The sequence below is a fragment of the Gryllotalpicola koreensis genome, assembly GCF_039538185.1.
GTDB classification, from domain to species: Bacteria; Actinomycetota; Actinomycetes; order Actinomycetales; family Microbacteriaceae; genus Gryllotalpicola; species Gryllotalpicola koreensis.
On sequence record NZ_BAABBW010000002.1, the window covers coordinates 567,773 to 624,072 of the forward strand.

Genomic DNA, 56,300 nt, shown 5'->3' on the forward strand with positions numbered 1-56,300 from the left:
CGGCCGGTGCCCAGGCATCCGTCTCGTTGCTCGATCGTGACGATGAGATCGCCGCCGCTCTCGCCCGCGAAGCGGCCGAGGTCGACGTCGTCCTCGACTACGTCTGGGGGCCCCTCACGACGCTCGCGATGACCGTGCTCGTGACCGCCCGACCCGATCGCGGCAAACCGCTCACCTGGGTCGAGATCGGCTCGGTCGCAGGGCAGGCCGCGGCGATCCCGTCAGCGGCGCTGCGGCAAGCGAAGCTCACGCTCGTCGGCAGCGGTCAGGGCTCGGTCGGGGTGCGCGAGATCCTCGGCGAGTTGCCGGAGATGGCCACCGCGATCGCCTCCGGCGCGTTCTCGGTCGAGGCCGTGCCCGTGCCGCTCGCCGAGGTCGAGCGCGCCTTCGCCGACCCGGCCCTCGGCGAGGCACGCGTCGTCATCGTGCCGAGCTGACGACCAGCCCACCGAGCCCGCGCCATAGGCTCGAGCCATGACCGATACAGCGCGCGTCATCGCGGTTCACGCCAGTGCGGCGCACAGCTTCTCCAAGCCGCAGGCAGACGGAATCGAACTCCATGAGGGGCGCGGAGTCGTGGGGGACGCGCACTACGGCGTCACCGTGCAGCACCGCTCCCGGGTGCGGGCCGACCCCTCGCAGCCGAACCTGCGCCAGGTTCATCTGATGCACGCCGAGCTGTTCGACGGGCTTGCGGATGACGGGTTCCGCGTCTCGCCGGGCCAGCTGGGCGAGAACGTGACCACCCGCGGCATCCCCCTGCTCGAGCTGCCGGTCGGAACGCGCCTCACCATCGGCGACGCCGTGATCACCCTGACGGGTCTGCGCAACCCCTGCCAGCAGATCAACGACTTCCAGGGCGGCCTGCTGAAGCGCCTCACCTACAAGGACGATGACGGCGAGGTGGTGAGACTCGCCGGGGTCATGGGCATCGTCTCCCGCTCCGGCCGGATTCAGGCAGGCGACACCATCGGCGTCGATCTGCCCGCCGAGCCGCACTTCCGGCTGACCCGCGTGTGACGTGCGCTTCTTCGTCGTCGTGCTGCCGCTCGCGCCGCTCTCGGTCGGCGCGGGATTCCGGCGCGACAGCTGGCCGGCGCACGTCACGCTGATCCCGCCGTTCCAGACGGATGCCCCTGCCGAGCCGGTTCTCGAGGCGATCAGGGCCGCCGCGTCAGGCCACGCGCCGCTCGTCGCGCGCGGTGAGAGCCACGCGAGGTTCGGGCGGCGCCGCGACGTGCCCGTCACGACCATCGAGCTGACGCCGGAGTTCGAGGCGCTGCACGTCGACGTGCTCGCCGCGGTCGACCGCTTCCTCGGCCGCGGCGTGCACCTCTCGCACGTCGGGCCGCGGGACTATCGCCCGCACGTGACGGTGCAGCAGGGCGGAGCACTCGAGCCCGGGGAATCCGTCACCCTCCCCCAGCTCGCCGTCGTGGACATGCGCCCGCACGGCGACGCGCGCCATCGCGCGGTCGTCGCGACCGTGCCGCTGTAAGACGCGACGAGCTCTCAGTCGGCCTCGGCTGCGCGCTTCAGGGCACCGAGCTGCTGCTGCCACGAGCGCGCGAGCGACTCGAGCCAGTGCGCGGTGCCCATGATCGCCTCAGGCCGGGCGGCGAAGACATGCTCGCGACCCCGGCGCTCGCGCGCGACGAGGCCGGCGCCTTCGAGCACGGCGAGGTGTTTGACGAGGGCCTGCCGCGTCAGCGGCATCCGCTCCGCCAGGCGCGAGGCGCTCGCCGGGCCGGCCGTCAGCTGCTGCATGATCGCGCGCTTCGACGGCTCGACGAGGGCCGCCATGACCGCGAGCTCGCGCGCCGGTGCGACGGCGGTCATGCGGCCAGCTTCGCGAGCAGGGCGAGCTCCTGCCCCCAGCCCTCGGTGTTGTCTGCATGGTTCGCGGCGATCCTGTCCGGGGTGATCGCAAGCGCGCAGAAGCCGCTCTCGACGACTTCGACGACGACGCGGCCGGATGCCGGGCGCAGCGTGAACTCGACGAGGGTGGACCCCGTCGGGCCGGTGGCATCGCGCCCGGCGGCAGCATGTGGAGCCCAGCGGAACGCCGCGTACTCGTTCTCGATCAGCTCGACCACGACCAGCCGCCACACGCCGGCACCGTGCCCGCGCACCTCAGCGACGAGGGTACCGTCGGGCTGGGCGCTGAGCGACACCTCGTGCTCCTGCAGCTCGCCGTCGTTGATCCACCACCCGGGCTCGCTCACCAGCTTCCACACCCGCTCGATCGGCGCGTCGATCTCGATGCTCTGCCGGATCTCATCCACCTGCGTCACCATCATGATTCCTTCCACTAACTGCAACTCATCAGTTGCACTATACGGAATGTCGGTGGTCACTTCTACCGTCAGGACATGGATTGGAAGATCGAGCTCATTTTCGTGCCGGTGTCCGATGTCGACCGCGCACGCGATTTCTACGTCGATCAGGTGGGCTTCCACCTCGACTACGACCAGCGGGTCAGCGACGAGCTGCGCTTCGTGCAGCTCACTCCCCCGGGGTCGGCCTGCTCCATCGCGTTCGGCACCGGGCTCGGCGTCGACATGCCGGTGGGCGGCCAGCGCGGCATCCAGGTCGTGATCCCCGATGCGGATGCCGCGCGCGAGCGTCTCGTCGCGAACGGCGTCGCCGCGAGCCCCGTCGAAGACCTCGCCTGGGGCCGCTTCGTGCGGTTCGCCGACCCCGACGGCAACACCTGGTCGCTGCAGCAGCTCCCCCAGCGCGGCTGAGCCGCTACGCGCCCACGTCAGTGCTCATCGAGAATCGCACGCAGCAGCTCGATCGCCGCGACGCGCTCCTCGTGGGTGCGGTCGGCGGGCTGCACGAGCAAGGTCGTCGCGCCGGCCGCGACGAGCGCATCGACACGCTCCGCGATCTCGTCGCGGCTCCCGATGAGCGACACGGCCCGCGCGAGCTCCTCGGGCACGGCGAACGCCGCGTCGTCCTTCTCGCCGCCGAGGAACAGCCGCTGGATCTCGGCCGCCTCGGCCTCGTAGCCGTAGCGCACCGCGAGGTCGTAGTAGAAGTTGCGGCCGCGCGCCCCCATGCCGCCGACGTACAGCGCGATCTGCTGCCGCACCATCATCAGCGCGTAGTCGGTGAACTCCCCCGTGTACAGCGCGACGGGCACCAGCACGTCGAGCTTCCCGAGCTCGGGTGCGCGCTTCGCCGCGCCCTGCGCGAGCGCCTCGCCCCACACCGAGGCCGCTTTCTCGGGGTGGAAGAAGATGGGCGTCCAGCCGTTCGCGATCTCGGCGGTCTGCGCGACCGACTTCGGCGAGAGCGCCGCGATGTGCACCGGCACGGCCGGGCGCACCGGGTGGTTGATGATGCGCAGCGCCTTGCCGGCACCCACGGCGCCCGGGGCTGATGCGGGCAGCGGCAGCTCGTAGTGGCGGCCGGAGTGCTGGAGCGGCTCGCGCCGCCACACCTGCCGGCAGATCTCGATGATCTCGCGGGTGCGGCCGAGCGGCGCATCGAACGGCACGCCGTGGAATCCCTCGATGACCTGCGCGCCGCTCGATCCGAGTCCGAGTTCGAAGCGGCCGCCCGACAGCGAGTCCAGACCCGCCGCGGTCATGGCGAGCAGCGCGGGCGTGCGCGAGTAGATCGGCAGGATGTCGCTCGCGAGCGCCGCCGTTTTCGTGATCGCCGCGAGGTAGCCGAGCTGGCTGACGGCGTCGAACGAATACGTCTCACTGACGCTGAACAGTTCGGCCCCCGCTGCCTCGAAGTCGGGCACCTCTGCCACGACCTGCTGGAAGTCCTGCGCGTACCCGAGCACCACGCCCAGTCTGGCTCGCCCCATTGCGATCCCTCTCCGTTATGGATTCCTGATGAATATCTGCGGTTACGGCCGCGACGCGTATTCCTCGGCGTGCGCCACCTGCTCCGGCGTCACCGCGACGCCCGTGTACAACTCAAACTGCGCCGCTGCCTGCAGCGCGATCACCTCGCCGCCCGTGACCACGTGCTTCCCCGCGGCACGGGCCGCGCGGATCAGCGGGGTCTCGACCGGCATCGCGACGACATCGAAGACGACGGATGCCTGAGCCACCTGCTCGTCCGCAAAGGACTGCGCCCCGGCATCCGCCCCTCCCGCCATGCCGATCGGCGTGACGTTCACGATGATCGGGGCGCCGAGCCCGTCCGGCGCCTCTGCCCAGTCCCAGCCGAGCTCGGCGGCGAGCCCCTGGCCGGCCAGCGGATTGCGCGCCACGATCGTGCCGGCGAAGCCCGCGTCGCGGAACGCCGCCGCGACGGCGCGGCCCATGCCGCCGCTGCCACGCAGCAGCACCTTCTGATCACGCGACAGCCCGTGCGCGGCGATCAGCTGCTCGATGGCGAGGTAGTCGGTGTTGTAGGCGGTGAGGACCCCGTCGTCGTTGACGATCGTGTTGACCGACTGGATCGCCGCGGCCGACGGCGTGAGCTCGTCGACGAGCGGGATCACGGCCTCCTTCCACGGCATCGAGACCGAACAGCCGCGGATGCCGAGCGCGCGCACCCCGCCGATCGCCGCGTCGATGTCGTCCGTCGTCATCGCCTTGTAGACGAAGTCGAGGCCGAGCTGCTCGTAGAGCCAGTTGTGGAAGCGGGTGCCGTGATTGCTCGGCCGCGCGGCGAGCGAGATGCACAGCTGCGTTGATCTGTTCAGCTCGGGCCGGCTCATCGGGCGGCCGCCACCCACTCCTCGAGCTTGGCCGCGGCCGCGCCGGAGTCGACGGACTGGGCGGCGAGCTCGAGGTTCTCGCGGAAGCGGTGCAGGATCGGCCGGTCGCCCTGCGACGGGTCGGCCGCCAGCTGATACGCGATCAGTCCGGCCGCCGCGTTCAGCAGCACGATGTCGCGCACGGCGCCGCGCTCGCCGTCGAGCACCCGGCGGATCACCCCGGCGTTGTGCGCGGGGTCGCCACCCGTGATGTCGGCAATCGTGGCGCGCGGCAGGCCGAGGTCGCGCGGCTCGATGTCGTGCTCGGTGACCAGCCCGTTGCTGATCTCCCAGATGTGGCTGTGGCCGGTGGTCGACAGCTCGTCGAGGCCGTCGTCGCCGCGGAAGACGAGCGCCGTCGCTCCCCGCGTCTGGAACACGCCCGTGATGAGCGGCACGCGGTCGAGGTTCGACACGCCGACGGCGGACGCCTCAGGTCGGGCCGGGTTGCACAGGGGCCCCAGAAAATTGAACACGGTGGGCACACCGAGATCGCCGCGGGTCTTTGCCGCGTTGCCGAAGCCCGGGTGGAAGAGCGAGGCCCAGGCGAAGGTGATGCCGGCCCGGTGGAAGGTCTCGGCCACGGCCTCTGGCGAGCGGGACAGATCGATGCCGAGGGCAGCGAGGACATCGGATGCCCCGGACGACGACGACACGGCGCGATTGCCGTGCTTGATGACCGGAACGCCCGCCGCGGCGCAGACGATCGACGCCATCGTGGAGATGTTGACCGTGCGGAAGCGATCACCGCCGGTGCCGACGATGTCGAGCGCCATCGGGTCGAGTTCGAGGGGCTTCGCGTGCTCGAGGATCGCGTCGCGGAAGCCCACGATCTCATCGACCGTCTCGCCCTTGACCCGCAGGGCGACGAGGAAGCCGGCGATCTGGGCATCCGTTGCGGCACCCAACATAATCTGGTCCATGGCCCAGCTGGCCTCGGTGATGCTCAGATCCTCCCCCTCGAGCAGCGCGCCGATGATCGCAGGCCACGTGAGGGATTCCGCCATGCCGAGAATCCTAACGGGCGCAACCCCCTTCGGGATTCGGACATAATGGGGTTTGTGACGAGCACCTCCATTACCCCCCAGGCGGCTCCGGTCGTCGCTCGACCGAACGTCGTCGCCGTCGGCACGATCGTCTGGCTGGGAAGCGAGGTGATGTTCTTCGCCGGCCTGTTCGCGATCTACTTCACCCTGCGCTCCACCTCACCGAGCCTGTGGGCCATCTCGACCCCGCACCTCGCCATCCCGTGGGCGACGGGCAACACGATCATCCTCGTGCTGAGCTCGTTCACCTGCCAGTGGGGCGTGTTCGCGGCCGAGAAGCTGCAGGCGCGCAAGACGGGCGGCATCTTCCAGTTCTGGAAGTGGGGCATGGTCGAGTGGTTCACGCTGACCTACGCCATGGGCGCCGTCTTCGTCTGCGGGCAGATCGTCGAGTACGCGAACCTGGTGCATGAGGGCATTGCGATCAGCTCGAGCGCGTACGGCAGCGCGTTCTACCTCACGACCGGCTTCCACGCCATGCACGTCACCGGCGGCCTGATCGCCTTCCTGCTGACCATCGGGCGCGCCTTCGCCGTCAAGCAGTTCGGCCACAAGGAGGCGACCACCGCGATCGTTGTGTCGTACTACTGGCACTTCGTCGACGTGGTGTGGATCGGCCTGTTCTTCATCATCTACGTCCTCAAGTAAGCACCCTCGGAGAGATCCCCCTCACATGGCAAAGCTGAACCAGCCGACAGCGAGCGGACGCGCAAAGTCCGCGCAGCGCAAGACCGGTCGCCGTCACCCCCTCGCCACCCTTGCGCTGATCGCCATCGGCCTCGGTCTCACCGGCGGTGTCTACGCCGTCGCGACCTCGACCTCTTCGGCCTCCGCCGACACCGCGAGCGCGTCACAGCAGCAGGTCGACGACGGCCAGAAGCTCTTCCAGGCGAACTGCGCCACCTGCCACGGCATGAACGCCGTCGGCACCACGGTGGGCCCGAGCCTCATCGGCGTCGGCGCCGCTGCCGTCGACTTCCAGGTCGGCACCGGCCGCATGCCGATGGCCTCGAGCGGCCCCCAGGCGCAGGAGAAGACGCCGCAGTTCACGCAGGAGCAGACCAACGAGCTCGCGGCATACGTCGCCTCGCTCGCCCCCGGTCCCGGGATCCCTGCCGAGAAGTACACCGACGGCAAGGGCGACGCCGCGGCGGGTGCCGAGCTGTTCCGCATCAACTGCGCCATGTGCCACAACGTCGCCGGCGCCGGCGGCGCGCTCACCGAGGGCAAGTACGCGCCGCCGCTGAAGGGCGTCAGCCCCGTGCACATCTACGAGGCCATGCTCACCGGACCCCAGAACATGCCCGTCTTCAACGATCGGAACATCACCCCGACGCAGAAGGCCGACATCATCACCTATCTGACCTTCCTCGAGAAGAACCCCTCGCCGGGCGGTTTCGCCCTGGGCGACCTCGGCCCCGTCGCCGAGGGTCTGTTCCTCTGGATCTTCGGTCTCGGCTCGATCGTGGGTCTCGCCGTGTGGATCACGGCCAAGTCCAACTGACGATCGAACGACGACACCACAGCAGCGCAAGAAGGAGAGCAATGGCACAGGACGATAGCGGGAGCGTCGAGCTCGCCGAGACGTCGTCGACGGCCCTCGAGCACCCGGCCGACCACGAGCGCCCCGGCGACCCCGGCACCGCGATCATCCTCCAGGATGCGCCGGTCAACCCCGGGTTCCCCGCCCACCGGCCCCGTGTAGGCGACACCGACCCGAAGCAGAACCGCCGCACCGAGCGGACGGTCTTCACGCTGTTCTACCTGTCGATCGCCGGCAGCGTCTGGGCCATCGCCGCGTACCTCGCTTTCCCGATCGAGTCGGGCAATCTGCACGACATCCGCATCTCCACGCTGTTCATCGGCCTCGGCATGGTGCTGGCCCTTCTCGGCATCGGCATCGGCGCTGTGCACTGGGCGAAGGCCCTCATGGCCGACCACGAGGGCATCGACATCCGCCACCCCGTCCGCGGAAGCGACGAGACCCGCGAGCGCTCCATCGAGATCTTCGAAGAGGCGAACGAGGAGTCCGGCTTCGGCCGCCGCACCCTGATCCGCAACTCGCTGATCGGCGCCCTCGTCGCCTTCCCGCTGCCCGCCGTCGTCCTGTTCCGCGGCCTCGCGCCCCAGAACGTGGACCCCGTCAAGGAGCTCAAGCACACGATGTGGGCCAAGGGCACGCGGCTCACGAAGGACCCGACCGGTCTGCCGATCAAGGCGTCGGATGTCACGCTCGGCTCCGTCTTCCACGTGATCCCCGACGGGCTCAACGACCGCGAAGACGCGCTCGAGCAGAAGGCCACCGCGGCCGTGCTGCTCATGCGCCTCAAGCCGGAGGACCTGCACGTCTCGCCCGACCGCAAGGACTGGAACTACCACGGCATCGTGGCCTACTCCAAGATCTGCACCCACGTCGGCTGCCCCGTCGCGCTCTACGAGCAGCAGACCCACCACCTGCTGTGCCCGTGCCACCAGTCGCAGTTCGACATCACGCACGAGGCCCGTGTCATCTTCGGCCCGGCCGGCCGGCCGCTGCCGCAGCTGCCCATCACGGTCGACGACGAGGGCTACCTCGTCGCACGCAGCGACTTCCACGAACCCGTCGGCCCGAGCTTCTGGGAGCGCAATTCATGAGCACGAGCACTGAGACCCGGCCGGCCGAGACCCCGCGCGCTGAATCCGCTCGCGGCGGGATTCCGCCGGTCAAGCGCGACGGCCTCTTCGGCGCCACAGCCAACTACCTCGACGAGCGCACGAGCATCTCGGCCGTCGTCAAGGAGTTCGGCCGCAAGATCTTCCCCGACCACTGGTCGTTCCTGCTCGGCGAGGTCGCGCTCTACAGCTTCGTCGTCATCCTCATCACGGGCGTCTTCCTGACGTTCTTCTTCCAGGCGTCGATGGCCGAGGTCGTCTACAACGGCCCGTGGGTGCCCCTCAAGGGCATCCAGATGTCGGCTGCGCTCGACTCGACGCTGCACATCAGCTTCGAGGTGCGCGGCGGCCTGCTGATCCGCCAGATCCACCACTGGGCCGCGCTGCTCTTCGTGGCATCCATCGGCCTGCACATGCTGCGCATCTTCTTCACCGGTGCGTTCCGCAAGCCGCGCGAGATCAACTGGGTGATCGGCTTCACGCTGTTCATCCTGGCTCTGGCCGAGGGCTTCACCGGCTACTCGCTGCCCGACGACCTGCTCTCCGGCAACGGTCTGCGCATCATCTCGGGCATGATCGAGGGCATCCCGCTCGTCGGCACCTGGATCAACTTCCTGCTGTTCGGCGGGGCGTACCCGGGCACGGCGATCGTCGGCCGCCTGTACACGCTGCACATCCTGCTGCTGCCGGCCCTGGTGGTCGCGTTCATCGCCCTCCACCTCGTGTTCGTGGTCGTGCACAAGCACACGCAGTTCGCGGGTCCCGGCCGCACGCAGAACAACGTGGTCGGCTACCCGATCCTCCCCGTGTACGCGGCGAAGGCCGGCGGTTTCTTCTTCATCGTGTTCGGCGTCATCGTGCTGATGGCCTCGCTCTTCACGATCAACCCGATCTGGGAGTACGGACCGTACGACCCCTCCCCGATCTCCGCAGGAACGCAGCCTGACTGGTACATCGGCTTCGCCGACGGCATGCTGCGGCTGATCCCGCCGCACCTCGAGACGTACTGGCTGCACCGCACCTGGTCGTGGTTCATCATCATCCCGATCGCGATCCTCGGCCTGTTCATCGTGCTCGTCTGGATCTACCCCTTCATCGAGGCGTGGATCACCGGCGATAAGCGCGAGCACCACATCCTCGACCGCCCGCGCAACGCGGCGACCCGCACGGCCATCGGCGCGGCCGGCGTCACGTTCTACGCGGCGATGTGGGCAGCGGCTTCCGGCGACCTGATCGCCACGCACTTCAAGCTCACCATCGAGGGCGTGACGCATACGATCCAGCTGTCGCTGATCCTGGGGCCGATCGTCGCCTACTTCGTCACGAAGCGCATCTGCATCGCGCTGCAGAAGAAGGACCGCTCGCTGGCCCTGCACGGCTACGAGTCCGGCCGCATCGTGCGCCTGCCCGGCGGCGAGTTCATCGAGGTGCACCAGCCCGTCGACGAGTACACCCGGTGGCACCTGGTCAGCAACGAGAGCTACGCGCCGCTCGTGGTGCGACCCGACTCACGCGGTCGCATCACGCAGGCCACGCGCTTCCGCGCCGCGATGTCGCGCTGGTTCTTCACCGACCGCCTGACGCCGCTGACGCAGACTGAGATCGAGGCCGCGGCCCACCACGGTCACGGCGCCCCCGAGATCGAGGGCGGCTCCCACTAGGCGCACTGCGCCCCCGTTCGGGCATCGCATGTCTGTGCAGACTCTTGCTGCATGGCTGCGGTGCCCGAACTGCGTCGCGGAGCTGACGGATGCCGGACCTCAGGTGCTCGGCTGCGCGAACGGTCACCGCTTCGACGTGAACCGGCGCGGCTACGTGACGCTGCTGCCACCGCGCAGTCGGGTCGTCGGAGACAGCGCAGGCATGCTGGACGCCCGGGCCGAGCTGCTGGCGTCAGGCGCTTATGCGCCGATCCGCGATGCTCTGATCGCCGCTGTGCGCCCGTTTGAGCCCCGAAAGGTGCTCGATTCCGGCACAGGCACGGGCTGGTATCTCCAGGGGCTCCTGGACGCCTTGGGCGGAGGCGCACGAGGTCTCGCCTCTGATCTCTCCCCCGCTGCCGTCGCTCGTGCCCTTCGCGGACGCGCCGACGTCGACGGCCTCGTCGCCGACGTGCACGCTCCTCTCCCCATCAGGGACGGGGTGACGGATGCCGTGACGGTGGTCTTCGCGCCCCGGAACCCGCCGGAGTTCGCCCGTCTCCTGCGGCCGGGCGGGGTGCTCGCGGTCGTCGTGCCGCGCGCCGACCATCTCGCGGAGCTGCGTGCGATGAGCCCCATGCTCGACGTGCCCGCGGGGAAGGCGGGCGCGCTCGAGGCATCTGTCGCCCCCTGGTTCTCCCCCGTGTCGGCGCGGCATGTGCGCTATGAGCTGCCGCTCACCGCGGACCGTGCCGCGCAGCTGCAGGGCATGGGGCCGTCGGCGCACCATGTGGGCGGCGCTCTCGTCGACGCGACCGCGCTGCCGGCATCCGTCACGGTCTCGGTCGACGTGCTCGCCTTCACCCGCCGCTGACACCCCAGCCGCCGGGTCGTCGATTAATCGCGCCTGCCCGCTCATGAGCGCGCATTTGTGACGACCGGCGTCGCCACCCACCCACCGGTCGTCACAAACGCACGCAAACCCGTCTGAAAGCGGGACTTTGTGACGACCGGGCGATGGACGGACGGGTAGACGCGGGCACGCGGAAGCGCCCCTCCGCTTCGGCGGAGGGGCGCTTGCGCAGCCGGAGCTAGCGGGCGAAGTGGCCGCGGTAGTACTCGAAGACCCAGCCGGCCAGGGCGACAAGCAGGATCGGCACTCCGATGAACGACACCCACACGCCGACGGCGAGGCCGAGAGCGATGACCGCGATAGCCGCTCCCAGCACGAAGGGCCACCAGCTCCAGGGGCTGAAGTGGCCGATCTCGGGGTCGGCGTCGTCGATGTTCGCATCGAGCCGGTCCTCGGGCAGCGGGCCGCCGAAACCCTTGGCCGTGCGGCCCAGGAAGAACGCCAGGAACACGCCGAGGATCGCGGACAGCGTGAGCGCCACGGTGCCGACGAACTCGATGTGGCCGTCGTAGTAGATCCAGGACCAGACCGAGTAGGTCACGGCCATCAGGGCGAAGAAGATCGCCAGGATCCAGAAGATGATCGAGTTAGAGCGCATTCGGGTTGCTCACCTTCTCGCCGACGGTGGCGTTGCCTGCAGGGTCGATGATGCCGGAGACCTCGGGGTGATTGAGGTCGAAGGCCGGCGACTCCGAGCGGATGCGCGGGATCGAGGTGAAGTTGTGCCGCGGCGGCGGGCAGCTGGTCGCCCACTCGAGCGAGCGGCCGTAGCCCCACGGGTCGTTCACGGTCACGCGCGGCGCGTTGCGGGCGGTGACGTACACGTTCAGCAGGAACGGGATCATCGAGACCGCGATGGTCATGGCGCCGATCGTCGACAGCTGGTTCATCCAGGTGAAGCCGTCGGATGCCGCATAGGTGTAGTAGCGGCGGGGCATGCCCACGACGCCGAGCCAGTGCTGGATCAGGAACGTCGTATGGAAGCCGATGAACAGCAGCCAGAAGTGCCAGACGGCGAGCTTCTCGTTGAGCATCTTGCCGGTCCACTTCGGCCACCAGAAGTAGAAGCCGGCGAACATCGCGAACACGACGGTTCCGAACACCACGTAGTGGAAGTGGGCGACGACGAAGTAGCTGTCCGAGACGTGGAAGTCGAGCGGCGGCGACGCCAGGATGACACCGGTCAGACCGCCGAAGGTGAAGGTCACCAGGAAGCCGATCGAGAACAGCATCGGCGACTCGAAGGTCAGCGACCCGCGCCACATGGTGCCGATCCAGTTGAAGATCTTCACGCCGGTCGGGACCGCGATGAGCATCGTCATCAGCGAGAAGAACGGCAGCAGCACCGCACCGGTGACGTACATGTGGTGCGCCCACACCGAGACCGACAGCGCCGCGATGGAGATCGTCGCATAGATGAGGGTCTTGTAGCCGAAGATCGGTTTTCGGCTGAAGACCGGGAAGATCTCGGAGACGATGCCGAAGAACGGCAGCGCGATGATGTACACCTCCGGATGGCCGAAGAACCAGAACAGGTGTTGCCAGAGCAACGCCCCGCCGTTTGCAGCATCGAAGATATGCGCCCCGAAGACACGGTCGGCGCCGGCGCCGAAGATCGCGGCGGCGAGCACGGGGAACGCGAGGAGCACGAGGATCGAGGTGACCAGCGTGTTCCAGGTGAAGATCGGCAGGCGGAACATCGTCATGCCGGGTGCGCGCAGCGTGATGATCGTCGTGATGAAGTTCACCGCGCCGAGGATCGTGCCGAAGCCGGAGATGCCGAGGCCGAAGAACCACAGATTGCCGCCGTCGCCCGGCGAGAACGTCTCGCTCGCGAGCGGCTGGTAGGCGAACCAGCCGAAGCTGGCCGCACCCTGCGGGGTGAGGAAGCCCAGAACCGCTATCAGCGAGCCGAAGTTGTAGAGCCAGTACGCGAGCGCGTTGAGACGCGGGAACGCCACGTCGGGGGCGCCGATCTGCAGCGGCATGAGCGCGTTGGCGAAGCCGGCGAACAGCGGCGTCGCGAACATCAGCAGCATGATCGTGCCATGCATCGTGAACAGCTGGTTGTACTGCTCAGCAGTGGGGACGACGTCGAGCCCCGGCGCGAACAGCTGCGCGCGGATGATGAGGGCCATCACGCCGCCGATGCAGAAGTAGACGAACGACGTGATCAGGTACATGTACGCGATCGTCTTGTGGTCGGTGGACGTGATCCAGTTGACGAGGATGTTGCCCTTACGGTCGAACGTGTTCTTCGAGTAGGGCAGCGCGGCGGTTGTTGAAGTCATGATCCTTGTTCGCCTCAGTCCGTGCCGTTGTTCGTGAAGCCGGAGTCCGTGCCGTTGCCTGGCAGGTTCTGGTTGCGGTTCTCGTCGTCGCCGAGCGAGCCCGTGAAGCCCTGAGCCTTGAGCTCGGCGATGTGCGCCTTGTAGTCAGCCTGCGAGACCACCTTCACGCGGAACAGCATCGCCGAGTGGTACTCGCCGCAGAGCTCGGCGCAGTCGCCCTTGTACGTGCCGATGCGCGTCGGCGTGACATACATGTGGTTGACGTGGCCCGGGATGACGTCCTTCTTGTAGAGGAACGCCGGGACCCAGAAGGAGTGGATGACGTCGCGCGACTTGAGCGTGATGTCGATCTTCTCGTTCACGGGCAGGTACAGGGTCGGCAGCTCGTCTTCAACGACGTTGCCGTGCGTCGGGCCCTGCGCGGCGTTCGAGGCCGGCTGGGCCTGGATGCCGGGGTCGTAGACGTTGTCGCTGGTGTAGTCCCAGTCCCACGCCCACTGCTTGCCGTAGACGGTGACCTTGAGGTCGGGGTGCGCGTACGGCTTCTCGATCGCGTCCTGGTCCTTCGCGGTGAAGGCGAAGAAGCCGATGATCAGGATAAACGGGACGATCGTGTAGAAGATCTCGATCGGCATGTTGTAGCGCAACTGCACCGGAAGGCCGGTCTGCCCCTTGCGGCGGCGGTAGACCACGACCGCCCAGATGATCAGGCCCCACACGATGATGCCGACGACGAGCAGCACGATCCAGCTGGTCACCCAGAGACCGGCGACGCGGCTCGTCATCGTCGTGACGTCCTGCTCGCCCTTCACGAAGCCGGGCAGGTAGCCGTGCAGCTGGTCTTGCGAACAGCCGGCGAGTACCAAAGCGAGCGATGCTGCGATCGGGATCGCGGCCCATCGGAGACGACGAGTGTGACGCACCGGTGACCTTTCGTGTGGAACGTTGGGGGACCTTCGCTTAGCCTAGCGCGCTCCCGAAGCGCCGCTGATGTGGTACGGGGCCCGTGGCGCCGGCTTAAACGAGTTCAGACCGCCCCGAAAGGCGGTCTGAATCGGAAAACTTTGTTGCAGCTAGCAGCGCAATCAGTGGAAGCTGTCGCCGCACGCGCAGGAGCCCTGCGCGTTGGGGTTGTCGATCGTGAAGCCCTGCTTCTGGATGGTGTCCTCGAAGTCGATGGTCGCGCCGTCGAGGTACGGCTGGCTCATCTTGTCGACGATCACCTCGACGCCCTCGCCGAACTCGACGACCCCGTCGCCGTCGAGCATGCGCTCGTCGAAGTACAGCTGGTAGATGAGGCCGGAGCAGCCGCCCGGCTGCACGGCGAGACGCAGGCGCAGGTCATCGCGGCCCTCCTGCACGAGCAGGCTCTTCACCTTGTCTGCTGCCGCGTCGCTGAGGAGGACGCCGTGCGCCCTCTCATCGATCTGGGGTGCCACTGCGGTGTCGGTCATGCCGAACTCCTTCCGGATAAGTCTGAGGTCAGTGTAAGCAGGGATGCGTCAAGAACGCTGGTTCAATCGCGCGAGCAGCAGCGCCTCGGTGAGGATCGCCCGCTTGAACACGCCGAGGTGCAGCGACTCGTTGGGGCTGTGCGCCCTCGTGTCGGGGTCCTCGACGCCTGTCACCAGGATCTGGGCGTCGGGGAACACCCGCACGAGGTCGGCGATGAACGGGATCGAGCCGCCGATGCCCGCCTCGACGGGCGGCGTGCCCCAGGCATCCGTCATCGCCTGCTTCGCGGCCTGCGCCGCCCAGCCGTTCGCGTCGACGAGGAACGGGTCGCCGCCCTCGAAGTCGTGGAAGTCGAGTCGCGCTCCGAAGGGCGCATGGGCCGTGAGGTGCGCGAGCAGGGCATCGCGCGCGTCGTCGGAGGTCTGCCCGGGCGCCACCCGCATGCTGATACGCACCGTCACCGAGGGAACGAGCGTGTTCGAGGCGTTCGCGATCGACGGCGCGTCGATGCCCGTCACGGTGATCGAGGGCTGGAACCACAGGCGGCTGAGCACGCTGCCGGTGCCGATCGCGCGCACGCCGTCGACGAAGGCGGCGGATGCCGCGAGCTCGGCCTCGTCGAACGGGGGCGTCTCGGCGTCGTGGCTCGTGAGCCCGGCGACGGCGACCGAGCCGTTCTCGTCCCACAGGGTCGAGAGCAGTTTGATGGTCGCGAGCATCGCGTCGGGCGCGGCGCCGCCCCACATGCCGGAGTGCGAGGCATGACCGAGCGTCGAGACGGTGAGGTTGAAGGCGCACGCGCCGCGCAGGGCGACGGTGAGGTTCGGGGTCTCGGTGTCCCAGTTGTCGCTGTCGGCGACGACGATCGCGTCGGCGGCGAGGGCCTCGCGGTTGTCCTCGAGGAAGTTCACGAAGGAGTGCGAGCCGTGCTCCTCCTCCCCCTCGATGAACACGGCGAGGCCGAGCTCGAGCTCGTCAGCCGGCACCGTCTCGGCGAGAGCGCGGATCGCGGCAACATGCGAGACGACGCCCGCCTTGTCGTCGGCGGCGCCGCGGCCGTAGAGCCGGTCGCCGACGACGGTCGGCTCGAAGGGCTTGGTCTGCCAGCTCGCCTCGTCGCCGGGCGGCTGCACATCGTGGTGGGCGTAGAGCAGCACGGTCGGGCGGCCGTTCTTGGCGGCGCGCGTCGCGAGCACCGCGGGGTGGCCGAGCTCGCCGTCGGGGAAGCCGGCCTTCTGCGCCTGCTTCACCTCGACCCGGTCGAAAACGCCCGTGTCGCGCAGCAGGCCGGCCACGGCATCCGCGCTCTCGGCCACGTGCGCCGGATCGAACGCCGGCCACGACACGGAGGGGATGCGCACGAGTCTGCCGAGATCGGTGATCGCCGCGGGCAGACCCCCCACCACGGCCCCGGCGATGGACTGGTCCAGGGTCTGCTCTGTGGTCGAGGCTGAGGGGTCGGCATCCGTCATGCGGCTAAGCTTAATCAGATAGGAAAGCCCGAGGTCCGCCGTGTTCAACCGCTCCAAATCTGAAGCCCCGACCAGCACCGACAGCGCCGCCGCGAACGAGGCCGCACGCCTGCAGGCCGAGGAGATCGCGTCAGGAAAAGGCCGCGCGACGCCCAGCCGGAAGGAGCGCGAGGCCGCCAACCGCCGCCCGCTCGTCCCCGCCGATCGCAAGGCCGCGCGGGTCGCCGACCGCGACCGCGCCCGCGTCGAGCGTGAGCGCCAGCAGGCGGGTCTCGCCGCCGGCGACGAGCGCTACCTGCCGGTACGCGACAAGGGCCCGCAGAAGAAGTTCGCGCGCGACTTCGTCGACGCCCGCTGGAGTGTCGGCGAGTTCCTCGTGCCGATCGTGGTCGCCCTCCTGCTCGTCACCTTCCTGCCCTTCCCCTCCGACATCAAGAACACCGTCTCCTCGTACGTGCTGATCGTCGTGTGGGGCTTCTTCCTGCTCACGGTCGTCGACTGCCTCGTCATGGGTGGCCTGCTCGTCAGGCGCCTGCGCGAGAAGTACGGCACCGCCGAGCGCGGCGTGCGCTGGTACGCCTCGATGCGCGCGATCCAGTTGCGCCCGCTGCGCATGCCCAAGCCGCAGATCAAGCGCGGCCAGACCCCGTCTTGAGCGGCGGGCGCATGCCGATCGTCGCCGCCGCTGACGGCTCGGCCCTCGGCAATCCCGGCCCCGCAGGCTGGGCGTGGTACGTCAACGACGGCTGCTGGGCCGCAGGCGGGTGGCCGCACGGCACCAACAACATGGGCGAGCTCATGGCCGTCATCGACCTGCTCGAGCAGACGGCGGCAGCCGGGCTCTCGGGCGAGCCGCTCAAGGTGCTGTGCGACAGCCAGTACGTCATCAACACCGTCACCAAGTGGATCCCCGGCTGGAAGCGCAAGGGCTGGCGGAAGGCCGACGGTTCGCCGGTCATGAACCTCGAGCTCGTGCAGCGCCTGGATGCGCTCGTCGCCGGGCGCGAGGTCGCCTTCGAGTGGGTGAAGGGGCACGCGGGTCACGAGCTGAACGAGGCGGCTGACGTTCGCGCGCGCGCCGTCGCCACTGCCTACCAGCGTGGCAGCGCGTCGATTCCGTCAGGGCCGGGGTGGAGCAGGGGCACGGATGCCTCGGCCGGGGCATCCCCTGCAGCTGAGCCCGCGCTGTTCGAGCCCGAGCCCGAGCGCCCTGAGGACGCGGTGGTGCGGCTCGAGAAGTCGCTGCTCACCGCCGAGGTGCGCGGCGACCCCTCGCGGCTCGCCGAGCTGCTGCACCCCGACTTCGAGGAGATCGGCGCGTCGGGGCGGCTGTGGGATCGCGACACCACGATCCAGGCGCTGGCATCGGCGCCGGCTCAGACGGCCGAGCTCTCGGCCGTGCTGGGCGTCTCACAGGTGGCATCCGATGCCCTGCTCGTCGTCTTCGAGACGTCGGGGCCTCGCGGCCTCGCGCGCCGCTCGTCGCTGTGGGTGAAGACCTCCTCCGGCTGGAAGCTCCGCTTCCATCAGGGGACCCCGGCGGCCTGAGCACTGCCCTCAGAACCTGAGCACGCGGCCGCCGGCGAGGCCCACCTTCACGCGGCCGGGCGCCGCCAGCCGGGTCTGCGTCGGGAACCACGCGCGGCCGGGTGACACCAGGATGATCAGCCCGCGCACATCGCCGACCGGTGCGAAGGCCTCCCCCGGCGGGTTCGCGTAGGGCTCGATGCCCGTCGCCGCGAGCTTCGCCGCGGTGTCGAGCACGTCCGGCACCGCGACGCCCACCTCGCTGACACAGAGCAGCTGCTCGGGGCCGAACCCGGCAGCCGCGTCGGCCGCGTTGTCGAGGTCGCGGCGCTCGATCAGCTCGAGGATCGAGCCGTCGGGCCCCTCGAAGTACAACGACATCGAGTTCCAGCTCGGCGGACCTTCGAACTCGTCGACTCCCCCGAGGCCGAGCAAGCTCACACGGCTCTCGAGCCAGCGGCGGGCCGCGGCGAACGAGCCCGTCGGAATCGTGAAGGCGAGGTGCTGACAGCCCTCTTCGTCGGCGTCCTGCTGGAACACCAGAACGCTCGCGCCGACGGCGACCGTGACCTCCCCCGGTTCGCGCGCCACGTGCAGTCCGAGCACCCGCTCGTAGAAGTCGGCCGTCTCGTCGAGCGCGCGGGTCGCGAGGACGGCGTGTGTGATCTCCATTGATCCCTCCCCCGATGTTCCTAGTTCACACCATGCCAGCCCGAATTCGCGTCAATGTTTCATTGACACATTTTGCTGTCAACGATACGTTGACGCTATGACCTCCTCACGCGCTACTCGCCTCGCTGCGACGCTGCCTCTCGTGACGATCCCGACGATGACAACCGTGCTGGTCCAGCAGTTCGGTGCGGTGCCCGACTTCGTGCGCGGGCTCGTCACCGGGGCATCCCTCGCGCTTCTGCTCGGCTTCTGCCTCTACGCAGGCACGGTCCTCGGGGTCTCGCGGCACACCGCCGATGCCCGCAGGCTTGACGACCTCGACCCGCTCGGCGACCTGCCGCGCGAGCAGGACGGCCGGCGATGAGCGCACCGGAGAGGGTGACGGAGGCCGAGGCCGAGGCCATCCGCGACGCGGTCGCCGGCGCCGTGCTGAGCACACCGACCCGTCTCAGCGAGCGACTGGACTCCGATCCGGTCGCGGCGCTGACGCTGGTGGACTCGGCGCGTGTCGCCGCGGAGGAGGCGAGCAGACTGCTGCGCGAGTCGATCGCCGGCGCCCGGACGGCCGGCCACAGCTGGGACAGCATCGGCCGGGTGCTCGGCGTCAGCAAGCAGGCCGCACAGCAGCGCTTCGGCTCCGCGGCCGCGCCGCAGTCCGCCGGCTCACGTCGCGTGCTCTCCCCCGTGACTGCGTTCGACGAGATGGCCGAGCTGGCCGAAGCCGGCCGCCACGGCTGGCACTCCGTCGACTACGGCACGCTGCACCATGTGCTCGAGAAGTCGGACGAGCAGTGGGAGCACCGCCGCGTCGTCTGGGGCACAGCGACGCGAGCCGCGCTCGAGGCCGAGGGCTGGCAGCTGATTCGGGGGAACACGTTCCCGTGGGGCTACTGGGCACGCCCGACCGGGGCTCCCGCGGAGCCCGAGGACTGAGGCGACTGCGCCCGTTGGGCGCGGAGGCGCGCCCGAACGGCACGACTGTGGCCACTGCGGCGGGCGCAGAAGCGCCATTCGGGCACAGTTGCCGCGCGCCTACTTCTTCAGCAGGCGGTCCAGGCCGCGGTTGATGGAGCGCACCCACAGCGGGCCCGCATAGATGAACTCGCTGTAGCCCTGTACCAGGGTCGCCCCCGCGGCGAGGCGCTCGGCGACGTCGGCAGCGGTGCGCACTCCCCCGACGGAGATGACGCAGAACGCCGCGGGAACGTGCTGCCGAATCAGCCTCAGCACCTCGAGCGAGCGCGGCGCGAGCGGCGCGCCGGAGAGGCCGCCCGCTCCCAGAGCGGCGACGGCCGCGGCATCCGTCGTCAGTCCCAAGCCCTCGCGCGCGATCGTCGTGTTGGTCGCGATGATGCCGTCGAGCCCGAGCTCGACCGCCAATTCCGCAATGCGGACGACCTCGTCGTCGCTGAGATCCGGCGCGATCTTGACCAGCACGGGCGTGCCCGCCGAGTGGCGCTTGACGGTCTCGAGCAGCGGCGCGAGCTTGTCGATCTCCTGCAGGCCGCGCAGCCCGGGCGTGTTGGGCGACGAGACGTTGACGGCCAGGTAGTCGGCGACGGGCGCGAGCACTGAGGCGGACTCGCGGTAGTCGGGCAGCGCGTCGTCGACGTCGACGACACGGCTCTTGCCGATGTTCACGCCGAGCACGGGCCGGGGCCGCAGCCGCTCGAGATGGCGCAGGCGCTGCGCGGCGACCGCGGCGCCCTGGTTGTTGAAGCCCATGCGGTTGATGAGCGCGCGATCGGCGATCAGCCGGAACAGGCGGGGCTTGGGATTCCCCGGCTGGGCGATCGCCGTCAGGGTGCCCACCTCGACGTGGCCGAAGCCGAGGCCGCCGAGGCCCATGACGATCTTGCCGTCCTTGTCGAAGCCCGCAGCGAGCCCGAACGGCGTCTCGAAGGTGCGGCCGAGGGTGTGCACCGTGAGGTCGGTGCGGGGGCGGGTGAAGTCGTGCACCAGCCGCGACAGCCCGAGCGCCTGGATCACCTGGATGAAGACGTACGCGAGGTGGTGGGCCCGTTCCGGGTCCATGCGCGTGAAGACGAGTTTGAAGATGATCCGGTACATGCCGGGTTCAGAATATCGGGGCTAATCGGATGCCGCGGGCGCGTGGTCGCGGCGCAGCTGCCCGATCGCCGACTCGAAGTCGTCGAGCGACTCGAACGCCTGGTAGACACTCGCGAAGCGCAGGAACGCCACCTCGTCGAGCTCGCGCAGCTCGGGCAGCACGGCGACGCCGATCTCGTTGGCGTCGATCTGCGAGGCGCCCGTCGCGCGGATGGTCTCCTCGACCTTCTGCGCCAGGATCGCGAGATCGGTGTCGGTCACCGGCCGACCCTGGCACGCCTTGCGCACCCCGGCGATGACCTTCTCGCGGCTGAACGGCTCGACGACGCCCGAGCGCTTGATCACGTTGAGGCTCGCGGTCTCGATCGTCGAGAAGCGACGGCCGCACTCCGGGCACTGCCGACGCCTCCTGATCGACAGCCCGTCATCAGTGGTGCGCGAATCGATCACGCGGGAGTCGGGGTGGCGGCAGAACGGGCAGAACATGCAGAAACCCTAACCGGAGAAGCGCACAGCGACCGCCTCGCCGTGCGCGGGAAGGCTCTCAGCCTCGGCGAGGGCGACGATGCGATCACGAACGGATGCCAGTGCGCCACGGTCGTAGTCGATGACCTGCTGCGGGCGCAGGAACGAATACGCCCCGAGCGCCGAGGAGAAATGCGCGGCGCCGCCGGTCGGCAAGACGTGGTTCGAACCGGCCATGTAGTCGCCGAGGCTCACCGGCGAGTAATTACCGAGGAAGATCGCGCCGGCATCCGTGATGTTCTCGAGGGTCGCGTGCGGGTCGACCGTGTGCAGCTCGAGGTGCTCGGGGCCGTAGGCGTTGCTGACCGCGGCCGCCACGGCCTCGTCGTCGACCAGCATGATCGCCGACTGCGGGCCGGCGAGCGCCGCGGCGGCCCGTTCCGAGTTCGCAGTCGCGGCGAGCAGCTTCTCGAGCGCCTCGGAGGTGGCATCCGCCAGCTCCGGCGAATCGGTGATGAGCACGCTCGCCGCCGCTGCATCGTGCTCGGCCTGGCTCAGCAGGTCGGCGGCCACCAGCACGGGGTTGGCCGTGCGGTCGGCGATGATCAGGATCTCGGTGGTCCCGGCCTCTGCGTCGATCCCGACGACGCCCCGCACCAGGCGCTTCGCCGCGGTGACATAGATGTTGCCGGGGCCGGTGATCATCTGCACCGGGTCCAGGCCGACGTCGGGCACCCCGTAGGCCAGCGCACCGATGGCTCCGGCACCGCCCATGGCCCAGACCTCATCGACGCCGAGCAGCCCGGCCGCGGCGAGGATCGTGGGGTGCGGCAGGCCGCCGAACTCCTTCTGCGCGGGACTCGCGAGGGCGAGCGACGGCACGCCGGCGACCTGGGCGGGAACGACGTTCATGACGACGCTCGACGCGAGCGCCGCGTTGCCGCCCGGAACGTACAGGCCGGCCCGCGTGACCGGCTGCCAGCGCTGGGCGACGACCGCCCCATCGGCGAGCGTGGTGGTCTGCGGCGCAGGCACCTGCGCCGCGCTGCCCTTCCGGACGCGCACGATCGCCTCGTCGAGCGCAGCGCGCACCCGCGGGTCGAGACCGTCGACCGCGGTCTGGATCGCCTCAGCCGGCACGCGCAGGGATTCGGGGCGGATGCCGTCGAAGCGCTCGCTCTGATCGAGGAGCGCGCTCGACCCGTGCTCGCGCACGGCCGCGATCAGCTCGCCGGCGGCCTGCGACGCCACCTCGATGTTGACGACGGGCCGGGGCACCAGGGTGCGGAGGTCGGCCGTCGCCAGGTCGATTCCGCGCAGGTCGATCGTGCGCATAGGGCACCTAGCCTACCGGCGCAGGAAGCGCGCGACGCTCTACGAGGCGGCGACTTGCTCGCCGCCGAACGCAGGGACTCGCAAAGCCGACCGCGGCGCGCCGCAGGAGCGGCGGCGCGCAAATCAAACCAGGCAGGCCGGCCCGAGCAGGCCCTTCAGCTCGCCGAAGAGGTCGGGGGTGACCGACACCTGATAGGGCAGCTCGAAGACGCGCGCCACTCCCCCGCGGGTGAGCCTGAGGCGCACCTCGTTCGGGCCGGCATGCCTGATCAGCATGTCGCCGAGCTCGGTGACCACGTCGACCGTCGCGCGCTGCTCGGGCATCGTCAGCACGAGAGGCCCCGAGACGCCGCTCGCCTGCTCGAACTGCAGCGTCACGAGGTTGTACGCGTGCAGGTTCATGCCGTCGTCGCGCATCGAGACGCGGCCGCGCACGCTCACGATCGAGTCGGCCACGAGCGCCGGCGCGAACTCCTGATACGCCTTGCCCATGAACATGACCTGGATCTCGCCGCCGAAGTCCTCGACGCTGATGATCCCGTACTGATTGCCCGACTGCTTCGCGACACGGTGCTGCACCCCGGTCACGAGGCCGGCGATCGTCACCTGGTCGCCGTCCTGCGTGGCATCCGACCCGGTCAGATCGGCGATCGAGGTGGAGGCCTGCTTCGCGAGATCCAGCTCGAGCCCGGCCAGCGGGTGATCGGAGACGTAGAGGCCGAGCATCTCGCGCTCGAAGGCGAGCTTGTCGCGCTTGCTCCACTCGGGGCGGTCGGGCACGACCGAGATCGGGCCGGTGCCGCTGTCGCTCGCGGCGTCGGCCATCAGCATGTCGAAGTCGAAACCCGCCTGCCCGGTCGCCTCGACGCGCTTCTCGTTGACGACCGACTCGACCGCGCCCTCGTGGATCTCGAGCAGGGCGCGCCGCGATGCCCCGAAGGAGTCGAAGGCACCCGCCTTGATCAGCGACTCGACCGTGCGCTTGTTCGCGACGTGCAGCGGCACCTTCTTGAGGAAGTCGTGGAAGGACTCGAAGCGGCCCTTCTCGCTGCGCGCCGCGACGATGCCGTCGACGACGTTCATGCCGACATTGCGCACGGCGCCGAGGCCGAAGCGGATGTCGGCGCCGACGGCAGCGAAGAATCCGATCGACTCGTTGACATCGGGCGGCAGCACCTTGATGCCCATGCGGCGGCACTCGTTGAGGTAGACCGCCATCTTGTCCTTCGAGTCGCCGACGCTCGTCAGCAGCGCGGCCATGTACTCGGCGGGGTAGTGCGCCTTGAGGTACGCCGTCCAGTACGAGACCACGCCGTAGGCCGCCGAGTGCGCCTTGTTGAAGGCGTAGTCGGAGAACGGCAGCAGGATCTCCCACAGCTTGTCCATCGCGGCCTTCGAGTAGCCGCGCTCCTTCATGCCGGCGTAGAAGCCCTCCTGCTGCTTGTCCAGCTCGGACTTCTTCTTCTTGCCCATGGCGCGGCGCAGGATGTCTGCTTGGCCGAGCGAGAAGCCGGCCACCTTCTGCGCGATCGCCATGACCTGCTCCTGATAGATGATCAGGCCGTAGGTGGTGTCGAGGATGTCCTTGAGAGGTTCCTCGAGCTCGGGGTGGATCGGCGTGACCTCTTGCAGGCCGTTCTTGCGCAGCGCGTAGTTGATGTGCGAGTTCGCACCCATGGGACCCGGGCGGTACAGGGCGATGAGCGCCGAGATGTCCTCGAAGTTGTCGGGCTTCATCTGGCGCAGCAGCGCGCGCATCGGGCCGCCGTCGAGCTGGAAGACGCCGAGGGTGTCGCCCCGGGTGAGCAGGTCGTAGGCGGGGCGGTCATCGAGGGGCAGCGCCTCGAGGTCGAGCTCTGTGCCGGTGTTCGCCGTGATGTTGTCGAGGGCGTCGCTGATGATGGTGAGGTTGCGCAGCCCCAGGAAGTCCATCTTGATCAGACCGAGCGACTCGGCGGCCGGGTAGTCGAACTGGGTGACGATCTGCCCGTCCTGCTCGCGTTTCATGATCGGGATGACGTCGATGATCGGGTCGCTCGACATGATCACGCCCGCGGCGTGCACGCCCCACTGGCGCTTCAGCCCCTCGAGGCCGAGCGCGGTGTCGAAGACCGTCTTCGCCTCGGGATCGTTCTCGACGACGGCGCGGATCTCGACCGCTTCCTTGTAGCGGGGGCTGTTCTTGTCGAAGATCTGGGAGAGCGGGATGTCCTTGCCCATCACGGCGGGCGGCATCGCCTTGGTGAGCTTCTCGCCCATGGAGAAGGGGAAGCCGAGCACGCGGCCGGCGTCCTTCAGCGCCTGCTTCGCCTTGATCGTGCCGTAGGTGACGATCTGGGCGACGCGCTCTGCGCCGTACTTCTCCGTGACGTACTTCACCGCCTCGAGACGGCGGCGGTCGTCGAAGTCGACATCGAAGTCGGGCATCGAGACGCGGTCGGGGTTGAGGAAGCGCTCGAAGATCAGCCCGTGCTCGAGCGGGTCGAGGTCGGTGATGCGCATGGCGTAGGCGGCCATCGAGCCGGCGCCCGAGCCGCGGCCGGGACCCACACGGATGCCGTTGTTCTTCGACCAGTTGATGAAGTCGGCGACCACGAGGAAGTACCCAGGGAAGCCCATCTGGGTGATGATGCCGATCTCGTAGTCGGCCTGCTTCCGCACCTTGTCGGGGATGCCGTCGGGGTAGCGCTTCTCGAGGCCCGCGTTGACCTCTTTGACGAACCAGCTGTCCTCGGTCTCGCCCTCTGGGACGGGGAACTTCGGCATGTACTTGCCGGTCGACATCTCGAACTCGACGTTGCAGCGCTCGGCGATGGCGAGGGTGTTGTCGCACGCATCCGGGTGATCGCGGAACAGCTGGCGCATCTGCTCGGGCGTCTTGAGGTAGAACTCGTCGGCGTCGAACTTGAAGCGGTTCGGGTCGTTCAGGGTCGACCCCGACTGCACGCAGAGCAGGGCGGCGTGACTCGTGTGGTCCTCGGCGTGCGTGTAATGCAGGTCGTTCGTCGCGACGAGCGGCAGCCCGAGGTCTTTCGCGAGTTTGATCAGGTCGCCCATGATGCGGCGCTCGATGCCGAGGCCGTGGTCCATGATCTCGGCGAAGAAGTTCTCTTTGCCGAAGATGTCGCGGAACTCGGCGGCCGCCGCGACCGCCTCTTTGTACTGCCCGAGCCGCAGCCGCGTCTGCACCTCACCCGACGGGCAGCCGGTCGTCGCGATGATGCCCTTCGCATAGGTGTTCAGCAGCTCGCGGTCCATGCGGGGCTTGAAGTAGTAGCCCTCGATCGAGGCGAGCGACGACAGCCGGAAGAGGTTGTGCATGCCCTCCGTCGTCTCGGCGAACATCGTCATGTGCGTGTACGCGCCCGAGCCTGAGACATCGTCGCCGCCGCCGTCGCCCCAGCGCACGCGCGTCTTGTCGGTACGGTGCGTGCCCGGCGTCAGGTAGGCCTCTGTGCCGATGATCGGCTTGATGCCCTTGCCCGTCGCGGTCTTCCAGAAGTCGAAGGCGCCGAACATGTTGCCGTGGTCGGTGACCGCCACCGCGGGCATCCCCTGCTCGACCGCCGCGTCGACGAGCGGGCCGAGACGGGCGGCCCCGTCGAGCATCGAGTATTCGCTGTGCACGTGCAGGTGGACGAATGAATCGGATGCCATGCCATCGATTCTCACGCACACCGCCGACATGAACGGATGCCACACGCGAGGTCGCCGCGACACGCTTCAAGCTGCGGTCGAGGGTCTGGGCGGTGGTTGCCACGAGCACGAGTTCGAGTACGGAGTCGCCGCCGAAAAAACCGCAGGATAAGCGCGATTACCCCGTACTCGACGAGCTGGGCGCGACGCGGGCTACGCGGCGAGCACGTCCAGCGCGTGCTGCAGGTCCTCAGGATATGAGGTCGCGAACTCGACCCACTCCCCCGTGCCCGGGTGCTCGAAGCCGAGCCGCACGGCGTGCAGCCACTGCCGGGTGAGCCCGAGGCGCGCCGACAGCGTCGGGTCGGCGCCGTAGAGCGGGTCGCCGACGCACGGGTGCCGCTGCGCGGCCAGATGCACGCGGATCTGGTGCGTGCGGCCCGTCTCGAGGTGGATCTCGAGCAGGCTCGCCGCCGGGAACGCCTCGATCGTCTCGTAGTGCGTGACGGACGGCTTGCCGCCGCCGATCACCGCGAATTTCCAGTCGGACTTGGGATGCCTGCCGATCGGCGCGTCGATCGTGCCGGCCAGCGGGTCGGGGTGCCCCTGCACGACGGCGTGGTAGATCTTCTCGACCGTGCGGTCGTGGAACGCGCGCTTGAGCATCGTGTAGGCGTATTCGCTCTTCGCGACGACCATGAGCCCCGAGGTGCCGGCGTCGAGGCGGTGGACGACGCCCTGCCGCTCGGCCGCCCCCGAGGTCGAGATGCGGTAGCCCGCGGCCGCGAGGGCGCCGACCACGGTCGGGCCTTCCCACCCGACCGACGGGTGCGCGGCCACCCCCGCCGGCTTGTCGACGACGACCAGGTCGTCGTCATCGTGCACGATGCGCAGCTCGGGAACCGGGATCGCCTCGACGACGGGGCCGCGCCGCTCCTCCCACGACACCTCGAGCCACGAGCCCGCCGTCAGACGGTCGCTCTTGCCGACGACGCGGCCGTCGAGCAGCACGCCGCCCGCCTCGGCGACGTCGGCCGCGAAGGAACGGGAGAAGCCGAGCAGCCGCGCGACGCCGGCGTCGACCCGACTGCCCTCGAGCCCGTCGGGGACGGGATAGCTACGCGTCTCCATCGCGGTGCTCTTCCGAAGGGGCGTCGACGCCCGCGGCATCCGTCGCTGCGGCATCCGCCCGCACCGCCCTGCGCCCGTCCAGCCCGACGCCGAGCAGCGTCAAGACCAGGAACAGCGCCATCGCGGCGACGATCGCCGAGTCGGCGAGGTTGAAGATGGCCGGCAGCAGCGGGATCTTGATGAAGTCGATGACCTCGCCCTGGCCGAAGCCCGGAGGCCGGAAGAGCCGGTCGTAGAGGTTGCCGAGCAGCCCGCCGAGCAGCAGCCCGAACACCAGCGCCCACCAGACGGTGCGGATGCGTCGCGCATACCAGATCACGAACACGAAGACCGCGATCGCGATGATCGTGAAGATCCACGTCGAGCCGGTGCCGATCGAGAAGGCCGCGCCCGGGTTCCGGGTGAACAGGAAGACGAGCAGGTTCCCCAGGACGGGGACCTGCTCGCCTTCTGTGAGATGCGCGAGCACCAGTGCCTTGGCCACCTGGTCGACGACGAAGACGAAGACGGCTACGGCGGCGAGGACGACGATCGCGCGGACGCTGACCTTCGCGGAGGGGCTAGGCTCCAAAGCCCTGATAGCTCGGGGCGGAGTTCTGCACCACGGGGGCGGCACCGGTGTTCGCCGGGGCCGAGCTGCCCGAGGCATCGAGGTCGCGCAGCTGGCCCTCGATATAGCTCTTCAGCTTGGCGCGGTAGTCGCGCTCGAAGGTGCGCAGCTCGTCGATCTTGTTCTCGAGCGTGATGCGCTGCTTGTCGAGCACCGCGAGCTGCTCCTTCTGCTTCGACTCGGCCTCGGCGATGAGCCGTGCGGCGGTCGCGTGGCCGTCGGCGATGAGCTCGTCGCGCTTGGCCTTGCCCTCTGCGACGTGCTCCTCGTGCAGACGGCGGGCCAGCTGCAGCAGGTTGTTGGTGCTCTGCGTCTCGTCGACGGGCGACGGCGCGGCGACGGGCATCGCCGTCGTCGGAGCGCTCACCGCGGCGGGAACGGGCGCAGGGGCCGGCTCGGCGGCGGGCGCCGGGGCGGCGGCAGGGGCGGCAGAGGCTCCGCTGCGCTGCAGCTCGGCGACGCGCGAGTCGGCAGCGACCAGGCGCTGCTTCAGCTCGTCGTTCTCCTGGTTGAGGCGACGCAGCTCGACGACGACCTCGTCGAGGAAGTCATCGACCTCGTCCTGGTCGTAGCCCTCGCGGAACTTCGTCGGCTGGAACCGCTTGTTGACTACGTCTTCCGGAGTAAGCGCCATGGCTTTCCACCCTTAGCTTTCGAATCGGGAACGTCAGGGACGTGATGGACCAAACTTAGCAAATCAGACGACGGCGAACAGGCCCACGACATACATCAGGATCACCACGCACAGCATCGTGATCGGCCAGCCGAAGTCGAGCCCGATCGGGCCGAACGACACCGGCGGCAGCAGCCGGCGGAACAACCTGATCGGCGGATCGGTCACGGTGTACACGGCCTCGGCGGCGACGAGGCCGGCGCCGCGCGGCCGCCAGCCGCGTCGCAGGGCGCGCACGAGGTCGAGCACGAACCGCGCCCACATGGTCAGGAAGTAGATCAGCAGCAGGTAGTAGACGATGCTGGCGACGATTGCGATGGCCACCCTAGAAGTATTGCGGAGGCCGCGGACTCGAAACTGCCAACCCTGCCAGTTAGGCCGGTCCTACGCCTGGCTGAAGAACGACGACTCGCCCTCGGCGCCCGCGACCTTCTGCTCGCCGAGCACGGAGACGTGCTGGGGGGACAGCAGGAAGACCTTGTTGGTGACGCGCTCGATCTTGCCGAGCAGACCCTGCGAGAGACCGCTGGCGAAGTCGATGAGGCGGCGCGCGTCGGCGTCGTTCATCTGCGACAGGTTGATGATCACCGGGATGCCGTCGCGGAACGCTTCGGCGATCGCCTGCGCGTCGCGGTACTGGCGCGGATGCACCGTGAGGATCTCGTTCATCTCTGGAACCGCCTGCTGTGCTCGAACGGGGGTGTTCTTGCGGATCGGCACGACCGGTGCGCGCTCGGGGCGCGGCTGCGGCGCCGGCGCCACGGGTGCGGCAGCCTGCTGCGGGGCGTGATGGGCGGCGGGCGCGCTCTCTCGGGGCTGGTCTTCCTCGTACTCGAACTCTTCGTCCGCGAGACCGAGGTAGACCATGGTCTTCTTGAGCGGGTTGGCCATTTCGTCCTCCGTTGCCGTGCTTACCGGTCCGCGCTTGCCGCCGACAGCGCCAGATTAACGCGCTGTCGGGCGCGAACCCGTGATTGCCGTGCCGATGCGAAGGTGTGTCGCGCCTTCGAGGATCGCCGCGCGGAAGTCCCCGGACATCCCGGCCGAGATCGCACGCGCGTCCGGCGCGAGCAGGCGGAGGCGATCGGATGCCGCGCGCACCCGTGCGAACGCGGCGCGCGGCTCCTCTCCCAGCGGCGCGACGGCCATGACGCCGCGCACGCGCAGCCCGGGCGCGGCGAGAGCGCGCTCCGCGAGCGGCTCGAGCGCGTCGGGTGTGACGCCGCCGCGCCCCACGTCATCGGTGAGGTTCAGCTGCAGGAAGATCTCGGTCGTCTCGTCGAGCGGGTCGCCGTCGCGACGCGCGAGCGCGTCGACGAGCGCCGGCCGGTCGACCGAGTGCACGATGTGCGAGTAGCGCCGCACCTGCCTGGCCTTGTTCGACTGCAGCTGGCCGATGAAATGCCAGGTGAGACCGTCGAGGTCGGCGAGAGCGGATGCCTTGGCCAGCGCCTCCTGATGGCGGTTCTCCCCGACGTCGCGCACGCCGAGGGCGTGCAGCTCGCGCACGAGCTCGGCCGGGTGGAACTTGGTGACGACGATCGTCGTGAGCTCATCGGGGTCGCGGGAGGCCGCGCGTGCGGCATCCGCGATCTCCGCTCGCACGGCGGCGAGCCGCTCTGCGAGCTCGGGCACAGCGCTACTTCAAGAAGTCCGGGATGTCGATGCCGTCGGCGTCGTCGAAGTCGCGGTCGGCGGGCAGCGTCGGCGTCTCGGGCGCCGCGGTCGGCTCCCAGGCGGCGACGGGCAGGTCCTCGGGCGCGAGCGCCGCGGTGTCTTCACTGACGACGGCCGGCTTGGCCGTGGGCTCGACCGTGATCGCCTCGGCGCGGTGAGCGGCCGGATCGGACTTCTGCGGCTCACCGCCGTCGAAGCCCGCCGCGATCACCGTCACGCGCACCTCGTCGCCGAGCGTGTCGTCGATCACCGTTCCGAAGATGATGTTCGCCTCGGGGTGCACGACCTCTTGCACGAGGCGGGCGGCGTCGTTGATCTCGAAGATGCCGAGGTTGCTGCCGCCCTGGATCGAGAGCAGCACGCCACGCGCCCCCTCGATGGATGCCTCGAGCAGCGGGCTCGCGACGGCGAGCTCGGCGGCCTTGATGGCCCTGTCCGCGCCGCGCGCCGAGCCGATGCCCATGAGCGCCGAGCCCGCGCCCTGCATGACCGACTTCACGTCGGCGAAGTCGAGGTTGATGAGACCGGGGGTCGTGATCAGGTCGGTGATGCCCTGCACACCGGCGAGGAGCACCTGGTCGGCCGTGATGAAGGCCTCCATCATCGAGATGCCGCGGTCGCTGATCTCGAGCAGGCGGTCGTTCGGCACGACGATGAGGGTGTCGACCTCTTCTTTGAGGCGCGCGACGCCCGCCGCTGCGGAGTCGGCGCGGCGCTTGCCCTCGAAGCTGAACGGCTTGGTGACGACACCGATGGTGAGCGCGCCGATGGACTTCGCGATGCGCGCGACGACGGGTGCGCCGCCGGTGCCGGTGCCGCCGCCCTCGCCCGCGGTGACGAAGACCATGTCGGCGCCGGCGAGCGCCTCTTCGATCTCTTCCGCGTGGTCCTCGGCGGCGCGGCGGCCGACCTCGGGGTCGGCGCCCGCGCCGAGCCCGCGGGTGATCTCGCGCCCGACGTCGAGCTTGACGTCGGCGTCGCTCATGAGCAGCGCCTGGGCATCCGTGTTGATGGCGATGAACTCGACCCCGCGCAAGCCGAGCTCGATCATGCGGTTGACGGCGTTCACGCCGCCGCCGCCGATGCCGACCACCTTGATGACGGCGAGGTAGTTCTGGTTAGTGCTCACGCTCTGGCCTCCGCGTTGAACCTTCGCTTTGAACTTTCAACCTCAGGTAGAGGGTAAAAGTTATGCTCGGTATGCATTTCCTTCACCTGAGGGTAGGGCGATTCGTCTAGAGGAAGCCGACCATCCGGTGGCGTGTCGCCTGGATCAGCGGGTGATCGGGGCGCGCGGGCTCGAGACGTCGTAGACGGATGCCCCCGCCGCACCCTTCAGCAGAGCTTGAAGGTCCGCGGTCTTGAGGTCCATCTCGTCGGTGCCGCCCCAGATGACCTTCTTGCCGCCCTTCAGGGTGAGCGTCACATTGTTGGCGCTCGTCGCGCTCGCGCCGGTGACCGTCGCGCGCACGGCGTCGGGGAGCGCCGCGAGTACGGCCGCAGCTGCGGCGAACCCCGCAGAGCGCTCAGGCTGCTGGCCGGAAGGAAGGGACACGACGGGCAGCCCCGCCTGCGGCGACGCCCCCGCCGAGAGCACGACGCCCGCCTGGTCGACGACCTCGTAGCTCGACCCCTGCTTGACGACGGCCAGAGGGGTGCGCTCGGTGATGCGCACGACCAGCGTCGACGGCGGTTCGAGCTGCGTCGAGTACGACTCGATCATCCGGAAGTCGTCGAGCGCGTGCCGCACGTCCGCGGACGTGACGAGCGGCAGCGGCGTGCCGAGCTCGCCCGCGAGGGCGTGCTGCACCTCGGCCGCTTTCACGCTGTGCGCCCCGACCACCTCGATGTGCTTGAGGGACATGATCGGCGAGAACGCCGTCACCACCGCGCCGCCGAGCACGAGGACGACGAAGCCCGCGATGCCCAGCTGCCACCGGCGGCGACGGCGGGTGCGCGCGGTGAAGCGCCGTGCCTCGCTGCGCTCGACCCTGCGACGCGCGCCGATCGCGCGGCGCAGCTCGCGCCACGAGCCCGGGGTCGAGGCGGGCTCTGGTGAGGCATCCGTCTCGGCCTTCTTCTGCTCGATCCGCCCGGTCAGCTCGATCGGCGCGGTGAGAACGGATGCCTCCGGCTTCCGCTCCGGCTCAGCGGCCGGCGCCGCTGGAGGAGCCGACGAACGGGTGGGCGCCGGAGCCGCCTGGGGTGGTGTCCGGGGGGCGGGGCCGCTCGGCCGACGCATCCGATCAGCTCCCTGTCGCCTGCGAGCGCGCCCGCTCGAGCGAGTCGAGCAGCTGCGGCACGATCAGGTTCACGTTCCCACAGCCGAGGGTGATGACGAAGTCGCCTGCCCGCGCGAAGCCGGCCGTGAAGTCGGCCGCCTGCTGCCAGTCGGCGATGAACTCGACCTTCGACGGGTCGTGGAAGCGCTCGGAGACGAGCGCGCCGGTCACGCCGGGCACCGGGTCCTCGCGGGCGCCGAACACGTCGAGCACGACGGTCTCGTCGGCGTACTGCTCGAGGGTGTCGGCGAACTCCTGCGCGAGGCGCTGCGTACGACTGTAAGTGTGCGGCTGGTGCACCGCGATGAGGCGACCGTCGCCGACGACCGAGCGCGCCGCCTCGAGCACCGCCTTCACCTCGGCGGGGTGGTGGGCGTAGTCGTCGTAGACGCTCACTCCCCCGATCGTGCCGTGCAGCTCGAAGCGGCGGTGCACTCCGCCATAGGTCTCGAGCCCGGCGACCGCCTGGCCTGGCGGGACACCGAGGTAGGTGAGCGCGGCGAACGCGCCCGCCGCGTTGTGGGCGAGGTGGCGGCCGGGCACGCGCAGCTGTACGCGGTACTCGGCGCCGTGCCAGCCGAGCGTGAAGGCCACGGGGCCCTCGGTCGTGATCGAGCTCACACGCACGTCGGCACCCTCTGACTCGCCGAAGGTGACGACGTTCTGGTGCGAGATGCGCGGGCGGACGGCGCGCGCACCGGCATCGTCCGCGGAGATCACGACGAGCTCGTGGGCCCGATCGGCGAAGGTCACGAAGGCGTCCTCGACGGCGGCGTACGAGCCGTAGTGGTCGAGGTGGTCGTCGTCGATGTTGAGGATGAGCGCGACCGCGGTGTCGTAGAGCAGGAAGGAGCCGTCGGACTCGTCGGCCTCGATGACGAATACGCCGGAGTCGCCGTGCCTCGCGCTCGTCTCGAGCCCCTCGATCACGGCGCCGTTCACGAAGCTGGGGTCGGCGCCGGCCTCGAGCAGCGCCGTCGAGATCATCCCGGTCGTCCCCGATTTGCCGTGCGCGCCCGCGACCGCGACGAGCCGGCTGCCGCGGGTGAGCCAGGCGAGCGCCTGCGAGCGGTGCAGCACGGGGATGCCGTGCGCGAGCGCGTACTGGTACTCGGGGTTGTCCTGCCAGAGCGCCCCCGTGACCACCAGCGTGTCGGCATCGCCGACGTTGGCGGCGTCGTGGCCGATGTGGATGCCTGCGCCGAGCTCGGTGAGCGTGCGCGTGTACTCGCTCTCGGCGCGGTCGGAGCCCGTGACGGGGATGCCCGCGGCCAGGAACAGCCGCGCGATGCCGTTCATGCCCGATCCCCCGATGCCGACGAAGTGCGCCTTCCCGATCGTCTCGGGCAGCGGCAGGGCGAGGTCGGGCTTGATCACGGGTTCCAGTATCTCCTTGCTGTGCGCACGGGGCGGTCAGGCGCGAGCGGCTTGGCCGATCAGGGCGACGAGGCGCTCCGCGCCGTCTTTCACGCCGACGGATGCCGAGACCGCGGCCATCGTCGCGAGCCGCCCGCCGTCGGCGAGCAGCGGCACGAGGAAGGTCTCGACCCATTCCGGCGTGAACTCGCTGTCCTCGACGGTGATGCCGCCGCCCGAGCTCACGACGTCGGCGACGTTGAAGCGCTGCTCGCCGTTGCCGACGGGGTAGGGAACGTAGACGGCGGGCAGGCCGAGCGTGGTGAGCTCGCTGACCATGCCGGAGCCCGCCCGGCTCACCACGGCGTCGGCGGCGGCGAACGCCTGATCCATGTCGTCGACGTAGTCGACGAGGTGGTAGCCGGGCAGCCCGGGGTCGGTGAACTCGCGCGCGCCGCCCTGGATGTGCAGCACCTGGTACCCCGCATCGAGCACCTGCTGCGCAGCCGCGAGCATCGTGCGGTTGATGGTGCGCGCCCCGGTGGAGCCGCCGGTCACGAGCAGCACGGGCCGCTCGTCGAGCCCGAAGCGGGCGCGAGCGTCCGGTCGGGCCACGTCGCGGTCGAGCTTCTCGATCTCGGCGCGCAACGGCATGCCGACGAAGACGGCATGCGGCAGCGGCGTGCCGCGGAACGCGACGCCCACGTGCGTCGTGAGGCGCGCGCCCAGGCGGCTCGCGAGACCGGGCTTGGCGTTCGCCTCGTGCAGCACGAGCGGTGTCTTGGTGCGGCGGGCCGCCAGATACGCGGGGGCGGCGGCGTAGCCGCCGAAGCCGACCACGGCATCGATGCCGCGCTCGGCGATCAGCCTCTCGATCTGCCGCACGGTCGCCCACCAGCGCGCGGGGAAGCGCAGCGCGGCACCGTTCAGGCGGCGCGGGAAGGGCAGTCTCGGAATCGTCGCGAGCTCATAGCCGCGCAGCGGCACGAGCCGCGCCTCGAGCCCCTCTGCCGTGCCGAGCACCAGCACCTCGGCATCCGTCTCGAGCTCGCGCAGCTTGTCTGCGGTGGCGAGCAGCGGGTTCACGTGCCCGGCGGTGCCGCCGCCGGCGAAGAGGTACCTCACTGCTTAACGGTAGCCCGGGCCAGCAGCGACTCTCGGCGCGCATCTCGGCTCTCTTCCCGAGCGAACGAGAGCACGATGCCGAGCGCGGCGAGCGTCGAGATGAGGGCGGTGCCGCCCGAGGAGATGAGCGGCAACGGCACGCCCAGCACGGGGAAAAGGCCGACGACGACAGCCACGTTGATGATCGCCTGGCCGATGATCCACACCATCACCCCGCCGGTGACGGTACGGGCGAACACGGTCTTCGCCGAGCGGATGATGCGCAGCAGCACGAAGGCGAGCGCGACGAAGAGCAGCAGCACGAGCACCGCGCCGATGAGCCCGAGCTCCTCCGCGGTGATCGAGAAGATGAAGTCGGTGGACGAGGCGGGCAGCCAGTTCCACTTCGATTGCGAGTTGCCGAGTCCGACGCCGAAGACGCCGCCGTTCGCCATGCCCCACTGGCCCTGCAGCACCTGGTAGCCGTCGCCGTTGGGGTCAGCGGCCTCCGGGTTGAGGAACGCCATGATGCGATGCGTGCGGTTCGATGAGGCGAACGCGAGCGCGAACGCCGCACCGCCGGCGAGCAGAGCCGTGATGAGCAGCTGCCACAGCGGGATGCCCGCGAAGAACAGCGCCCCGATCAGCATCAGCCCGATGATCATCGTCGTGCCGAGGTCGTCGCCCTTCATGATCAGGAACAGCGGCACGACGCTCACGAGCAGTGCGGGAACGAGCGCCTGCCCGATCTGCCCGAGACGCGCCTCCTTACGGGTGAGGAACATGCCGAGCCACAGCACGAGGGCGATCTTGATGAGCTCGGACGGCTGGAACAGGATCGGGCCGATGCGCAGCCAGTTGGTGTTGTTGTTGATGCCGTAGCCGAGCGGCGTGAAGACGACGAGCATCTGCAGGGCGCACGCGCCGAGCAGGCCGATCCAGGCGAACCTCTGCCAGAACTTCTGCGGAACGCGCGAGACGACGAGCATGATCGGCACGCCGATGATCGCGTACAGCCCCTGGTTCATGAACTTCGCGAAGAAGCTCGAGCCGTCGGCATGCGAGGCCACGTACGACGACGACAGCACCATCAGCAGGCCGAAGGCGACCATGAACAGCGTGAGGCCGAGCAGCATGAAGTAGTTGGCGGATTCCGCCTCGAACGCCCGGCCGAGCGAGATGCGCGCCGAGTGCATCGCGTCGCCCGCCGCGCGGCCGCCTGCGGCGAACCGCGGCGCCCGGGTGCGGTCGGCCTGCGTAGTCACGTCGCCATCCTCACAAACGGATGCCGCGCGGCGGCCTCCGGCACGCCGAGCGCGTCCCTTCGAGAGCCCTGAGAGCCGGCTCGGACGTCGAGTACGCAGTACTCGCGGTCAAACCGTCGTCATCGCCGCGGCAACTCCGTACTCGCGAGCTCTGCCCGACTACTCCCCTGAGAGGTGCGCGCGCACCGCGTCCGCGAAGCGGGCGCCGCGATCGGCGTAGTCCGAGAACTGGTCCATCGAGGCGGCGGCGGGGGCGAGCAGCACCGTGTCGCCGTCTTGGGCGACGGATGCCGCGAAACGGACCGCCGCGCCCATCACGTCGTCCTCCTCGACCTCGAACACCGGCAGCTCTGGGGCGTGCCGGCGCAGCGCGTCGCGCAGCTCTCCGCGCTCGGCGCCGATCAGCACCGCCGCCCGCAGCCGCGCGACGTGCGTCGCGACGAGCTCGTCGACCCCGGCTCCCTTGAGCAGTCCGCCCGCGACCCACACCACCGAGGGGAACGCCCTCAGCGAGGCATCCGCCGCGTGCGGGTTGGTCGCCTTCGAGTCGTCGACCCACGTCACTCCCGAGGCAGCGGCCACGGTCTCGATGCGGTGTGCGTCGAGCCGGAAGCTCTGCAGAACCTCGTGGATGACACCGGTCGGGGCGCCGAACGAGCGCGCGAGGGCGGATGCCGCGAGGATGTTCGCGACGACGTGCGGTGCAGCCAGCCCGGCCGCGGCCAGCTCGTCGAGCGTGGTCAGCTCGAGCGCGGTGTGATGCCGCTCGTCGAGGAACGCACGGTCGACGACGATGCCCTCGATGACCCCGAAGTCCGACGGTCCCGGCACACCGAGGCCGAAGCCGATGGCGCGCGCGCCCTCCTCGACGTCGGCTTCCTCGACCATGCGCATCGTCGCCTCGTCTGCCTTGTTGTAGACGCAGGCGACCTTCGTGTTCGCGTAGACCTTCGCCTTCGCGTCGCGGTAGGCGTCGAAGGAGCCGTGCCATTCGAGGTGGTCCTCGGCGATGTTGAGGCACACGCTCGCGTACGGGTGCAGCTCGCCGGCCGCGCCATGGAGATTGATGCGATGCAGCTGATGGCTCGACAGCTCGATCACGAGCACGTCGAAGCCCTGCGGGTCGCGGATCGCGTCGAGCACCGGAACGCCGATGTTGCCGGCGGGCGCCGCGCGCAGCCCGGCCGCCGCCAGCATCGTGGCCGTCAGCTGGGTGGTCGTGGTCTTGCCGTTGGTGCCGGTGATCGTGATCCACTCGGCGGGCGTGCCGTCTGCACGCACGACCTTGTCGCGCAGCCGCCAGGCGAGCTCGATGTCGCCCCAGACGGGAAGCCCGGCCTCCCCCTCGGCCCAGCGCAGGATCGGATGCGACGGCGGGAAGCCCGGGTTCGCGACGATGAGCTGCGGATCGAACTCGAGCAGGGCGGGAGGCGCCCCGTCGAGCTTCTCGTCGACGACCAGCCGCGCGCCGATCACCTCGAGCATGCGGCTGCGCTCCTCGTCGGCCTGCTGGGTGACGACGAGCACCTCGCTGCCGAGCTCGACCAGCGTGTCGGCGACCGAGAATCCGGTCTTGCCGAGGCCGAACACGGCGACGCGCAGGCCCTGCCAGGCATCCGTATGCCACGAGTTCAGCGCCTCGAAATCGATCGCGCCCGCATGCCTGCCGCTCATGAGCCGGCCAGCTGCAGCCACTCGAGGTAGAAGGTGCCGACGCCGGCGGCGACGAGCAGGCCGGCGACGATCCAGAATCTGACGACGACCGTGACCTCTGCCCAGCCCTTGAGCTCGAAGTGGTGGTGGATCGGGCTCATGCGGAAGATGCGTTTGCCGTGCGTCACCTTGAAATAGGCGCGCTGCACGATGACCGAGCCGGCCTCGATCACGAACAGGCCGCCGATCAGCACCAGCAGCAGCTCGGTGTGGGTGAGCACCGCAAGCGCGGTGAGGGCGCCGCCGAGCGCGAGCGAGCCGGTGTCGCCGAGGAAGATCTGCGCGGGGCTCGTGTTCCACCACAGGAAGCCGACCAGGGCGCCCGTGATCGCCGCAGCGACCACGCCGAGCGAGAGCGGGTCGTTCGTCGTGTAGCACGCGCCGAGATTGGCCCGCGGCGTCGTCTCGCTGAAGCAGGACTGGTTGAACTGCCAGAAGCCGATGAAGATGTACGAGCCGATGGCGAGGATCGAGGCGCCGGGCGCGAGCCCGTCGAGCCCGTCGGTGACGTTCACGCCGTTGGTCGTCGCGGTGGCGAGCAGGTTGATCCAGATCAGGTACAGGATGATCGCGATCGCCGGCACAGCCGTCGCGATGCGCCCGATGTCGAGCGCCGAGACGTCGCGCACGGTCGAGATGCCGAGGGATGCCGGGGTGTAGCCCTCGCGGTTCGGGAACTGGATCGCGAGGACCGCGAACAGTGTCGCCACGACGACCTGGCCCACGATCTTCGCCCAGCCGCCCAGGCCGAGGCTGCGCTGGTTGCGCACCTTGAGGAAGTCGTCGAGGAAGCCGACGGCGCCCATGCCGACGAGCATCAGCAGCACCAGCAGCGAGCCGGCCGAGATGCCGTCGTGCCCCCCGAACATCAGGGCGGAGACGAAGAAGCCGAACAGCGTCGCCAGGATGATGACGATGCCGCCCATGGTCGCCGTGCCGCGCTTCGCGTGGTGCGACTGCGGGCCGTCGTCGCGGATGAACTGGCCGAGCTGCAGCCGGTGGAACAGCCGCACGAACGCCGGGGTAAGGAACAGCGAGAACGCCAGGGAGAGACCGCCCGCGGTCAGAAGAGTCCTCACGAGAACGATTCTCCCAGCCGGTCGCCCAGGAACCGCAACCCGGCCACCTTCGAGCTCTTCACGAGGATCGTGTCGCCCGGCTGCGCCAGGGCGCGCACGAGCTCGAACGCCTCGTCGGCCGTGTCGACGTACTGCGACTCATCGGAGAAGAACGTGCCCTCGCGCATCGCGGAGACATGTACCCGGCGGGCGCCTTCGCCCACCACGACGAGCCGGTCGATGCCGAGCACGACGACGTCGAGGCCGACCCTGTCGTGCTCCTCGCCCGCGAACTCGCCGAGCTCGGCCATCTCGCCGACGACGGCGATCGTGCGCCCGCCCGGGCGCTTCAGCTTCGCGAGCGTGCGCAGCGCGGCGGCCATCGAGTCGGGGCTCGCGTTGTACGCGTCGTTGATCACGGTGATGCCGTCGCGGCCGCCGAGCACCTCCATGCGCCACCGCTCGGCGCGTGTGACGGACTCGATGCCGACGACGATGCGATCGATGCCGACGCCGAGCGCGTGCGCGGCTGCGGCGGCGGCCAGCGCGTTCATCACGTGGTGCTCGCCGAGCACTTTGAAGGCGACGGATGCCGCGGCGCCACCGGGCAGCACGAGAGTGAACGCCGTGCCATCCGGAGTCAACTCGATGTCCCGCGCGGTGACCTGGGCGCCCTGCGAGAGCCCGAACCAGAGCACCTCGCCCGCGGTGGTGTGCTCCGCCATCGCCGCAACGCGGCGGTCGTCGATGTTGAGCACGGCGACGCCGTCGGCGGGCAGATGCGTGACCAGCTCGCCCTTTTCGCGCGCGACGCCCTCGATGCCGCCGTAGCCGCCCGCGTGGGCGAGGCCGACCTTCAGCACCACGCCGACGTCCGGCTTCGCGAGCTCGGCCAGCCACCTGATCGCGCCGGGGGCGTAGAGGCCCATCTCGGAGACGAGGAAGCGGGTGACATCCGTCACCTGCAGCATCGTCACGGGGGCGCCGACCTCGTTGTTGAAGGACTCCTTCGGAGCGACCGTCTCACCGATGGGAGCCAGGATGCTCGCGAGCAGGTTCTTGGTCGTCGTCTTGCCGTTCGAGCCGGTGATGCCCACGACCCGCAGGCTCCCCTTCGCGTGCACGCGGGCGACCACCTCTGCGGCCAGCGCGCCGAGCGCGGTCACGACATCGGCGACGACGATCTGGGGCACGGATGCCAGCTCGGGCAGCTCCCGCTCGACGACGAGCAGCGCCGCCCCGTTCTCCACGGCTGCCGGGGCGAACAGGTGCCCGTCGGTCGCCTCCCCCGGCTTCGCGAAGAAGATGCCGCCGGGGACGACCTCGCGCGAATCGGTGTACGACAGGCCGGCGACCGGCTGCGAGGCATCTGCCCCGCTCGTGCCGAGGTGGAGGGTGCCGGAGACCGCCGCGGCGATCTCGGTCAGGGTGAGTTCGATCATGCAGGTATCAGCGCTTTTTCCGGTGCTAGTTCGGGTAGTACGGCGGCAGCATCGTCGGCGCGCTGTTCGATGGGCTCACACGGTAGGTCTTCAAGACCTGGCTCATCACGGTGTGGAACAGCGGGGCTGCCGCATCCGACATCCTATGGTTCGCCGGGAACCCGATGTTCACGGAGACGAGGTACTGCGGGTTGTCGACCGGTGCGACGCCCATCACGGAGATGTAGAAGTTCGACTGGTAGCCGCCGTGGCCGTCGGGCTCCTGCGCGGTGCCGGTCTTCGCCGCGATGCGGTACCCGGGGATCTTCAGCACCGGGGCGTTGGAGCCCTGCTGCACGACCGACTCCATCATGTCGAGCACGGTCTTCGAGGTCGATTCCTTGATGACCCGGGTCTGGGTCTTCTTCGGCACGTCGGTCATGGTGCCGTCGGCCTGTTTGCAGCCCTTCACGAGCGACAGGGGCACCATGACACCGCCGTTCGCGAGCGCCTGGTAGGCCTGCAGCATCTGCGCCTGTGTCGCCGAGACGCCTTGGCCGAAGGTCGTCGTGTACTTGGTCTGGTCGTCCCACTGACTCGGCTTGCTCAACTGGCCGCTCGACTGCGCCGGGAAGTCGACGGCGGTCTTGGTGCCGATGCCGAACTTCTTGTAGTACTCGTAGCGCGTCTGATCGGACATGTTGGCGCTCAGCGTCGCGATGCCGACGTTCGAGGAGTTCATCAGGATGCCGGTGAGGGTCATGTCCTCGGTCGGGTGGTACTCGGCGTCGCCGAAGCTCACGCCGTTCGGCCCCGAGAAATGGTCGGGCGTCATGATGTGCGAGGCAGGGGTCGCGTAGCCGGTGTCGACCATCGCGGCCGCGGTGAGCGCCTTGAACACCGAGCCGGGCTCGTACATGTTCGAGAACATCATCGCGGTGCTGCGGTACGCGGCCGGCACCGAGTCGATGTTGTTGGGGTCCACGGAGGGGTACTGGGCGGCCGCCTTGATCTCGCCGGTCTTGATGTCAACGACGGTCGCCTGGCCGAACTGCGCGCCGAGACTCTTCGTGGTGCTCGCCACGTTCTGGTTGAGGAACCAGGTGAGGTCGGGGTCGAGCGTCGTCTGAAGCGTCCCGCCCTGCTTCGCCTCCTTGGTGACCTTGGTGCTGCCGGGCAGCGCGACGCCGTCGCGGCTCGCCTGGTAGGTCTCCTCGCCGTTCTCGCCTTCGAGGCACTGCTGGTACTGCTGCTCGAGCCCCTCGGCGCCCAGACCCGACGAGTTCACGTAGCCGACGATGTTGCCGCCGACCGCGCCGTCCGGGTAGGTGCGCGCCGGGTGGCTCACAGCCGTCAGCCACGGGATCTTGAGCGCCTGGATCTTGTCGAAGGTCGGCACGTCGACGTTCGCGACGAGGGGCGCGTACTGCGACTTCGCGTTGGCCTTGAAGGCATCCGTGAAGGCGGTGACGAAGCTTGAGACGGGCTTTCCCGTGATCTTCGAGAGCTTCGCGAGCACCGGGTCTGCGGCGAACTTCTCCATGGCCTGATCGTGCGGCAGCGGCTTGTCCTCGGTATCGGTGTACGCGCTCAGCGCGTTGACGGGCGAGGCGATGAAGTCGTAGCGCAGCACACTGCCGGCAAGCACCGTTCCGTCATCGCCGACGATGTCGCCGCGCGCGCCGTAGAGCGTGACCGCCGTGCCGCGCCGCTCGGCCGCCTGCGCGGTGAGCGCGCTGGCATGCACGACCTGGATGTCGAAGAGCTTGTAGACGAGGCTCGCCATGAGGGCGAGGACCACGAGGAGCACGATCGAGGTGCGCCGCCGTGTCGACTTCTTCGCCTTCACCCGATCTCCCCTCAGTACAAGCTCAGTGCGTCGCCGGTGCGGGCAGCGGCCCGCTCCACGCTACGGGGCCGTCCTGCTGGGGGTTGACATTCGCCGCCGGTGTGCCGCTCCCGGTTTGCTGTGAGGCGGCCTTCTGGGTCGCCACGGGTGCCGAATCCGTCACGACCTGCGACGGCTTCGGCCCGCTCTTCGCGGTCACCAGCGGTACGCCCTTCGTCAGGGCGTTCGGCACCAGGGACTCGCCTGCTGCGGCCGGCGTGCCGCTCGCAGCGGTCGGCGAGCCGATCACGGTCCCGTTGGACAGGCGCAGATAGACGGGCGAGCCGTTCGCGACCATGCCGAGCGCGTCGGCGTTCGCCGCGAGGTTCTGCGGGCTCGACAGCCTGTCGACCGCCTCCGACGAGGCCTGCTGCGCGCGGTCGAGCTGTTTCTGCTGCTGCTGCAGCGAGTTCAGCTCATAGGCGCCATTCGAGACGCCGATGCTCAGCGCGAGCTGGGCGATCACGATCAGCACGAGTGCGCCGACGGCGATGCTCGCGTACAGCAGCTTCGGCCGGTGCTTGGCGCCCACCGGGGCGTCGACCGGCGCGAGCAGGCCGCGCTTGCGCTCTTCGCGGCTCGGCAGCGGCAGCTGCGACACCCAGGGGTGCTCTTCGACGACCGCCGTGCTTCCACCCATGCTCATGAAGCCCCCCTCACGTGCTCTCTGACCCTTTCGACCGCGCGCAGGCGGACAGGTGCGCTGCGCGGGTTCCGTTCCTTCTCCTCGTCGCTCGCCAGCTCGGCGCCGCGGGTGAGCAGCTTGAGCTCGGGGCGGTGCTCGGGCAGTTCGACCGGCAGCCCGGCGGGTGCCGTCGAGCTCGAGCGCGCCTGGAAGATGCGCTTGACGATGCGGTCCTCGAGGGACTGGTACGACATCACAACGAGCCGGCCACCCAGGTTCAGCGCGTCGATCGCGCGCGGGATTGCGCGCTCAAGCACCGCGAGCTCCTGGTTGACCTCGATGCGCAGCGCCTGGAAGACGCGCTTGGCCGGGTGCCCCTGCTTGCTGATCGCGGCGGGCGTCGCGGCCTGCAGCACGTCGACCAGCTGCATGGTGCGGGTGATCGGATGCTGCGCCCTGGCCTTCACGATGAACGAGGCGTAGCGCTGTGCGAGCTTCTCCTCGCCGTAGTCGCGGAAGATGCGCCGCAGCTCGGCCTCCGGGTACTCGGCGACGACGCGCTCGGCGGTGAGCTCGGCCGTCGTGTCCATCCGCATGTCGAGCGGCGCGTCCTTCGCGTAGGAGAAGCCGCGCTCGGGCAGGTCGAGCTGCATCGAGCTGACGCCCAGGTCGTAGAGAGCGCCGTCGACGGCGTCGAAGCCGAGGCCGGCGATGGCCTCGTCGACGCCGTCGTAGGTGGTGTGCACGGGGCGGAAGCGGTCGCCGAAGCGAGCGAGGCGCTCTCCCGCCAGGCGCAGCGCCTCCGGGTCGCGATCGAGGCCGATGAGCGTGAGCTCAGGGAAGCGCTCGAGCATCGCCTCGGAGTGGCCGCCGAGGCCGAGCGTGCCGTCGACGACGACCGCGCCGGGCCGGCCGATCGCCGGGGCGAGCAGCTCGAGGCAGCGCTCGAGCATGACGGGGATGTGCAGCGAGGAGGCATCCATGATTCGCGTCGGCCTGGCCGCCTGCCGTGATCCCCATCCATCCTGACGTGCCCGCGGGGAAGTCGGTCACGGCAGAGGATGGCTGGGAGTCACAGCCTGCGGACTAGAAGAGGCCGGGGATCACCTCCTCCGCGGTGTCGGCGAACGTGCTCTCCTGCTCGGCGAGGTACGCCTCCCAGGCCTGCGCGTCCCAGATCTCGGCGCGGCTGCCCGCGCCGATGACGGCGAGTTCCTTGGTGAGCCCCGCGTAGGCGCGCAGCGCCGGCGGGATCGAGATGCGGTTCTGGGCGTCCGGCGCCTCGTCGCTCGCGCCGGAGAGGAACACGCGCAGGTAGTCGCGGGCCTGCTTGCTGGTCACGGGCGCCTGGCGGATCTTCTCGTGCATCGCCGCGAACTCGTCCTGGCTGAAGACATAGATGCAGCGCTCCTGGCCCCGAGTCAGGACCACGCCGCCCGCGAGCTCCGCGCGGAACTTGGCGGGCAGGATGACGCGGCCCTTGTCGTCGAGCTTCGGAGCGTAGGTGCCGAGGAGCATGCGCGGCGCCTCCCTTCCCCGAACGCGGACCGCGATGGGCCGGTGACCCAACGCGCTCCACGTTACTCCACCATCATCCACAATCAAGGATTTGAGACGACTTTTGGGGGTCTTTCTTGGATGAATCTCCCCGGAATTCCGGGCAACTCGGCGCGTGGGGGGCGGTGGAGGGAAATGTGCCTGTCAGGCATCCGTTCACCCGGAATCAGGCACAGAAAAAGGGCCGACCCGAATGGGTCGACCCTGAAGTGGTGGGAAGTGGGTGGGGAACTTAGCGGTCGCCGTCCTGGCGCTTGTCCCAGCGCTCGCCGAGACGGTCCATGAAGTCGGATGAGCTCTTCTGACGCCCGCGACCGCCCTGCTGGCCGGCTCCGCCTTGGCCGTCGAACAGAGCATCGCCGCCGCGGCGCCGACCCGGCGTGATTGCGAGCAGCACGCCCGCGAACATGAACAGGAAGCCGAGGATGCCGACGACGGGCAGTCGGATCGCGACGCCGAGGATCAGGGCGGCGATGCCCACGACGGCGACGAGAACTCCGAGCACGATGGCTCGGTAGGCGGGCCTGCGCCTCGGCGTCTGACTGATGTTCGCGACGAAGTCCGCGTCGTTCTGGTAGAGGTTGCGCTCCATCTCGTCGAGAAGGCGCTGCTCGTGCTCCGAAAGCGGCATCCCGATCCCCTCTTCTTCAGCTTTGTCAGCTTCGTCGCGTCATGCTGTGACGCCCCAGTGTAATCGCGGCCCGACCGGGCTGCTAGCCCGTTGCACCGCCATTAGTCTGGCGTGGTGGCGGAAAGTGTGAGGCTCGTCGATCTGGTTCAGTCCCGTCTCGACGGATTCCTCGATGACCGCTCCTCTATTGTCACGACCGTCGGTCCCGATGTCGCCGCTCTGCTGGACGACTCGCGGCGATTTCTCAGCGGTGGTAAACGGTTCAGGGCCCAGTTCTGCCACTGGGGGTGGCGGGCGGTCGCCGGGGTGCGCGAGACGCCCGTGACGCAGCGCGAGCTCGACGCGGTCATCGGCGCCGCGAGCTCCCTTGAGCTGTTCCACGCGGCAGCACTCGTCCACGACGACGTCATCGACAACTCGGACACCAGGCGCGGCGAGCCGAGCGCGCACCGCAGGTTCGCGGAGCGGCACGAGGCGCGCCGCTGGGCCGGGGATGCCGCAGGCTTCGGCACCTCCGCGGCGATCCTGCTGGGCGACCTGCTGCTCGGCTGGAGCGACGAGCTGCTCGACGATGCGCTCTCCGAGCTCGGGCACCCCGAGCGCGCCCGCGCCGCGAGGCGCCTGTTCAACACGATGCGCACGGAGGTCACCGCCGGGCAGTACCTCGATGTCCTCGAGGAGAACGCCTGGGTCGAGCGCGACGAGGAGCAGCTGCTCGACGCCGCCCGCCGTGTCGTCATCTTCAAGTCGGCGAAGTACAGCATCGAGTCGCCACTGCTGATCGGGGCGGCGCTCGGCGGCGCGAGCGAGACGCAGCTCGAGACGCTCGCCGAGTTCGGCCTTCCCCTCGGCATCGCCTTCCAGCTGCGCGACGATCTGCTCGGCGTGTTCGGCGACGCCGCCGTCACCGGGAAGCCCAGCGGCGACGACCTGCGCGAGGGCAAGCGCACGATGCTCGTGGCGCTCACTCGCAGCCGGGTGAGCGCGTCGGTGCGGCGCGTGTTCGACGAGCTGCTCGGCGACCCGCGGCTCGACACCGAGCAGGTGCTGATGCTCCAGGGCGCCATGCGCGACTCCGGCGCCGTCGACGAGATCGAGGGCATCATCGACCGGGAGGTGCGGCGTGCGAACGCCGCATTGGACGAGGCATCCCTCGCTCCTGAGGCGATCGCCGCCCTGCGCAAGCTCACCGCCCGCGTCACCGATAGAGAGGCGTAGGTCGCTTTACGAGCGGGCGACTTGCTCGCCCGCGAACGCGTGGACCTGCCAAGCCAACTGCGGCGCGCCGGGCGAGGACCGGCGCGTAATAGGCACAGCCGCTTGCTACGCCAGCGCCTGGGCGACGCGACGCACCTCGGTCTTGCGGCCGCTGCGCAGCGCGTCGATGGGGGCGGCGCCCAGCGTCTCGTCCTCCGAGAGCAGCCAGTCGATCGCCTCGTCGTCGGTGAACCCCGCGTCGCCGAGCACCATCAGGGTGCCGCGCAGCTCGCTGAGCGGCTCGCTGCCTGAGAGGAAGTCGGCGGGCACGGAGAGCACCCCGTCGCGGCGTCGGCCGAGCAGCTGCCTGTCCTCGATGAGTCTGCGGACGCGGGACGGGGAGACGCCGAGGATCTCGACGAGTTCGGGCATGGTCAGCCAGGTGCGCTCAGGCGACGGAGAAGCCATGCAGAAATCGTGCCAGAAGATCGACGGGGCGGGCGCCCCAGCTTTCTGGCATCCGTTTCTGACGTGTCACGCCGCGCGCGGAATATATCGCTACCTAAACTCGTGGGGTGACCAACACGAGCCAGACCGACCCCCTGCTCGGCCGTCTCATCGACGGCCGATACCAGGTGCGGTCGCGCATTGCGCGCGGCGGGATGGCGACCGTGTACCTCGCAACCGATCTGCGTCTCGAGCGGCGTGTCGCCCTGAAGGTGATGCACAGCCACCTCGCCGACGACACGAACTTCAAGAACCGCTTCGTGCAGGAGGCGCGCTCGACCGCCCGCCTCGCGCACCCCAACGTCGTGAACGTCTTCGACCAGGGGCAGGACGACGACATGGCCTACCTGGTCATGGAGTACCTGCCCGGCATCACGTTGCGCGACCTGCTGCGCGATTACGGCAAGCTCACGCCCGAGCAGACGATCGACATCATGGAGTCGGTGCTCGCCGGTCTCGCCGCGGCGCACCGTGCCGGCATCGTGCACCGCGACCTCAAGCCCGAGAACGTGCTGTTGGCCGACGACGGCCGCATCAAGCTCGGCGACTTCGGCCTGGCGCGCGCCGCCGCGAACGCGACGGGCACCGGCCAGGCGCTGCTCGGCACGATCGCCTACCTCTCCCCCGAGCTCGTCACCCGGGGCATCGCCGACACCCGCAGCGACATCTACGCCATCGGCATCATGATCTACGAGATGCTCACCGGCGAGCAGCCCTTCCAGGGCGAGCAGCCGATGCAGATCGCCTATCAGCACGCGAACGACCCCGTGCCCAAGCCGAGCGCCAAGAATCCGCTCGTGCCGCCGCAGCTCGACGACCTCGTGCTGTGGGCGACCGATAAGGACCCGGAGGCCCGGCCCGCGGACGCCCGCGTGCTGCTCGACAAGCTCTACGAGGTCGAGCGGGCGATCCACAGCGCGCCGGCCGATGAGGGCCTCGACGCGACCCGGGTGATCGCGCCGAGCGCGAATGACGCCCTCGCGACGACCGTGCTGGCCCCGGCCGCGACCCCGTTGGCGGCCGCCGCACCCCAGTTCGCCGGCCCCGCGGCGCAGGTGCGCAGCGAGGCGACCGCGACGGATGCCGTGAGCAAGCTCGCCGCCGTGAGCCGCCACCGCCGTGCGCGCGGCTGGTGGCTGTTCACCGCCCTGATGCTCGTCGCTGGTCTCGCGGCGGGCACCGGCTGGTACTTCGGCGCGGGCCCCGGCGCGCTCGTCGCGGTGCCCACACTGATGGAGAAGACGGCGGATGCCGCGACGGCGGCGCTCAAGGACGTCAACCTCGTCGCCAAGCAGAACCCCGTGTACAGCTGCGCCGTGCCCGAGGGCAGGGTCGCCGCCGTGAGCCCGGCGCCCGGCCGGCTCGTGCACCAGGGCAGCACCGTCACCGTCAGCGTGTCGCGCGGTCACCAGCCCAACCAGATCCCGGCACTCGGCGGCGTCCCGACCAGCGAGGCGAAGCAGAAGATCACCGACGCGAAGTCGCTCGTCGGCAAGACCGTGGTGCAGGAGTTCAGCTCGACGGTGCCGAACGACGCGGTCATCTCGGCCACCCGGGCATCCGACAACTCCGACATCACGGGCGGTGGCGCGTACACGCAGTGCGACACCGTGAATCTCGTGGTCTCCGTCGGCCCGGTGCCGAACGTGGTGGGCAAGCCCCTCGCCGAGGCCAAGGACGCCCTGATCAAGGCGGGCCTCGCCTACGGTCAGGGCCAGGCCAAGTACGACGACAACGTGCCGAAGGGCTCCGTCATCTCACAGGAGCCCGCGGATTCCGGCCCGGTGAAGCCCGGCGACACGATCCTGCTCGATGTCTCGCAGGGCCCGCAGCTGTTCCCCGTGCCCGACGTGACGCAGATGACGCCGGCCGATGCCAAGGCGGCGATCGAGAAGGCGGGCTTCGTGGCCAACGTTCCGACCACCTTCTCGGGTCTGCCCATCGGCGTCTTCGCCAACGGCATGGTCGTCGTCACGAAGCAGGACCCGGACTCGAGCACGCAGCAGAAGCACGGCACCACCATCAACGTGACGCTCGGCCTGAAGGGCTGAGCGCAAGATCGGCAGAGCCTCGGCCTGAAGGGCTGAGCGCGAGATCGGCAGAGCCTCGGCCTGAAGGGCTCGTCAGTCCTTGCGGAGCTCCTCGGCGACGAGGAAGGCCAGTTCGAGCGACTGCATGTGGTTGAGGCGCGGGTCGCAGAGCGACTCGTAGCGCGTCGCGAGGGTCTCCTCGTCGATCATCTCGCTGCCGCCGAGACACTCGGTGACGTCGTCGCCGGTGAGCTCGACATGGATGCCGCCCGGGTGCGTGCCGACCGCGCGGTGCGCCTCGAAAAAGCCCTTCACCTCGTCGACGACATCGTCGAAGCGCCGCGTCTTGTAGCCGGTCGGCGTCGTGATGCCGTTGCCGTGCATGGGGTCGGTGACCCACAGCGGCGTGGCACCCTCGGCCGCGACGGCCTCGAGCAGCGGGGGCAGCACCTCGCGAATGCGGCCGGCGCCCATGCGCGTGATGAAGGTCAGGCGGCCGGGGGTGCGCTCGGGGTCGAGCTTGTCGATCAGCCGGAACACGTCGTCGGGCGTCGTCGACGGCCCGAGCTTCACCCCGAGCGGGTTGCGCACGCGCGAGAGGAAGTCCACGTGCGCGCCGTCGATGTCGCGGGTGCGCTCGCCGACCCAGAGCAGGTGGGCGGAGACGTCGTAGGGGTCGCCGGTGCGCGAGTCGATGCGGGTGAGCGGGCGCTCGTAGTCCATCAGCAGCGCCTCGTGGCTCGCGTAGAACTCGACGCCCTTGATCTCGTCGAAGTTCGCTCCGCACGCCTCCATGAAGCGCACCGCGCGGTCGATCTCGCGGGCCATGCCCTCGTAGCGGACGTTGGCGGGGTTCTCGGCGAAGCCCTTGTTCCAGCTGTGCACCTGGCGCAGGTCGGCGAAGCCGCCCTGCGTGAACGCCCGGATCAGGTTCAGGGTGGATGCCGCGGTGTGATAGCCCTTCACGAGCCGCGCCGGGTCGGCCTGGCGGGACTCCGGCGTGAAGTCGTAGCCGTTGACGACGTCCCCGCGGTAGGCGGGCAGCGTGACGTCGCCGCGCGTCTCGGTGTCGCTCGAGCGCGGCTTCGCGAACTGGCCGGCCATGCGCCCGACCTTGATGACGGGCATCGACGCGCCGTAGGTGAGCACGACCGCCATCTGCAGCACGGTCTTCACCCGGTTGCGGATGCGGTCGGCGGTCGCGTCGGCGAAGGTCTCGGCGCAGTCACCGCCCTGCAGCAGGAATCCGTTGCCCGCCGCCGCGGCCGCGAGCCGATCGCGCAGCTGATCGACCTCGCCTGCGAACACCAGGGGCGGCAGTGTCGCGAGCTCGGCGCTCGCGGCGGCGACAGCCGTGGCATCCGGCCAATTCGGCTGCTGTTTGATCGGCAGCGTGCGCCAATGGTCGAGGCCCGCGAGAACGAGCGGATCCGTCAGGGCGGCAGGGGTCTCGACCAGCGAATTCATAGCGGGAGAAGTCTATCTGTCAGCGGTTCAGGCTCGGCGTCGTCGCCTTCACCGAGCTCGCGTACACGTCGACGTACTCCTGCCCCGAGATGCGCCACAGCTCGTACTGGATCTCGTCCGTGACGGCCCGCAGCACGTAGCGGTCGCTCTCGAGACCCGAGAAGCGGGAGAAGTCGAGCGGCTCCCCGATGACGATGCCGATGCGGCGGATGCGCGGCAGCCTGACGCCCGTCGGCATGAGCTCGTGCGTGCCGACCATCGCGACCGGGATGACCGGCACGCGCGCCTCGAGCAGCATGCGGGCGATGCCGGTACGGCCGCGGTACATGCGGTGGTCGGGGCTGCGGGTGCCCTCGGGGTAGATGCCGAGCAGCTCGCCGGACGCGAGCACGCGCAGCCCGGTGTTGAGCGAGTCCTCTGAGGCCTTCCCGCCCGAGCGGTCGATCGGCAGCTGCCCCGTGCCGAGGAAGAACATCTTCGACAGCCACCCCATCAGCCCGCGGCCGGTGAAGTACTCGCTCTTCGCGAGGAAGGTGACGTGCCGATCGAGCATGAGCGGCAGGAAGATCGAGTCGAAGAACGAGACGTGGTTGCTCGCGAGGATCGCGGCGCCGTTCTTCGGCACGTTCTCGGCGCCGATGACCCACGGCCGGAACACGGCCTTGAGCAGCGGGCCCAGGAGCACGTATTTCAAGAACCAGAAGAAGGCGTTCACGGATGCCTGCCCGGGTTCCTACCGTTCGATGGCGTGCTGCCGGGCGACGTCGGCGGCACCGACGACCCCGGCGTCGTTGACGAGCTCGGCGATCTTGAACTCGGGCTCGGGGTGGTAGCCGCGCGCGGGAAGGGTCTGCAGGAACGCCTGGCGCACAGGGGCGAGCAGCTTCTCGCCCGCGGAGGCCACGCCGCCGCCGAAGACGAACACCTGCGGGTCGAGGATCGCGGCGAAGCTCGCGCACGCCTGGCCGAGCCAGTCGCCCAGCTGCCGCAGCGCCTGCAGCGCGCCCGGGTCGTCCTCGTCGATCAGGTCTCCGATGTCCTTGCCGTGCAGGTAGTCGCCGTTCTTGGACCGGACTTCGGCGAGCTTCTGGCCGATCCCGCCGGCGTCGGCGAGCGTGTTCGCGTAGCGCTGGAGCGCACGACCCGAGCCGTACTGCTCGATGCACCCGTTCGCCCCGCAGCCGCACGGCAGCCCGTTCGGCACGATGCGCATGTGGCCGAGCTCGCCCGCCGCGCCGAAGCCGCCGCGGAACAGGTGGTCGTTCGCGACGATGGCGCCCCCGACCCCCGTGCCGATCGTGAGCATGACCATGTCGGTGCTGAGCCGCCCCGCGCCGAAGCGGAACTCGGCCCAGCCGGCCGCGTTGGCGTCGTTCTCGATGATGACGGGCACGCCGACCTTCGGCTCGATCGCATGGCGCAGCTGCTCGTGGCGCCACGGGACGTTCGGCGTGTAGTACACGATCGAGCCGGTGGCGTCGATGAACCCCGGGGCGGCGACGCCCGCGGCGACCGCGTCGGTGCCGTCTGCGAGCTCATTGATCATGTCGACGACGACCTGCTTCAGCGCCTCGGAGTCCCCGGCCGGCGTCGGCTTGCGATCCTGGCGCACGATCGTCCCGTCTTCATCGACAAGGGCCCCCGCGACCTTGGTCCCGCCGATGTCGATTCCGATCGCGTGCACGCAGATCTGCCCTTCTGGATTGTGAGTCGGCTACAAGGAGGACAGTGCGTCCCAGCCGCGCAATCTAGAGTGTATGAGGTCAGCGCGCCGCCTGCCATTTGGCGCGGCGCCCGGTATCGAAGGAGCTACCGTGCTCGAATCCGTGATTCCCGCCATCGTCCCCGCCGACCCCACGGCCAACACCACCGACCTGCTCGTCGAGCGTGTTGCGCTGACTCCAGACAAGGTGCTGTTCGGCATCCCGGAAGGCGACGGGTGGCGTGACGTCACCGCCACCGAGTTCCTCGACCAGGTGCGCGCGCTCGCCAAGGGCTTCGTCGCCGCCGGCGTCCAGCCCGGCGACAAGATCGGCATCATGAGCCGCACCCGCTACGAGTGGGTGCTGATCGACTTCGCGATGTGGTTCGCGGGCGGCGTGCTCGTGCCCGTCTATGAGACCAGCTCGCCGAGCCAGCTGTCGTGGAACCTCACGGACTCCGGCGCCATCGGCGTCATCCTCGAGGATGCCAAGCACTACGCCGCCTTCGACGAGGTCGCCGCCGACCTCCCCGATGTGCAGAAGGTCTGGCACATCGACCTGGGCGACCTCGACAAGCTCGTCGCTTCGGGCGTCGATGTCCCCGACGAGGAGATCGAGCGCCGCCGGAAGCTCGCGAACGGCGACGACATCGCGACGCTCATCTACTCCTCGGGCACGATGGGCAAGCCCAAGGGCGTCGTGCTCACCCACTCCAACTTCGTCGAGCTGGCCCGCAACGCCGGGCAGAAGCTGGGCGGGGTGCTCGAGGACCGGGCATCCACCGTGCTCTTCATCACCATCGCGCACGTGTTCGCGCGCTTCATCTCGGTCGTCTCGATCCACGCGGGTGTGCGCGTCGGCCACCAGGCGGACACGACGAAGCTGATGGACTCGCTGCAGTCCTTCAAGCCGACGTTCCTGCTGATGGTGCCGCGCGTGTTCGAGAAGGTCTACAACACGGCGGAGCAGATCGCCGAGTCGGGCGGCAAGGGCAAGATCTTCCGCGCCGCGGCCGACACCGCCGTCGCCTACTCGGAGGCGAGGGCGGCCGGCAAGGTGCCGTTCTTCCTGAACCTCAAGTTCAAGCTGTTCGACCGGCTCGTGTTCTCGACCCTGCGGTCGAAGATGGGCGGCCGGGTCGAGTACGCGGTCTCGGGCTCGGCCCCCCTGTCGACCCGACTCGGCCACTTCTTCTCAGCGCTCGGCGTCGAGATCCTCGAGGGCTATGGCCTCACCGAGACGACCGCACCCGTGTCGGTCAATCTGCCCGGCGCGTTCAAGATCGGCACGGTCGGCCCGGCGCTGCCCGGCAACGCGATCCGCATCGCGGAAGACGGCGAGATCGAGATCAAGGGCGTCTGCGTCTTCAAGGAGTACTGGCACAACCCGAGCCTCACGGCCGAGTCGTTCGACGACGGCTGGTTCAAGACGGGCGACCTGGGCGCGCTCGACGAGGACGGCTACCTCAGCATCACGGGCCGCAAGAAGGAGATCATCGTCACGGCGGGCGGCAAGAATGTGGCGCCTGCTGTCCTCGAGGACGGCGCGCGCTCGAACCCGCTCATCGACCAGATCGTCGTCGTCGGCGAGCAGCGCCCCTTCATCGCCGCGCTCGTCACGCTCGACACCGAGATGCTGCCCGTCTGGCTCAAGAACAACGGGCAGGACGAGAACATGTCGCTCGAGGAGGCCTGCCAGAACGACGCCGTGCTCGCCGAGGTGCAGAAGGCCGTCGACACCGCCAACCAGAGCGTGTCGCGCGCCGAGTCGATCAGGAAGTTCTCGATCCTGCCGACGACGTGGACCGAGGCGAGCGGCCACCTCACGCCGAAGCTGTCGATCAAGCGCAGCGTGATCGTGAAGGACTTCGCCGCCGAGATCGACGCGCTCTACGCCGGCGTGCCGACGCAGGCGATGTCCCTCCAGGGCTGATATCCGTAGCCTGCGTCGCTTCCGTACCATAGCGACACGGCGGTCGCGTCCGGCGCGTCGCGTAGCGACTCGCGCTGCGCTTGCCGCTAAAAGCGACAGCCCGGTGGGCTGTCGCGTGGCGAGCGGGCCGAGCTGCGCTCGGCCAAGACCGGCGCGACAATCAACTCAGAACCAATCCGATTCCCTGACCTGCTTCATGGCCTGACGGCGGGTTTCCTTGTCGAGGCGGTCGAGGTACAGGAATCCGTTCAGGTGATCGGTCTCGTGCTGCAGGGCCTGGGCGAGCACACCCTCGCCCTGCACCTCGATCTCGTTGCCGTCGACGTCGAAGCCCACGGCACGCGCCCACGGGTGCCTGGCCGTGTCGAACCAGAGCCCGGGCACACTGAGGCATCCCTCGCCAGTGGGCTGCTTCTCGCCGCGCACCTCGACGATCTCGGGGTTGATGAGATAGCCGATCTGGCCGTCGACGTTATAGCTGAACACCCGCAGCGTCGCCCCGATCTGGTTCGCCGCGACGCCGGCGCGACCGGGCAGTTGCACCGAGTCGACGAGGTCGGCGACGAGCGACCTGACGCCGTCGTCGAAGTCGACGACCGGATCGCACACGGTCTTCAGCACGGGGTCGCCGAACAGGCGGATGGGGCGCACGGTCACGGCTTCACCCTATAAAACGGATGCCGGCGCCGATCACTCCTGCGGGTCGGGCAGCCCTTCGACGACGAGCGCGGCGAGGGTGCGCGCTGCTTCGCGGGTGAGCGGCTTGAGCTGGTGGTACGGCACGACGGACCCGGCGGCGAGCAGCGGATCGTACGGGATCCGCACGAGCGCGCGCACCCGCGAGCGGAAGTGCGCCTCGATCTCGTCGAGCATGACCATGTTCGTGCCCTGCGTCGCCGTGTTGATCGCGACCACCGCGTTCTGAACGAGCGCGCCGTAGCCGTTGGCGTCGAGCCAGGTGAGCGTCTCGGACGCGAGCTTGGCCTCGTCGACGCTGCCGCCCGAGACGATGACGATGGCGTCGGCCCTGCGCAGCGTCGCGCGCATGACCGAATGCACGATGCCGGTGCCGCAGTCCGTGAGCACGAAGGAGTAGTACCGGCTCGCGAGATCGGCGACCACGTTGTAATCGTTCTCGTCGAACGCCTCGGAGAGGTTCGGATCGGTGTCGGAGGCGAGCACGTCGAGCCGGGTCTCGTCGTGGCTGACGAACTGAGCGAAGTCGGTGTAGCTGCCGATCGTGGTGGCCCGGTGCACCACGTCGCGCACGGTGGCCGTGGTGTGCCGGGGAACGCGCTCGCTGAGGGTGCCGCGGTCGGGGTTCGCGTCGACGGCGACGATGCGGTCGTCGCGCACATCGGAGAGCGCCATGCCGAGCAGGGCGGTGATCGTCGTCTTGCCGACGCCGCCCTTGCGGGTCAGCACGGGGATGAACCGCGCCCCGCCGCTCAGCTCGCGCCGGATGCGGTGGTCGAGCTCCTTCCGGTGCCGCTCGAGCTTCGAGTCGCCGAGGTTCACCGCGGTGAAGGTCGCACCGTAGACGAAGCGGTTCCACGCCCCGGTGGGGCGCGACTTCGGGCGGCGCCGCACGTCGAGGATGCGGTCGGCCGTGAGCATCGCCGCCGACTCCGGCAGCTCGCTCGGCTCGCCGCGCAGGCGCTCGCGGCGGGACGCCGTGTAGCCGTTCTCCGGGCGCGGCACCGGGCCGGTCTGCGGCGTGACGAGCGTCATCGAACGGATGCTGGGGGCAGAGGGCAGCTTCACCGGGTCGATCGGGCGCTCGGGGATCGCGACGGCGACCTCGTCGTCCGGCGTCTCGTGCGGCTTCTGCGGCGGCAGCTCGACGCTCACCGTGACGGTCTTCGGCTCATCGGAGACCTTCTCTGCCATTGCTGCAGACTACGGCCGGATGCCGCGAACCGCCATGGCCCCCATTGGTGGGGTCACAGCGGCCTGATCACGACGAGGAGGTCGCCGCCGTCGACCTGCTGGGGCGAGGGGATCGCGAGGCGTTCGACGACGCCGCTGGTGGCGGCGGTGATGGCGGCCTCCATCTTCATGGCCTCGATGGAGGCGACGGCTTGGCCGGCGGTGACGGCCTCGCCTTCTGCGACGCGCAGGGTGACGACGCCGGAGAACGGCGCGGCGACGTGGCCGGGGTTGTCGGGGTTCGCCTTCTCGAGGGCCTTGGTAGCGACCTCGACGTGCCGGTCGCGGACGAACACGGGCCGCAGGGAGCCGTTGAGTTTCGCGAGGACGGTGCGCATGCCGCGGGCGTCCGCCTCTCCGATCGCCTCGAGGCCGACGTAGAGGACGACGCCGGGGGCGACGTCCACACGGTGCTCCTGTCCGGCGGCGAGGCCGTAGAGGTAGTCGGCGCTGTCGATGACGGAGAGGTCGCCGAACAGTTCGCGGGTCTCCTCGAACTGGCGGGTGGGCGCGGGGAACAGCAGCCGGTTCAGCGTCTGCTGCCGCCTGCGGCCGGGCTCGGCGAGCTGGGCGGCGTCGCCCTCCGAGATCGGGGTGACGGCCACGTTCACACTCCGGCCGGCGAGGACCTTGGAGCGGAA

General features: G+C 69.3%; 57 protein-coding genes (2 of these 57 running past the window's edge). 16 read left to right on the plus strand and 41 right to left on the minus strand.

The annotated features are described in order from the left end of the window. The 3 genes in view from ABD708_RS07665 to ABD708_RS07675 are tightly spaced (at most 37 nt apart) and all read left to right on the plus strand, a layout consistent with a single transcriptional unit that may run on beyond the window. Positions 1–437 carry the 3' end of a zinc-binding alcohol dehydrogenase family protein gene (locus tag ABD708_RS07665; RefSeq protein ID WP_344752940.1) on the plus strand. Its footprint begins 523 nt before the window's first position, so the window shows 437 of its 960 coding nt (coding positions 524–960); its start codon lies off the left edge, out of view; it ends in the stop codon at positions 435–437. Between the two features lie 37 nt (positions 438–474). Next, positions 475–1,020, plus strand: a complete 546-nt coding sequence (locus tag ABD708_RS07670) for an MOSC domain-containing protein (protein ID WP_344752942.1) — start codon at positions 475–477, stop codon at positions 1,018–1,020. Between the two features lies 1 nt (position 1,021). After that, positions 1,022–1,498 carry a 2'-5' RNA ligase family protein gene (locus tag ABD708_RS07675; protein ID WP_344752944.1) on the plus strand — a complete coding sequence of 159 codons (477 nt, stop codon included), beginning with the start codon at positions 1,022–1,024 and terminating at the stop codon, positions 1,496–1,498. 14 nt (positions 1,499–1,512) lie between these two features. On the opposite strand, the gene ABD708_RS07680 is transcribed toward ABD708_RS07675, so the two are convergent. Together ABD708_RS07680 and ABD708_RS07685 are read right to left on the minus strand one after the other, a co-directional pair. Then, the gene (locus tag ABD708_RS07680) at positions 1,513–1,839 is read right to left on the minus strand and encodes an ArsR/SmtB family transcription factor (protein ID WP_344752946.1); all 327 of its coding nucleotides are present in this window, start codon (positions 1,837–1,839) and stop codon (positions 1,513–1,515) included. Continuing rightward, positions 1,836–2,297 carry an SRPBCC domain-containing protein gene (locus ABD708_RS07685; protein WP_344752948.1) on the minus strand — a complete coding sequence of 154 codons (462 nt, stop codon included), beginning with the start codon at positions 2,295–2,297 and terminating at the stop codon, positions 1,836–1,838. Before ABD708_RS07685 ends, ABD708_RS07680 begins: the two co-directional genes overlap by 4 nt. A gap of 75 nt (positions 2,298–2,372) precedes the next feature. On the opposite strand from ABD708_RS07685, the gene ABD708_RS07690 reads away from it, so the two are divergent. Next, entirely contained in the window at positions 2,373–2,747 is a 375-nt protein-coding gene (locus ABD708_RS07690) for a VOC family protein (protein ID WP_344752950.1), read from the plus strand. 17 nt (positions 2,748–2,764) lie between these two features. Here ABD708_RS07690 and ABD708_RS07695 read toward each other — a convergent pair whose 3' ends face one another. The 3 genes from ABD708_RS07695 to trpD are packed head-to-tail and all read right to left on the minus strand — an operon-like array spanning position 2,765 to position 5,736. Beyond that, positions 2,765–3,826: an LLM class F420-dependent oxidoreductase gene (locus ABD708_RS07695; protein WP_344752952.1), complete on the minus strand. Its 1,062-nt coding sequence runs from the start codon at positions 3,824–3,826 to the stop codon at positions 2,765–2,767. A 42-nt stretch (positions 3,827–3,868) separates the two neighbouring features. Continuing rightward, a complete protein-coding gene (locus ABD708_RS07700) occupies positions 3,869–4,690 on the minus strand; it encodes a shikimate 5-dehydrogenase (protein ID WP_344752954.1) in 822 nt (273 codons plus the stop codon). Next, on the minus strand, positions 4,687–5,736 hold the full coding sequence (gene trpD / locus ABD708_RS07705; protein ID WP_344752956.1) for an anthranilate phosphoribosyltransferase: 1,050 nt from the start codon (positions 5,734–5,736) through the stop codon (positions 4,687–4,689). The genes ABD708_RS07700 and trpD overlap by 4 nt, the downstream gene beginning before the upstream one ends. 45 nt (positions 5,737–5,781) lie before the next feature. Here trpD and ctaE point away from each other — a divergent pair, with 45 nt between their 5' ends. The 5 genes from ctaE to ABD708_RS07730 are packed head-to-tail and all read left to right on the plus strand — an operon-like array spanning position 5,782 to position 10,941. After that, positions 5,782–6,423, plus strand: coding sequence for an aa3-type cytochrome oxidase subunit III (ctaE, locus tag ABD708_RS07710; protein ID WP_344752958.1), 642 nt, complete (start codon positions 5,782–5,784; stop codon positions 6,421–6,423). A gap of 25 nt (positions 6,424–6,448) precedes the next feature. Then, the gene (gene qcrC, locus ABD708_RS07715) at positions 6,449–7,279 is read left to right on the plus strand and encodes a cytochrome bc1 complex diheme cytochrome c subunit (protein ID WP_344752960.1); all 831 of its coding nucleotides are present in this window, start codon (positions 6,449–6,451) and stop codon (positions 7,277–7,279) included. Between the two features lie 41 nt (positions 7,280–7,320). Then, positions 7,321–8,409, plus strand: a complete 1,089-nt coding sequence (gene qcrA, locus ABD708_RS07720; RefSeq protein WP_344752962.1) for a cytochrome bc1 complex Rieske iron-sulfur subunit — start codon at positions 7,321–7,323, stop codon at positions 8,407–8,409. Further along, positions 8,406–10,088, plus strand: coding sequence for a cytochrome bc1 complex cytochrome b subunit (gene qcrB / locus ABD708_RS07725; RefSeq protein ID WP_344752964.1), 1,683 nt, complete (start codon positions 8,406–8,408; stop codon positions 10,086–10,088). The genes qcrA and qcrB overlap by 4 nt, the downstream gene beginning before the upstream one ends. 28 nt (positions 10,089–10,116) lie before the next feature. Beyond that, the gene (locus ABD708_RS07730; RefSeq protein WP_344752966.1) at positions 10,117–10,941 is read left to right on the plus strand and encodes a putative RNA methyltransferase; all 825 of its coding nucleotides are present in this window, start codon (positions 10,117–10,119) and stop codon (positions 10,939–10,941) included. 217 nt (positions 10,942–11,158) lie between these two features. On the opposite strand, the gene ABD708_RS07735 is transcribed toward ABD708_RS07730, so the two are convergent. From ABD708_RS07735 to ABD708_RS07755, 5 genes are all read right to left on the minus strand, one after another. Continuing rightward, on the minus strand, positions 11,159–11,578 hold the full coding sequence (locus ABD708_RS07735) for a cytochrome c oxidase subunit 4 (RefSeq protein ID WP_344752968.1): 420 nt from the start codon (positions 11,576–11,578) through the stop codon (positions 11,159–11,161). After that, positions 11,568–13,271 carry an aa3-type cytochrome oxidase subunit I gene (gene ctaD / locus ABD708_RS07740; protein ID WP_344752970.1) on the minus strand — a complete coding sequence of 568 codons (1,704 nt, stop codon included), beginning with the start codon at positions 13,269–13,271 and terminating at the stop codon, positions 11,568–11,570. Before ctaD ends, ABD708_RS07735 begins: the two co-directional genes overlap by 11 nt. Before the next feature lie 14 nt (positions 13,272–13,285). Beyond that, positions 13,286–14,194, minus strand: coding sequence for an aa3-type cytochrome oxidase subunit II (ctaC, locus tag ABD708_RS07745; protein WP_344752972.1), 909 nt, complete (start codon positions 14,192–14,194; stop codon positions 13,286–13,288). Between the two features lie 162 nt (positions 14,195–14,356). After that, positions 14,357–14,725, minus strand: a complete 369-nt coding sequence (locus ABD708_RS07750; protein ID WP_344752974.1) for a HesB/IscA family protein — start codon at positions 14,723–14,725, stop codon at positions 14,357–14,359. Between the two features lie 48 nt (positions 14,726–14,773). After that, positions 14,774–16,198, minus strand: a complete 1,425-nt coding sequence (locus tag ABD708_RS07755; protein WP_344752976.1) for a dipeptidase — start codon at positions 16,196–16,198, stop codon at positions 14,774–14,776. A 40-nt stretch (positions 16,199–16,238) separates the two neighbouring features. Between ABD708_RS07755 and ABD708_RS07760 the strand changes: the two genes are divergently transcribed. Together ABD708_RS07760 and ABD708_RS07765 are read left to right on the plus strand one after the other, a co-directional pair. Continuing rightward, on the plus strand, positions 16,239–16,853 hold the full coding sequence (locus tag ABD708_RS07760; RefSeq protein WP_344752978.1) for a DUF3043 domain-containing protein: 615 nt from the start codon (positions 16,239–16,241) through the stop codon (positions 16,851–16,853). Positions 16,854–16,864: 11 nt separating this feature from the next. Beyond that, positions 16,865–17,746 carry an RNase H family protein gene (locus tag ABD708_RS07765; protein ID WP_344752980.1) on the plus strand — a complete coding sequence of 294 codons (882 nt, stop codon included), beginning with the start codon at positions 16,865–16,867 and terminating at the stop codon, positions 17,744–17,746. Between the two features lie 9 nt (positions 17,747–17,755). Here the strand turns inward: ABD708_RS07765 and ABD708_RS07770 are convergent, their stop codons facing one another. Beyond that, complete coding sequence (locus ABD708_RS07770) at positions 17,756–18,397, minus strand: VOC family protein (RefSeq protein ID WP_344752982.1); 642 nt, start codon at positions 18,395–18,397, stop codon at positions 17,756–17,758. A gap of 97 nt (positions 18,398–18,494) precedes the next feature. Between ABD708_RS07770 and ABD708_RS07775 the strand changes: the two genes are divergently transcribed. Continuing rightward, positions 18,495–18,761: a hypothetical protein gene (locus ABD708_RS07775; protein WP_344752984.1), complete on the plus strand. Its 267-nt coding sequence runs from the start codon at positions 18,495–18,497 to the stop codon at positions 18,759–18,761. Then, entirely contained in the window at positions 18,758–19,330 is a 573-nt protein-coding gene (locus ABD708_RS07780; RefSeq protein ID WP_344752986.1) for a hypothetical protein, read from the plus strand. Before ABD708_RS07775 ends, ABD708_RS07780 begins: the two co-directional genes overlap by 4 nt. A gap of 99 nt (positions 19,331–19,429) precedes the next feature. On the opposite strand, the gene ABD708_RS07785 is transcribed toward ABD708_RS07780, so the two are convergent. The 23 genes from ABD708_RS07785 to ABD708_RS07895 form a co-directional block, all read right to left on the minus strand. Next, positions 19,430–20,467 carry a quinone-dependent dihydroorotate dehydrogenase gene (locus tag ABD708_RS07785; protein ID WP_344752988.1) on the minus strand — a complete coding sequence of 346 codons (1,038 nt, stop codon included), beginning with the start codon at positions 20,465–20,467 and terminating at the stop codon, positions 19,430–19,432. Positions 20,468–20,488: 21 nt separating this feature from the next. Continuing rightward, entirely contained in the window at positions 20,489–20,953 is a 465-nt protein-coding gene (gene nrdR / locus ABD708_RS07790) for a transcriptional regulator NrdR (protein ID WP_344752991.1), read from the minus strand. Positions 20,954–20,962: 9 nt separating this feature from the next. After that, positions 20,963–22,267 carry a histidinol dehydrogenase gene (hisD, locus tag ABD708_RS07795; RefSeq protein ID WP_344752994.1) on the minus strand — a complete coding sequence of 435 codons (1,305 nt, stop codon included), beginning with the start codon at positions 22,265–22,267 and terminating at the stop codon, positions 20,963–20,965. A gap of 123 nt (positions 22,268–22,390) precedes the next feature. Next, positions 22,391–25,924 carry a DNA polymerase III subunit alpha gene (dnaE, locus tag ABD708_RS07800; RefSeq protein ID WP_344752997.1) on the minus strand — a complete coding sequence of 1,178 codons (3,534 nt, stop codon included), beginning with the start codon at positions 25,922–25,924 and terminating at the stop codon, positions 22,391–22,393. 192 nt (positions 25,925–26,116) lie between these two features. Continuing rightward, a complete protein-coding gene (locus ABD708_RS07805; protein ID WP_344752998.1) occupies positions 26,117–27,034 on the minus strand; it encodes an RluA family pseudouridine synthase in 918 nt (305 codons plus the stop codon). After that, complete coding sequence (gene lspA / locus ABD708_RS07810) at positions 27,021–27,605, minus strand: signal peptidase II (RefSeq protein WP_344753000.1); 585 nt, start codon at positions 27,603–27,605, stop codon at positions 27,021–27,023. The genes ABD708_RS07805 and lspA overlap by 14 nt, the downstream gene beginning before the upstream one ends. Further along, entirely contained in the window at positions 27,595–28,278 is a 684-nt protein-coding gene (locus ABD708_RS07815) for a DivIVA domain-containing protein (protein ID WP_344753003.1), read from the minus strand. Before ABD708_RS07815 ends, lspA begins: the two co-directional genes overlap by 11 nt. Before the next feature lie 63 nt (positions 28,279–28,341). After that, complete coding sequence (locus tag ABD708_RS07820; RefSeq protein WP_344753005.1) at positions 28,342–28,641, minus strand: YggT family protein; 300 nt, start codon at positions 28,639–28,641, stop codon at positions 28,342–28,344. A gap of 60 nt (positions 28,642–28,701) precedes the next feature. Then, entirely contained in the window at positions 28,702–29,208 is a 507-nt protein-coding gene (locus ABD708_RS07825; protein WP_344753007.1) for a cell division protein SepF, read from the minus strand. A 54-nt stretch (positions 29,209–29,262) separates the two neighbouring features. Further along, positions 29,263–29,952 (minus strand): YggS family pyridoxal phosphate-dependent enzyme, encoded by a 690-nt coding sequence (locus tag ABD708_RS07830; RefSeq protein ID WP_344753009.1) that lies wholly within the window; start codon positions 29,950–29,952, stop codon positions 29,263–29,265. Between the two features lie 4 nt (positions 29,953–29,956). After that, a complete protein-coding gene (gene ftsZ / locus ABD708_RS07835) occupies positions 29,957–31,123 on the minus strand; it encodes a cell division protein FtsZ (protein ID WP_344753011.1) in 1,167 nt (388 codons plus the stop codon). Positions 31,124–31,267: 144 nt separating this feature from the next. Further along, positions 31,268–32,236 (minus strand): cell division protein FtsQ/DivIB, encoded by a 969-nt coding sequence (locus ABD708_RS07840; protein WP_344753013.1) that lies wholly within the window; start codon positions 32,234–32,236, stop codon positions 31,268–31,270. Positions 32,237–32,240: 4 nt separating this feature from the next. Next, positions 32,241–33,653, minus strand: coding sequence for a UDP-N-acetylmuramate--L-alanine ligase (gene murC, locus ABD708_RS07845; protein ID WP_344753015.1), 1,413 nt, complete (start codon positions 33,651–33,653; stop codon positions 32,241–32,243). 36 nt (positions 33,654–33,689) lie between these two features. Next, a complete protein-coding gene (locus tag ABD708_RS07850; protein WP_344753017.1) occupies positions 33,690–34,757 on the minus strand; it encodes a UDP-N-acetylglucosamine--N-acetylmuramyl-(pentapeptide) pyrophosphoryl-undecaprenol N-acetylglucosamine transferase in 1,068 nt (355 codons plus the stop codon). Next, positions 34,754–36,001: a putative lipid II flippase FtsW gene (gene ftsW / locus ABD708_RS07855; RefSeq protein WP_344753018.1), complete on the minus strand. Its 1,248-nt coding sequence runs from the start codon at positions 35,999–36,001 to the stop codon at positions 34,754–34,756. Before ftsW ends, ABD708_RS07850 begins: the two co-directional genes overlap by 4 nt. Before the next feature lie 159 nt (positions 36,002–36,160). Then, the gene (gene murD / locus ABD708_RS07860) at positions 36,161–37,675 is read right to left on the minus strand and encodes a UDP-N-acetylmuramoyl-L-alanine--D-glutamate ligase (protein ID WP_344753020.1); all 1,515 of its coding nucleotides are present in this window, start codon (positions 37,673–37,675) and stop codon (positions 36,161–36,163) included. After that, complete coding sequence (gene mraY, locus ABD708_RS07865; RefSeq protein ID WP_344753022.1) at positions 37,672–38,793, minus strand: phospho-N-acetylmuramoyl-pentapeptide-transferase; 1,122 nt, start codon at positions 38,791–38,793, stop codon at positions 37,672–37,674. Before mraY ends, murD begins: the two co-directional genes overlap by 4 nt. Then, positions 38,790–40,214 carry a UDP-N-acetylmuramoyl-tripeptide--D-alanyl-D-alanine ligase gene (locus tag ABD708_RS07870; RefSeq protein ID WP_344753024.1) on the minus strand — a complete coding sequence of 475 codons (1,425 nt, stop codon included), beginning with the start codon at positions 40,212–40,214 and terminating at the stop codon, positions 38,790–38,792. Before ABD708_RS07870 ends, mraY begins: the two co-directional genes overlap by 4 nt. A gap of 25 nt (positions 40,215–40,239) precedes the next feature. Beyond that, complete coding sequence (locus ABD708_RS07875; protein ID WP_344753026.1) at positions 40,240–42,042, minus strand: peptidoglycan D,D-transpeptidase FtsI family protein; 1,803 nt, start codon at positions 42,040–42,042, stop codon at positions 40,240–40,242. Positions 42,043–42,064: 22 nt separating this feature from the next. Continuing rightward, entirely contained in the window at positions 42,065–42,727 is a 663-nt protein-coding gene (ftsL, locus tag ABD708_RS07880; RefSeq protein WP_344753028.1) for a cell division protein FtsL, read from the minus strand. Beyond that, positions 42,724–43,689 carry a 16S rRNA (cytosine(1402)-N(4))-methyltransferase RsmH gene (gene rsmH / locus ABD708_RS07885; RefSeq protein ID WP_344753030.1) on the minus strand — a complete coding sequence of 322 codons (966 nt, stop codon included), beginning with the start codon at positions 43,687–43,689 and terminating at the stop codon, positions 42,724–42,726. Before rsmH ends, ftsL begins: the two co-directional genes overlap by 4 nt. A gap of 103 nt (positions 43,690–43,792) precedes the next feature. Continuing rightward, on the minus strand, positions 43,793–44,224 hold the full coding sequence (gene mraZ / locus ABD708_RS07890) for a division/cell wall cluster transcriptional repressor MraZ (protein ID WP_344753031.1): 432 nt from the start codon (positions 44,222–44,224) through the stop codon (positions 43,793–43,795). Positions 44,225–44,495: 271 nt separating this feature from the next. Next, entirely contained in the window at positions 44,496–44,894 is a 399-nt protein-coding gene (locus ABD708_RS07895) for a DUF3040 domain-containing protein (protein ID WP_344753033.1), read from the minus strand. 114 nt (positions 44,895–45,008) lie between these two features. Between ABD708_RS07895 and ABD708_RS07900 the strand changes: the two genes are divergently transcribed. Further along, entirely contained in the window at positions 45,009–46,112 is a 1,104-nt protein-coding gene (locus tag ABD708_RS07900) for a polyprenyl synthetase family protein (RefSeq protein ID WP_344753035.1), read from the plus strand. Positions 46,113–46,217: 105 nt separating this feature from the next. Here the strand turns inward: ABD708_RS07900 and ABD708_RS07905 are convergent, their stop codons facing one another. Continuing rightward, the gene (locus tag ABD708_RS07905; protein WP_344753037.1) at positions 46,218–46,559 is read right to left on the minus strand and encodes an Rv2175c family DNA-binding protein; all 342 of its coding nucleotides are present in this window, start codon (positions 46,557–46,559) and stop codon (positions 46,218–46,220) included. Between the two features lie 107 nt (positions 46,560–46,666). Here ABD708_RS07905 and pknB point away from each other — a divergent pair, with 107 nt between their 5' ends. Beyond that, complete coding sequence (gene pknB, locus ABD708_RS07910; RefSeq protein ID WP_344753039.1) at positions 46,667–48,649, plus strand: Stk1 family PASTA domain-containing Ser/Thr kinase; 1,983 nt, start codon at positions 46,667–46,669, stop codon at positions 48,647–48,649. A 72-nt stretch (positions 48,650–48,721) separates the two neighbouring features. Here the strand turns inward: pknB and ABD708_RS07915 are convergent, their stop codons facing one another. Genes ABD708_RS07915 through ABD708_RS07925 form a run of 3 tightly spaced genes read right to left on the minus strand, consistent with a single transcriptional unit; the run spans position 48,722 to position 51,779 of the window. Further along, on the minus strand, positions 48,722–50,095 hold the full coding sequence (locus ABD708_RS07915) for a class II 3-deoxy-7-phosphoheptulonate synthase (protein ID WP_344753041.1): 1,374 nt from the start codon (positions 50,093–50,095) through the stop codon (positions 48,722–48,724). A 19-nt stretch (positions 50,096–50,114) separates the two neighbouring features. Then, positions 50,115–50,810, minus strand: a complete 696-nt coding sequence (locus tag ABD708_RS07920) for a lysophospholipid acyltransferase family protein (protein WP_344753043.1) — start codon at positions 50,808–50,810, stop codon at positions 50,115–50,117. An 18-nt stretch (positions 50,811–50,828) separates the two neighbouring features. Next, complete coding sequence (locus tag ABD708_RS07925; RefSeq protein ID WP_344753045.1) at positions 50,829–51,779, minus strand: ROK family glucokinase; 951 nt, start codon at positions 51,777–51,779, stop codon at positions 50,829–50,831. A 130-nt stretch (positions 51,780–51,909) separates the two neighbouring features. Here ABD708_RS07925 and ABD708_RS07930 point away from each other — a divergent pair, with 130 nt between their 5' ends. Continuing rightward, positions 51,910–53,730, plus strand: coding sequence for an AMP-dependent synthetase/ligase (locus tag ABD708_RS07930; protein WP_344753048.1), 1,821 nt, complete (start codon positions 51,910–51,912; stop codon positions 53,728–53,730). A gap of 165 nt (positions 53,731–53,895) precedes the next feature. On the opposite strand, the gene def is transcribed toward ABD708_RS07930, so the two are convergent. The 3 genes in view from def to ABD708_RS07945 are tightly spaced (at most 53 nt apart) and all read right to left on the minus strand, a layout consistent with a single transcriptional unit that may run on beyond the window. Then, positions 53,896–54,387, minus strand: coding sequence for a peptide deformylase (gene def / locus ABD708_RS07935; RefSeq protein WP_344753050.1), 492 nt, complete (start codon positions 54,385–54,387; stop codon positions 53,896–53,898). Between the two features lie 33 nt (positions 54,388–54,420). Next, positions 54,421–55,620, minus strand: a complete 1,200-nt coding sequence (locus ABD708_RS07940; protein WP_344753052.1) for a MinD/ParA family ATP-binding protein — start codon at positions 55,618–55,620, stop codon at positions 54,421–54,423. A gap of 53 nt (positions 55,621–55,673) precedes the next feature. After that, positions 55,674–56,300, minus strand: the final stretch of a protein-coding gene (locus tag ABD708_RS07945; protein WP_344753054.1) for a pyruvate carboxylase. It continues 2,781 nt past the right edge of the window; 627 of the gene's 3,408 nt are visible here — the last part of the coding sequence; its start codon lies off the right edge, out of view; the stop codon is at positions 55,674–55,676.

Coding starts and splice junctions, on each gene's coding strand:
- qcrA (WP_344752962.1), top strand. CDS start 7,321: ATGGCACAGGACGATAGCGGGAGCGTCGAGCTCGCCGAGACGTCGTCG.
- ABD708_RS07895 (WP_344753033.1), bottom strand. CDS start 44,894: ATGCCGCTTTCGGAGCACGAGCAGCGCCTTCTCGACGAGATGGAGCGC.
- ABD708_RS07700 (WP_344752954.1), bottom strand. CDS start 4,690: ATGAGCCGGCCCGAGCTGAACAGATCAACGCAGCTGTGCATCTCGCTC.
- ABD708_RS07680 (WP_344752946.1), bottom strand. CDS start 1,839: ATGACCGCCGTCGCACCGGCGCGCGAGCTCGCGGTCATGGCGGCCCTC.
- hisD (WP_344752994.1), bottom strand. CDS start 22,267: ATGCGCACGATCGACCTGCGCGGAATCGACCTGGCGACGGCCGACCTC.
- ABD708_RS07690 (WP_344752950.1), top strand. CDS start 2,373: ATGGATTGGAAGATCGAGCTCATTTTCGTGCCGGTGTCCGATGTCGAC.
- ABD708_RS07730 (WP_344752966.1), top strand. CDS start 10,117: ATGTCTGTGCAGACTCTTGCTGCATGGCTGCGGTGCCCGAACTGCGTC.
- ABD708_RS07770 (WP_344752982.1), bottom strand. CDS start 18,397: ATGGAGATCACACACGCCGTCCTCGCGACCCGCGCGCTCGACGAGACG.
- ABD708_RS07785 (WP_344752988.1), bottom strand. CDS start 20,467: ATGTACCGGATCATCTTCAAACTCGTCTTCACGCGCATGGACCCGGAA.
- ctaD (WP_344752970.1), bottom strand. CDS start 13,271: ATGACTTCAACAACCGCCGCGCTGCCCTACTCGAAGAACACGTTCGAC.
- qcrC (WP_344752960.1), top strand. CDS start 6,449: ATGGCAAAGCTGAACCAGCCGACAGCGAGCGGACGCGCAAAGTCCGCG.
- murD (WP_344753020.1), bottom strand. CDS start 37,675: ATGAGCGGCAGGCATGCGGGCGCGATCGATTTCGAGGCGCTGAACTCG.
- ABD708_RS07775 (WP_344752984.1), top strand. CDS start 18,495: ATGACCTCCTCACGCGCTACTCGCCTCGCTGCGACGCTGCCTCTCGTG.
- qcrB (WP_344752964.1), top strand. CDS start 8,406: ATGAGCACGAGCACTGAGACCCGGCCGGCCGAGACCCCGCGCGCTGAA.
- ABD708_RS07765 (WP_344752980.1), top strand. CDS start 16,865: ATGCCGATCGTCGCCGCCGCTGACGGCTCGGCCCTCGGCAATCCCGGC.
- ABD708_RS07915 (WP_344753041.1), bottom strand. CDS start 50,095: ATGAATTCGCTGGTCGAGACCCCTGCCGCCCTGACGGATCCGCTCGTT.
- ABD708_RS07780 (WP_344752986.1), top strand. CDS start 18,758: ATGAGCGCACCGGAGAGGGTGACGGAGGCCGAGGCCGAGGCCATCCGC.
- ABD708_RS07670 (WP_344752942.1), top strand. CDS start 475: ATGACCGATACAGCGCGCGTCATCGCGGTTCACGCCAGTGCGGCGCAC.
- ABD708_RS07685 (WP_344752948.1), bottom strand. CDS start 2,297: ATGGTGACGCAGGTGGATGAGATCCGGCAGAGCATCGAGATCGACGCG.
- ABD708_RS07940 (WP_344753052.1), bottom strand. CDS start 55,620: ATGGCAGAGAAGGTCTCCGATGAGCCGAAGACCGTCACGGTGAGCGTC.
- ABD708_RS07815 (WP_344753003.1), bottom strand. CDS start 28,278: ATGGCGCTTACTCCGGAAGACGTAGTCAACAAGCGGTTCCAGCCGACG.
- ABD708_RS07805 (WP_344752998.1), bottom strand. CDS start 27,034: ATGGAGACGCGTAGCTATCCCGTCCCCGACGGGCTCGAGGGCAGTCGG.
- ABD708_RS07755 (WP_344752976.1), bottom strand. CDS start 16,198: ATGACGGATGCCGACCCCTCAGCCTCGACCACAGAGCAGACCCTGGAC.
- ctaE (WP_344752958.1), top strand. CDS start 5,782: ATGGGGTTTGTGACGAGCACCTCCATTACCCCCCAGGCGGCTCCGGTC.
- rsmH (WP_344753030.1), bottom strand. CDS start 43,689: ATGGATGCCTCCTCGCTGCACATCCCCGTCATGCTCGAGCGCTGCCTC.
- ABD708_RS07870 (WP_344753024.1), bottom strand. CDS start 40,214: ATGATCGAACTCACCCTGACCGAGATCGCCGCGGCGGTCTCCGGCACC.
- ABD708_RS07695 (WP_344752952.1), bottom strand. CDS start 3,826: ATGGGGCGAGCCAGACTGGGCGTGGTGCTCGGGTACGCGCAGGACTTC.
- ABD708_RS07750 (WP_344752974.1), bottom strand. CDS start 14,725: ATGACCGACACCGCAGTGGCACCCCAGATCGATGAGAGGGCGCACGGC.
- nrdR (WP_344752991.1), bottom strand. CDS start 20,953: ATGTTCTGCCCGTTCTGCCGCCACCCCGACTCCCGCGTGATCGATTCG.
- ftsL (WP_344753028.1), bottom strand. CDS start 42,727: ATGAGCATGGGTGGAAGCACGGCGGTCGTCGAAGAGCACCCCTGGGTG.
- ABD708_RS07825 (WP_344753007.1), bottom strand. CDS start 29,208: ATGGCCAACCCGCTCAAGAAGACCATGGTCTACCTCGGTCTCGCGGAC.
- ABD708_RS07905 (WP_344753037.1), bottom strand. CDS start 46,559: ATGGCTTCTCCGTCGCCTGAGCGCACCTGGCTGACCATGCCCGAACTC.
- trpD (WP_344752956.1), bottom strand. CDS start 5,736: ATGGCGGAATCCCTCACGTGGCCTGCGATCATCGGCGCGCTGCTCGAG.
- dnaE (WP_344752997.1), bottom strand. CDS start 25,924: ATGGCATCCGATTCATTCGTCCACCTGCACGTGCACAGCGAATACTCG.
- ABD708_RS07840 (WP_344753013.1), bottom strand. CDS start 32,236: ATGCGTCGGCCGAGCGGCCCCGCCCCCCGGACACCACCCCAGGCGGCT.
- mraZ (WP_344753031.1), bottom strand. CDS start 44,224: ATGCTCCTCGGCACCTACGCTCCGAAGCTCGACGACAAGGGCCGCGTC.
- ABD708_RS07735 (WP_344752968.1), bottom strand. CDS start 11,578: ATGCGCTCTAACTCGATCATCTTCTGGATCCTGGCGATCTTCTTCGCC.